Here is a 56,212-nt window from a genome sequence, read left to right as displayed (position 1 = left end):
AAAGTGCGGCGGCAGGGGCCTTTTATGACGAATGGCAGGCGCTGCTCGCGCCCTTCACCGCCATCGCCACGCCGGCGATGATGGAGGGGGTGACGCGCATGTACGACCATATCGACGAGTGGAAGGACGAGCGGCAGCCGCCCTTCGCATCGGCCGTGTGGGACTTCATCCGCAGCGTCGGGGCGGCGCGGCAAATGTAATAAATTGTTGCTTGGGCGGTGGCGCCTTGCGCGATCGTCCGGGCGACCCGATATTGGCTGTGCGGACCGGGCCCCTCTGGCGACATGGATCTCTTCCCCCTTGATCCAGGTCGCGATGTCGGACCGCATCGGGTGCGCCCGGTGCAGGTTTTGTGGCAATTCCCCCCTCTTTTTGCCGCAGGAGACCGCACCGGGCTCACTCGAACCACATTTATGATGGAGTGAGTGAAGCCGTGAACAATCCCGTACGCATGCCGGGCTATGGTGCCAGCCAGACGGCGCAGACCGATGCTGGCGTGCGCGCGCACATGCTCGGCGTTTTCCGCAATATGGGCATCGGCCTGGTCATCACCGGCCTGGTCGCCGCCCTGGTCGGCAATACCCCCGTGCTGGCCGCTGCCATCTTCGGCACGCCGCTGAAGTGGGTCGCGATCTTCGCGCCGCTGGCCTTTGTCTTCTTCTTCAGCTTCCGCATCGACAAGATGACGACGGCTGGCGCGCGCACTGCCTTCTACGCCTTCGCGGCGGTGATGGGTGTGTCGCTGGGCAGCGTCTTCCTGGTCTTCACCGGCGGCAGCATCGCCCAGGCCTTCTTCTCGGCGGCGGTGATGTTCCTCGCCATGGCGCTCTGGGGCTATACCACCCAGCGTGACCTGACCAAGATGGGCAGCTTCCTGATGATGGGCCTGATCGGCATCGTCGTCGCCAGCCTGATCAACATCTTCATCGGCTCGTCGGCCATGGCGATGGTCATCTCGATCATCGGCGTGGTGGTCTTCACCGGCCTCACCGCCTGGGACGTGCAGCGCATCAAGTCGGAATATTTCTACTATGCCGGCCATGAGGTGGCGCAGAAGATGCAGGTGATGGGTGCGCTGTCGCTCTACCTCAACTTCGTCAACCTGTTCCAGATGCTGCTGAGCCTGACCGGCGAGCGCGAATAAGCATGCGGGATCAGGCCACCGTGTCGGCCATGCTCTGCCCGGTCTGCCATGTGGGGCTCCACATGAGCGACCGGCAGGGGGTGGAAATCGACTATTGCCCGCAATGTCGCGGTGACTGGCTGGACCGGGGCGAACTCGACAAGATCATCGAGCGTTCGGTTCAGTCGGCCCCGGCCCCCGCCGCGCCACAGATGAGCTACCGCCCGGACCGCGACTATCGTCAGGATGGGCGCGGCTATCCCAAGAAACGCAGGAAGAGCTTTCTGGAAGAGTTGTTCGATTGAGAAAAAGGCCGGTCCCGATGGGGCCGGCCTTTTTTTAATTCAGATATGGCTCAGCTTTTGAGGAAGTGGATCATTGCGAACAGGAATATGAGGAATGCGGCGCAAGCGCCCCACGAGATCACCAGTCCGCCACTTTCGTATTCATAGCCGTTGCGAATTATGGTTCTGCGGGCGATGGGTGGAAAGGCGCAGCCAATGCCCGTCGAAACGCCTTTCCATTCGTCATCTTGCCGCAATTGCAAGGATGTCCAGTAAGGCCGGCGCCATCCAATAGGGTGATAAAGGACCGCTCTGGCGTCCCCCGTAATCAGACCATCAACAATCTTCGTGATGAGTAACCATTTATCCTCGGCATCTGCAGGGAATATATGTGCGGACCATTGATCGCCTCCGCACACAAATTCATCGCCTTGAAGTGAAAGCCAGAGTTGAAAGTCCAATCCTGCCTGCTTTCGATAAAAGCAGGCCAGTTCGACAGGCGCACTTTCGTCCCACTCGATCGCCAGTTCGTGTCGGAATGCCACGTCCTCAAAAAGCGCGCGACATTGTTCGACTAAACGATCGTCCCAGTCCCAATCTCTAGCTGGCATGGCCATTTCAATGCGCCGCGCCCCAGCTTGGGCCGGTGCCGATTTCCACGCCCAGCGGCACGGACAGGCTGACCATCGGTTCGGCCGCGCTCTCCATGACCTGGCGGATCACTTTGCTCGCCGCCTCGACATCGCCTTCGGGCAGCTCGAACACCAGTTCGTCATGCACCTGCAGCAGCATGCGCACGCGGGGCAGGCCGGCGGCTTCGAGCGCCGGGCCCATGCGCGCCATCGCCCGCTTGATGATGTCGGCACTGGTGCCCTGGATCGGCGCGTTGATCGCGGCGCGTTCGGCGCCCTGCCGTTCGTGCTGGACCGGTGCCTTGATGCGCGGGAACCAGGTCTTGCGGCCGAACAGGGTTTCGGTGAAGCCGTTGGCGCGCGCTTTCTCCAGTGTCTCGTTGATATAGACGCTGATGCCGGGGAAGCGCTCATAATAGCGGCTGATCATGTCCTGCGCCTCGTCGGCGCTGATTTCCAGCCGGCCGGCCAGGCCCCAGCGCGAAATGCCGTAAAGGATCGCGAAGTTGATCGTCTTGGCGCGGCCGCGCGTGTCGCGATTGACCTCGCCGAACAATTCCATGGCCGTGCGGTTATGAATATCTTCGCCCTGCTCGAACGCATCCTTGAGCGCGGGGACGTCGGCCATGTGCGCGGCCAGGCGCAGCTCGATCTGGCTATAGTCGGCCGCCAGGATGACATTGCCGGGTTCGGCGACGAAGGCATGGCGGATCTGCCGGCCGATCTCGGTGCGGATCGGGATATTCTGCAGGTTGGGATCGGTCGAGGACAGGCGGCCGGTCTGGGCGCCGGTCAGCGAGTAGCTGGTATGGACCCGGCCGGTGTCGCGGTTGATCTGCTGCTGCAGCGCGTCGGTATAGGTCGACTTGAGCTTGGAGAGCTGGCGCCATTCCAGCACCAGCCCGCAAATGGCCGAGCCTTCGGCCTTGAGCTTCTCCAGCACGGTAACGTCGGTGGAGTAGGTGCCGCTCTTGCCCTTCTTGCCGCCTTTGAGGCCCATTTCATCGAACAGCACGACGCCGAGCTGCTGCGGCGATCCGATGGTGAAGGGATGGCCGGCCAGTTCGTATATCTCGGCTTCGAGGCCAGCGATCGACTGGGAGAAGCTGCCCGAGAGACGGGACAGGGCTTCGCGGTCGACCTTGATGCCCTGCCGCTCCATGCCGGCCACCACCGGGATCAGCGGCCGGTCGACCAGTTGGTAGACCCGCGTCGCGCCCTCGGCCGGCAGGCGGCCCGACAGCTTGTGCCACAGGCGCCAGGTGACCTCGGCATCCTCGGCGGCATAGGCGGTGGCCTTGTCGAGCGGCACATGAGCGAAGCTGATCGCCTTCTTGCCGGTGCCAGTCACTTCCTTGAAGCTGATGCAGGTGTGATTGAGGTGGACGCTCGCCGCCTCGTCCATGCCATGGCCGCCCAGCGACTTGCCGGCGTCGAGGTCGAAGCTCATCACCATCGAATCGTCGATCGGCGTCACCTCCAGCCCGACGCGAGCCAGGACGTTGAGGTCATATTTGATATTATGGCCGACCTTGAGCACCGCATCGTCGGCGAGCAGGGGCTTGAGCAAACGGATCGCGTCATCGAGCGCGATCTGCTGCGGCACTTCGCCGAACATGTCGTCCGCGGAGCGATGGGCGAGCGGGATATAGCAGGCGCGGCCGGGGCCAGTGGACAGGCTGATGCCGACCAGGCCTGATTCCATGCTGTCGAGCGCATCGGTCTCGGTATCGACCGCGACCACGCCGAGCGCGCGGGCTTCGTCGATCCAGACTTGCAGCGCCTCGACCGTGGTGACGGTTTCATAAAGGGCGCAGTCGATCGGCGGATGCTCGACCTCGATTACCGGGGGGGGCGGTGGTGCGTCGGCGCTGCCGGTCGCAGCGGCCGCGCTGGCGACCGCAACCGTGGCGGCCGGCGCGCCCAGGCGGTTGAGCAGGGTCTTGAAGCCGTGATGCGACAGGAAGGCCTGCAACGGCTCCTTGGGAATGCCCTTCAAGGTCAGGTCGTCCAGCGGCTCGGGCAGGTCCATGCTGTCATGCAGCGCGACCAGCCGGCGTGACAGGCGCGCCATGTCGGCGTGGGCGATCAGGTTTTCCTGCATCTTCGACTTCTTCATCGAAGGGGCCGCGTCCAGCGCTGCTTCCAGCGTGCCATATTCGGTGATCAGCTTGGCCGCGGTCTTGGGGCCGATGCCCGGCACGCCCGGCACATTGTCGACGCTGTCGCCCATCAGCGCCAGCACGTCGCCCAGTTGCTCGGGCAGCACGCCGAACTTGCCCATGACATAGTCGGCGCCGCGCCGCTCATTCTTCATCGTGTCGTACATGTCGACGCCGGGCTGGATCAGCTGCATCAGATCCTTGTCGGAACTGACGATGGTGACATGCCAGCCGGCGCGCACGGCGGCCTGGGTGTAGCTGGCGATGATGTCGTCCGCCTCGAACCCGGCTTCCTCGATGCAGGGGAGGGAGAAGGCGCGGGTGGCGTCGCGGATCATCGGGAACTGGGGTACCAGATCCTCGGGCGCGGGCGGCCGGTTCGCCTTATACTGGTCATACATGTCGTTGCGGAAGGTGTGGCTGCCCTTGTCCAGCACGACGGCCAGATGGGTCGGGCCTTCCGCTTTGCCCAACTCCTCGGCCAGCTTCCACAGCATGGTGGTATAGCCATAGACCGCGCCGACCGGCTGGCCATGCTGGTTGGTGAGCGGCGGAAGCTGGTGATAGGCGCGGAAGATATAGCCGCTGCCGTCGACCAGATAGAGATGATTCTGCTGAGACATGGGGCAGGGGATAGCGGGGATTGGCCCGCCGCTCCAGTGCCGGGCGCTTATACGCCGCCGCTCTCGCCGCTGGACGGGGCGGTCGCTTCGTCGGCGCGCCGACCACGCAGCATGTGGCCGACCAACAGCACCGGCATCAGCACGGCCATGCCGATGAAGATCGCCATCAGCCGCTCGATGCCCGGTTCCAGCACCAGCTGGTCATATCGGTCGGGCACCAGCATCACCAGCACCGCCAGGGTGAACTGGGTGCCGACATAGCGATGGGTCGGATCGCCATTTTCCAGATGCCGGCCCAGCATCACGCCGATCGCGGTGGCGCCGAGCAGCAGCGCCATATTGTCGGCACCCGCGACCAGGAAGAAGGCCGCGAACAGGGCGCCGCCGATGCAGCCGATCATCCGTTGCAGGATGCGCTGGCTGACCGGGGCGAGGCCGCTCGATCCGATGCCGGTGACCGGCAGCAGCATCACCGCCATGATCATGATCGCGCCCTGCGCCAGCGCGGGTACGGGAATCCAGGCATTGAGCGCCACCAGCAGCGCCAGCGCCACGCCGGCCTGCAGCGCGTGGCGCAGTGAATCCCCGTGCCAGCCCGCGCCGGTCGCGGCGGGCGTGCGCTTGGCCGGCCAGCGGCGGCGCAGGGTCAGGGTGGAGGCCAGGCTGACGATCAGGCTGGCGGCGATGCCGGCCAGCGTTTCCAGCACGCGGGTCTGGACGAATTCGGGCAGGGCGATCGCGGGATGCTCGATCTTGTCGAGCACGACCATCGCATAGGTCAGGCCGAAGAAGAGCCAGGCATAGGAACGGCGCGAGGTGATCGCGGCATAGAGGCTGATCGTGCCCATCAGCGCCAGCGCCGCGGCGGCGGCGGGCCAGTAGCCGACAATGAAGGGCGCGCTGCCCAGCGCGATCAGCCCGCCCGCGACCGTACCGACGATCCGCAGCACGCCGCGCGCCAGCGTTTCGGCGGCATGGCCACGCATCACCATATAGCCGGCAAAGGCGGCCCAGGAGACATGGGTGGCGCCGAGCAGATGGGCGAGCAGGATCGCGCCCAGCACCGACAGCGCGCATTCCAGTTCATCGATGGTGCGCGGCGTCACGCGGTCGAGCAGCGAGGAAAAGGGGCGCGGCATAGGGACTTAGTGCCGCAGCGGGACAGTAAAGGCCAGCGCGGGATATTTGCCGCTTCCTATCCGTTTCGTTGCGCTGGAAACAGATTGGGAAGGGGAGGACATGTGATGCGGGCATGGGGCGCGGCGATCCTGATGGCGATGGCGGCGCAGGGTGGTGCGGCCTGGGCGCAGGACGAACGGGAATTCTGCGCTGACCGGCCGGGGCTCGATACCCCGCCTTGCACCATGGCACCGGGCAAGGTTCAGGTCGAACTGGGGCTGGGCGACTGGACCCGCGAACAGGATGCGGAGAGCCGCACCGACACCGTGAACTTCGGCGACGCGCTGCTGCGCATCGGCCTGACCGACAGCCTGGAAGCGCAACTGGGCTGGACCGCCTTTGGCCATGTGCGCACGCGCGATCGGGTAACCGGCGCGGTCGAGAAGGACAGCGGCATCGGCGACATGCGCGTCGCATTGCGGCAGAATCTGCGCAATCCCGATGGTTCGGGCTTCTCGATCGCGGTCATGCCCTATGCCAGCCTGCCGACTGGCGGCGACGCGATCGGCGAGGGTGACTGGGGCGCCGGGATGCTGGTGCCGATCAGCTATGATCTGGGCCATGGCCTGACGCTCCAGGCCACGCCAGAAGTCGACGCGGCGGTCGATGAGGATGGCGATGGCCGGCATCTCGCCTATGGCAGCGTCGCCGGGCTGGGCTTCGACATCAGCGACAGCCTGTCCGGATCGATCGAGGCGTCGCTGATGCGCGACGATGATCCCAACGGCCATGCCACCCAGGCGCTGGCCGGCCTGTCGCTGGGCTGGCAGGCGGGCGACGACATGCAGTTCGACTTCGGAGGCAATCTGGGCCTCAACCACGATAGCCCCGATGCAGAACTCTATGTCGGCGTGGTCAGGCGCTTCTGATCCTTAGAGCATCCTCCGATTAGGGTGAATCGGAGGATGCTCTAATTTTCTTCAGAATGCTCTAGCGCTTCTCGTGATTGGCAACCACAGCGCGCGAGACGGCCTGCATCAACTGCCAGCGTTCCGGAATCGACACGGTGGTGCTGCCAATCATCACCGCAACCGCATAGCTGGTGCCGTCGGGCGCGGTCATGATGCCGACATCATTATAGCCGGTCGATCGCGGCGGCAGATCCTGCCCGGTGCCGGTCTTGTGCATATAGGTCCAGCTATGGGGGACGCCGCCCTTGATCCGTTGCGGCCCGGTCTTGGCTTCCTCCATGAAGTTCATCAGCACGCGGGCCGATGCGGAAGAGAGCATGTCGCCTTCCTTGAGCTTGGCCAGCGCCTGCACGATCGACGCCGGCGCGGCGCCATCGGGCGGGCTGGCGAGATAATTGTCGAGCGCCTTCTGCCGCACCGACATCGGCAGCGCGGCGCGGGCGGCGTAGAAATTGCGGCCGATCGAATAATCCTGTCGCCAGTCGAGGCCGGCGGTGGTCGATTGCAGCAGCCGTTCGCCCGGACCAAAGCGGATATTGGCGATGTGGCGGCGCGCCAGATAGCCGCGCACCGCGTCCGGCCCGCCGACCGCGCGCAGAAGCGTGTCGTTGGCAGTATTGTCGCTCTGCGTCATCGCGCGGCGCATCAGGTCGGAATAGGTGGTGGTCCAGCCGCCCGATCCCACCATCGCCGCGCTCGGCTGGTGGAACAGGGTCAGATCCTTCTTCGTGATGGTGGTCGAATCGGCGAGACGAATCTTGCCGCGATCGACCGCGTCCAGGAAGGTCATCGACACCCACAGCTTCGACACGCTCTGCTGTGGAAACAGGGCATTGCCATTATAGGCGACGGTCCAGTCCGCCCCGACCCGGCGCACCGCGATGCCGACCTTGCCGCGGAAGCTCTGACCCAGATTCTGGATCACGCTGACGAGTGCGGGCGAGGGCTGCTCGCGCTGGTCGATATCCTTGAACGGGGCGGGGGGATTGGCGACCTGCTTGATCGGCCATGTGTTGGTCGTGGGCTGCACCGTCTGGCGCGGCGGATTATTCGGTCGCGCGCTGCTGGCCTGGGCACCCGGCTGGGGTGGCGCGCCGACGCAGGCGGACAAGGCAACCACCGCAAGCACAAGGCGCGACGAGACGCGCCTGCTATCATTCGAACTCATCACTAACCCCGCACTTCAAGCCGTTACAAGGCGCGGCGACCCGCATTGTAGGCAAGGACGATGCGACGAATGATTCCACAATTGCGATGTAAGGAGTCTGAACGGCGGAACGGCGCTCAGTTGCGGTTCAGCGGCGGGGCGGCAATAGGGAGCGGATGACGGACGGACTGATGGATCGACGCAGCCTGCTCTGCGGCGCGGGCGCACTGGCGGCGGGATGGGCGATGCCGGCACTGGCGGCGGATTTTGCCTCGCGCCGGATCATGGTGACGGTGCGCGGCAGCGGCCGGGACGTGCTGCTGATCCCCGGTCTTGCCAGCGGTCCGGGCATCTGGAACGGCGTGACGGGACAGATGCCGGGCTATCGCTGGCATCTGGTCCATGTCCGCGGCTTTGCTGGACTGGCCGCCGACGCCAATGGCAGCGGGCCGGTGGTGCAGCCGGTGGCGGACGAGATTGCCCGCTACATCGCTGCCGCGGGACTGCGGCGGCCGGCGGTGGTCGGGCACAGCATGGGCGGCACGCTGGCGATGATGCAGGGCCTAAAAGGCCTCGCCAGCCGGGTGATGGTGGTCGACATGCTGCCCGCCGGCGCGGCGATGGTCGGCGGCACCGCCAATGGCATGGGCTATCTGGCCGACCAGCTCAGCCAATATTTCACCGGCACGGCGGCCGGGCGCCGTTACCTCGCCCAGATCGTCGCGCAGGCGCCGGGGGCGGAGGGCAGCAATCCGGAGGTGATCGCTACCGCGCTGCGTGACCTGGCCAATACCGATCTTGGTCCCCAGCTCGGCCGGATCGGGGTGCCGATGTCGGTGGTCTATGCCGTCGGCACGGACCAGGCCCAGTCGGTCGAGATCACCCGGCGCTTCCGGGCTGCCTATGCGGCCAAGAAGGACGCGAAGCTGCTGCCGATCGGGCCGAGCGGCCATGTCGTGATGGCCGACCAGCCGACCCGGTTCAACGCGGCGCTCGGCAATTTCCTCAAAGGCGTTTGACCTCGATCAAAGCGCCGGTCTGGATCGGCGCTAATTTGGTCGGCGAGACGACGCCCCTGGCGTTTGCTCCTCCTCCCTTCAAAGGCGCGGCTGCCCGGCCGCGCCTCTTTTTTTGGGTCAGGGCGCCAGCACCGTGTCGACGGCTTGCGCCAGCGTCTCGGGATAGTCGAGCGTGTAGTGCAGGCCCCGGCTTTCCTTGCGATGGAGCGCCGAGCGGACCACCAGCCGCGCGACTTCCAGCAGGTTGCGCAGCTCGATCAGGTCCGGCGTGACTCGGAAATTGCCGTAATATTCATCGACTTCCTTCGACAGCAGGTCGATGCGATGCTGGGCGCGCTCCAGCCGCTTGGTGGTGCGGACGATGCCGACATAGTCCCACATGAAGCGGCGGATTTCCTTCCAGTTATGCTGGACGATGACCTCTTCGTCGCCATTGGTGACGCGGCTTTCGTCCCACGGCCGGATTGGCGGCGGGGCGGGCAGTTCGTCCCAATGGGCGCGGATATGTTTGGCCGCCGCCTCGCCGAAGACGAAACATTCGAGCAGCGAGTTGGAGGCGAGGCGATTGGCGCCGTGCAGACCGCTTTCGGTCACTTCGCCCGCGGCATAGAGGCCGGGCAGGTCGGTGCGACCGTCCAGGTCGATGATGACGCCGCCACAGGTATAATGCTGCGCCGGGACGACCGGGATCGGTTCCTTGGTGATGTCGATATCGAGATCGAGCAGCCGGGCATAGATGGTCGGGAAATGCTGCTTCACGAACTCGGGCGGCTTGTGGCTGATGTCGAGATGGACATAGTCGAGGCCAAGCCGCTTGATCTCATGGTCGATCGCGCGCGCCACCACGTCGCGCGGCGCCAGTTCGGCGCGGGGATCGAAACGGGGCATGAAACGCTCGCCACCGCCGGGCACGCCGGGCGGGAGCTTGAGGTGGCCGCCTTCGCCGCGCACCGCCTCGGTAATCAGGAAATTCTTGACCTCCAGATTATAGAGGCAGGTCGGGTGGAACTGGTTCATCTCCATGTTCGACACGCGGCAGCCCGCGCGCCAGGCCATGGCGATACCGTCGCCGGTCGCGCCACGCGGCGCGGTGGAGAAGAGATAGGTGCGGCCCGCGCCGCCGGTGCAGAGGATGGTCGCGCGGCCGAGGATCGTGTCGACATGGCCGGTCTGCTTGTTAAAGGCATAGACGCCCCAGACATGGCCGTCGCCCGAATAGCGTTCGCCATGGCGCGAGGTGATGAGGTCGACCGCGACCATATCCTCCATCAGGGTGATGTTGGGATTGGCGCGCGCGGCCTTGAGCAATGCGACCTGCACGGCATGGCCGGTGGCGTCGTCGACATGGACGATGCGGCGATGGCTGTGGCCGCCCTCGCGCGTCAAATGCCAGCGTTCGCCAAACTCGTCGCCATCCCCCTCTTCATTGGGATTGAAGGGCACGCCCAGTGCGGCCAGCCGCTCGATCGCGGCGGGGGCTTCGGACACGACGAACTCGACCGTGTCCTGATCGTTGAGGCCGGCGCCCGCGACCATCGTGTCATGGACATGGGCCGCAAAACTGTCACCCGCGTCGAGTACCGCGGCAATGCCGCCCTGCGCCCAGTTGGTCGATCCGCCATCCAGCGCGCCCTTGGCCAGCACCACCACCTTGCGGTCCTGCGCGAGGTTGATGGCGGCTGTCAGCCCGGCCGCGCCGGAACCGATGATGACGACGTCATGGGTGATGGTGGGCATATATATTCACTCTCCGGGCTTTTGCCCTATCCCGTTCGGTTCGAGCCTGTCGAGAACCCTGCGCAACGGTTCTCGACAGGCTCGAACCGAACGGGGCTTCTTCAGGCCGCTGCCGTCAGGTTGAGGAAGACATCCTCCAGGTCGGGATCACGGGTCACCACGTCGACGATGGCGAGGCCGCCGGCCTGCACTGCGCTCAGCACCTGGCCCGCATTGGCGCGGTTCTTCATATAGGTGATGGTGAGGGTGCGCTCGTCGGTCAGCTCGACCTTCTCGAAGCTGGGGTCGCTCGGCGGGGCGGTGATGTCGCGGTCGACCGTCACCTGCACCACCTTTTCCTGCGCCATCGCGATCAGCTCGCGGGTCGGCTTGTCGGTGATGACCCGGCCATGGTTGATGATGCCGATGCGGTCGCACAGTTCCTCGGCCTCTTCGAGATAATGGGTGGTGAGGACGATCGTCACCCCCATGGCGTTCAGTTCCTTCACATAGGCCCAGAGCTGCTGGCGCAGCTGCACGTCGACGCCGGCGGTGGGTTCGTCCAGCACCAGGATCGGCGGCGAATGGACCATCGCCTTGGCGACCAGCAGCCGGCGCTTCATGCCGCCCGACAGGGTGCGGGCATAGGCATTGGCCTTGTCCTCCAGATGGACCGCGCGCAGCAGTTCCATCGAGCGGCGCCTGTCCTTGGGCACGCCATAATAGCCGGCCTGGTTCTCCAGCGTCTCGAACGGCGTGAAGAAGGGATCGAAGACGATCTCCTGCGGCACGATGCCGATGCTGTTCTTCGCATTGCGCGGATTGGCGTCGATGTCGAAGCCCCAGATGCTGGCCGAGCCGCTGGTCTTGTTGACGAGGCCGGCGAGGATGTTGATCGTCGTCGACTTGCCCGCGCCATTGGGGCCGAGCAGGCCATAGATCTGGCCACGCGGGATGGTGAGGTTGATCCCGTCGAGCGCGCGCTTGCCGCCCTTATAGACCTTGGTCAGGTCGCGGATCTCGATGGCGGCTTGCGCAGGCTGGTCGGTCATGGCTGATCTCTATGGGGATCGAAGCGGGGGAAGGGAAGGGGCTGAAACGACGCGACAGTTGAAAGTTCACAGTGTCGTGCGTCGCGATTTCCGGGCGATTTCGGCGGAAACGCGCCTGCGACGCGACACGGAAGCGACGCTGAGGTCACGCCGAAGCGACACCGAAGCGACAGTGACGCGACAGCCAGGCGACAGGGACGCGACATTTATCGGCCGATCGGTCCCTTGTGCGGACGGATCGGCGCGAGCGGATCGGCCCGGCGGGCGGCGTGAAGCGCCAGCGCGCTGGCCCAGCTACGGTCGAAGCCGGTGCCGGCCAGCCGATCGCGCAGCCGGTGCGCGCTGGAGCGGGACATGCCGACCATCTGCGCGGCATGGCTGATATTGCCGGTCTCGAGCAGCGCGGCGAGGAAGCGGCGCTGACGATCGGGCGTCCATTGGCGGCGGGGGCGCCGGGTTTCGGGGACGGGCGGATTGGGGAGGGGCTGGTCCATCCGTCAGGATAGATCAGGAAAAGCGCGTGTAGGAAAGACGGGAGGCTCGCCTGCCCGCGACGGTCCAGGCGAGGCCCGGCTGACCTATTTGAACGAGGCCAGGCATTCCACTTCGAGCGGGGCGCCGAGAGCCAGGCCGTCGGCACCGAAGGCGCTGCGAGTGGGCAGGCGCTTGCCCTCGAAATAGCTGACATAGGTGGTGTTGAAGCGCGGCCAGTCGGCCATGTCGTCCAGCATCACCGTGCATTTGACGACATGGCCGAAGTCGAGGCCATTGTCCTTGAGGATCTTGCCGATCGAATCCATCGCATTCTTCACTGCCGCATCGAACCCTTCCTTGTGCGGGTCCATGCCGTCGGGCACCTGACCGATCTGTCCCGACATGTAGAGCATGTCGCCGACCCGGATCGCGGGCGAGAAGGGCAGCTTGGCGGGCAGCGGCTTCTGCGCGGCGGCGGGGGCGGCGATCATCAGGGCGGCGAGAAGGGCGGGGGCGAGCAGCTTTTTCATCATAGGGCTCCGAAAAGGATCAGACGCGGGGCAGGGCGGCGATCAGCCGTTCGACATCCCTGTCATCGTTGAACACCGATGGCGAGATGCGGAAATAATTGTCGTGAACGGATAGGCGCACCTGCGCCCGTGCCAGCGGCTCAGTGAGCAGGCCCTTCGCATTGGGCAGGACGCAGCTCAGCAGCGGGCTGGTCGTGCCCGGCGGGGTGATGAGGCGATAGCCCTTGCGCGGCAGCTCGTCGCGCAACTGGCCGATCAATTGCTGGGCATGGGCCTGGATCGCCGGGACGGTGAGGGTCGAGATATAGCTGATCGAATGATCGAGCATGGCGCTGATCGCCTGGGCATAGGTGCCGGTGCCGAAATGGCCGAGCGCGCCGGGGCGGGCGACATAGCTGGTCGGCGCATCGCCGGGCGGATCGAGCGGGAAGACATGGGTCTGGGGCGGTGAAAGCCCGATGCCGGGCGGTGCACCGGGCGCGGCAAAGCCATAATAGCCATATTCGGTGCGGGGCAGCCGGTCCGCGACGCCGCGCCGGACATAGAGGAAGCCCAGGCCAAAATCGCCCATCAGCCATTTATAGGTGGCGCAGGCGGCGAAATCGACGCCGCTGTCATGCAGGTCGATCGGCACCGCGCCGGCGGCATGGATGATGTCGGCATAGACCAGCGCGCCGACCTTGTGCGCCATCGCGCTGATCGCCTTCAGGTCATGCTGGAAGCCATTATAGGTGGAGACGGCCGAGAGGCTGACCAGCTTGGTTCCGGGCGTGATGGCGCGGGCCATGTCCTCGGGCGCGATGCGGCCCTCGCGCGCCTGCACCCAGGCGACATCGACGCCCTGTTTCGCCATTTCCTGATACATGGGGAAGGCGGCGTAGAAATGGAGCGTGTCGGTGACGACGCGGCCGCCCTCCTTTGGCAAGCCGAGCGCGCGCAGCACCGCCTGCTCGCCCATGGTGGTGGACTGGACCCAGGTGATCTCGTCCGCATCGGCGCCCATCAATGCAGCGAATTTCGCGATCAGCGCGGCGCGATCGACCGGCTTGCGCGCGGCGGCGGCGGGATCGAGCGTGCGGCCGGCGAGATAGGCGTCGGCGGCGGCCTTGGCGCCCAGACTCACCGGATGGGTGGAGGCGCTGTCGAGATAGGCGACCGGGGTGGCTGCAAAGCTGGCCTTGTCGGGGAGCGATGGCGGTGCGGCGACGGCGCGGGCGGCCTGTGCCGCCAGTGGCACGGCAAGCGCTGCGCCCAGCGCCTGGCGCCGGCTGAGGCTCATGCCATGATCCGGGCGAGCGCGGTCTTGAAGGCCTGCATTTCCGCCGGCGTGCCGAAGGAGACGCGGACCCAGTCGTCCATATGCTTGCGTGGGCCGCCGATGAAGATCTTCTCCTTGGCGAGCGCGGCGGTGACATCGGCGCCGGGGCGACCGACATGGATCATCGCGAAGCTGGTCTGCGAGGGCAGATATTTGAGGCCGCGCGCGCCGAGCCAGGCGAAGAGATCGTCGCGCACCGCCTTGTTATAGGCCTTGCGCTGGGGCAGCAGGGTCGGGTCGAGCAGGCTGGCCTCGGCCGCGACCACGGCGGGCATCGGCGTGATGTTGACGCCATAGTCGGCCATGCCGTCGAGCAGATCCTTGCGCCCGGCGATCAGGCCGCAGCGCAGGCCGGCAAGGCCGTAGATTTTCGAGAAGGTGCGGGTGACCAGCACGTCCGCGCCCTTGGCCACCAGGTCGAGGCAGCTTTGCGCATCGCTATAATGAATATAGGCCTCGTCGACGAGCAGGACGGAGCCGGCCGGCTTGTTGGCGAGCAGCCATTCGATGTCGGCGCGCGGGATCGGCAGGCCGGTCGGGTTGTTGGGGTTGCAGAGATAATAGACGCCGGCATCGGGCGCGGCGGCGAGCAGCTTGCGGACGTCGGCGGTGAAATCGCCGGCCAGCGGCAGGGCGACGGCGCGGGTGACCGGCTGGTTGCCCTTGCCCAGGAACCCCTGGTCGAAGGTCGGCTCGAAATAGGCGATCGGGCGGGTTTTCGACGAGTAGGTCAGCGCGACCGAGCGCAATGGCATGAAGGAGCCGGGATGGACCTGGACCTGGTCGGGCGACAGGCCGTTCTGGCGGGCGAACAGGCTTTCGAGCTTCGAGGCGAAGGCCATGCCATAGCGGCCGGCGAGCGGATCGAGCCCGGACAGCGCCTGCAGCGCGGCGGGCGCGGGGCCGAGCGGATTTTCGTTGCTGTTGATGAAGATGCCGTCGGTGAGGGTCGCGACCATCGCCCCCGGATCATCGCTCATCGCCACCTTGCGGTCGCGCTGGGCGAGGGCGGGGGCCGCACCGGCTATTGCCGCCGCGCCCATGGCACCGCGCATCAGCATGCGGCGGCTGAGAGTATCCGGACGGTCGGTCATGGTTTTCGCTTCCCCCTGATGGGGATCGAGGCATCGATCCACATCCCTATCATTGTTGCCGCGTCCTGCGAGCCGCCGGTCGTGCCGACCGGCTTCAGGACGCTGACAAAGCAAAAGGGCCGGTCTCCTGGGAGACCGGCCCTTCAGTTCTAGCCTATCAGAACTTGAAGTCGATACGCGCGTAATAATAGCCGCCCGAGGTGCCGTAGGGGCCAAAGCCATAGGGGCTGTTATAGGTGGTCGACCCGTTGATATAGGGCGACGTGCCCGCCGGGATCGTCACGCCCTTCAGCAGGGCCGGCGTTTCCGGGATCTTGTCGAACAGGTTGTTCGCACCGAGCGAGAAGGTCATGGCGTCGTTGAACGCATAGCTGACTTCCAGATCGGTGATGCCGGTCGGCTTGACCTTCGCTTCATAGATGGTCGGCAGGCCGGCGGCGATCAGCGAAGCGCTCGACACGCCCGGCTGCACCAGCACGCTGGTCTTGCCATAGAAGGTCTCGCGCAGATTGACCGTGAAGGCGCCGCTCTTGAACAGGGCGCCCAGCACGACCTTGTAGTCGGGCGAAGCGTCTTCGACATAGCTTTCAGAGATGTTGCTGAAGACCGTCGGAATCTTGTTCTTGGTGATCTTCGTCTTGTTGTAGTTGGCCGAGACCGACAGGTTCAGGCTGCCGAAGTCCAGGGCCACCGGATAGGCGGCCGAGAAGTCGATGCCCCAGGTGCGGGTGTCGATGCCGTTGGTGAAGCTCTGCGCACCGATGTTCGGCAGCGCCGCGTCAAACACCACGCCAGCTGCCTGCAGCGCCGAGATGATTGCCGGGGCTTCCGCCGTCGCAACGCCGCCCTGGACGGCATAACGGGCCGCGGTCAGGGCGATGCGATCCTTGATCTTGATGAGATAGCCATCAAGCGTGACCGCGAGCTTGGGGATCGGACGGAAGACGAAGCCGCCCGAGAAGTTGGTCGACTTTTCCGGCTTCAGCGCGGAGAAGCCCAGCAGGGTCGCCGCAGGCGAACCGGCCGGCAGCACCGCAACGGCGCTGGTCGGGCCGACGGCCACGGTCGAATAATGCTGTTCGGCCAGCGTCGGCGCACGGAAGCCGGTGCTGACGGTGCCACGGATGGCGACCGCATCGCTGAAGTCGAAGCGGGTGGTGGCCTTGCCGATCAGCGTGTCGCCGAAGTCGGAATAATCTTCGTAACGGCCGGCAAGGTCGACGGTCCATTTTTCGACCGGGTTGACGATGACGTTGATGTAGCCGGCCTTGGCGCTGCGGTTCCAGTCGCCCGCGTCGCTTTCCTTGTAGCCGGGGAAGGACTGAACGCCGGTCTTGTAGGTGGAATAATAGTCGCCCGCGACGATGGTGTAGGTGTCGCGGCGATATTCGCCACCGAAGGCGAAGGTCAGCGGATCGGCCAGGCCAAGATCGAATTCCTTGCGGATGTCGGCCGTGACCGTGGTCTGGCTCAGGCGGAAGCCGCCGTCATAGGCCGAGTCCGGCGTGTTGGGCAGGACGCCCGAACCGTTCAGATACTGGGCATAGGTTTCCTGCCAGACTTCGCGATGGGCCGAATTCTCGGTCCAGATCTCGTTCTTGTCATGGCCATAGGTGGTCGACAGGTCATAGTTCCAGCCGCCGCCAAATTCGCCCTTGGCGCCGACGGTGAAGCTATATTCGTCCTCGGTCACATGCTGCAGCGGGACCATGCCGACGACGCCGGTATTGCCATAGCAGATGCTGGGATCATAAGCCGCCGTGGTGACGCTGCCGCCCAGATTGCCGCTTTCGTAGCAGACGCGCTTGGGGTGGCGATAACCCTGCTTGGCATAGCCGATGCGGCGGGCATAGTTACCGAAGCTGTAGAGTTCGACGCCGCCGAAATCATAGCCCATATTGTAGAAGAATTCGGTCAGATAGGTCTTGGGCTGGCCGCCGTTGATGCCCGCCAGCGCGTCGCCGGTCAGGTTCGACCATTGCGCGGGAGCGTTGGGCTGCAACGAACCGTCGAGCTGCGTCACCTGAACCTGGCCGGTGCCGGTGGTGGTGTAGTCCTGGCGACGGTGGAAACCGCTGAGGTTGAAATAGCCATCCTCGCCCAGCTTGAAGCCGACATTGCCCGAGACCGAGAAGGTTTCGCCTTCGCTGTCGTAATTCTGGCCGCCGGTGATCTTGAAGCTGCCGCCTTCGGTATCGTCCTTCAGGATCAGGTTGATGACGCCGGCGATCGCGTCGGTGCCGTAAACGGCGGCGGCGCCTTCCTGCAGGATTTCGATGCGTTCGACGGCATCAGGCGGAATGAGGTCGAGGCTGGGCGCGGCGGAGCCGCCGAACGGGCCGGTGGCGACCTGAAGAATGGCCGAGCCGTGGCGACGCTTGCCATTGACCAGCAGCAGCGTGTGGTTCGGGCTCAGGCCGCGCAGACGGGCCGACAGCGAGAAGCTCGACATGTCGGTGCCCTGGGTCTGGGCGGTGAAGCTGGGAACGATCTGGGTCAGCGCCTGGTTGAGGTTCGGCTGGCCGACATGGGCGATGGCTTCTTCGCTGAGCACCTGAACGGGTGCGGCAGCTTCGGCGGCCGACATGCCGACGGCACGGGTGCCGGTAACGATGATGGCTGCACCTTCATCGGCCTGCGGTTCCTGCGGTGCTTCCTGCGCCATGGCGCAGGCCGACCAGGATGTCGCAATCACGAGAGAAAGCTTGAGCGCGGAAAGTCTCTTCATTCTATGCCCCCTGATATTGTCATTATCTTGACACTCGGAGGGACGAACGATCTGCGGACTATCCTCTATTGCGCCGCACAAAATTTAAGTAAAAGTGACATATTTCACGCATATTTCAGCGACTGAACTCTGCAGCATATTTTTTGTTGCATCAATGTCGCAATGTTCAATTTTGCATTTTTCATGTGCATTTTGCAATCAACTGGCATGGCGGATTTTTGATCCTGGTTCGTTGTTGATTTACTTGTGCCTCATTCGCCCTTGGCCATGGCGATGAGCTTGCGGGCCTCTGCGCCGGTCCAGTCCATCGCGCCGACGACGCGGGCGACTTCCTTGCCCTTGGCATCATAAAGGACGGTGGTGGGCAGGACGCCGGTGGCATAGCCAAGGCCCAGCTTGTTCTCGGGATCGGTCCAGCCCTTGAGGTGGGGCAGCTTGTGCTTGGCGAAGAAGGGCTTGATCGCGGCCTGGCCCTGCACGTCCTGCGAGATCGTCAAAACGACCAGGCTCCTGTCACCTTCGCTGTCACTTTGCGCGGCGAGGGCGTCGAGCGTCGGCATCTCCGCGACGCAGGGTGCGCACCAGGTCGCCCAGAGATTGACCAGCAGCGGGCGGCCGGCAAAGTCCTGCAGGGTCGTCGTGCCACCCTGCGGATTTTCGAACGCGAAGGTCGGCGCGGGCGTGCCCGCCTTGCTGCGGTCGATCGTGTAGTTGAATTCGCCCTTGGCGCTGCCGCCGGCAGCGGGTTGCACCTCGTCGCCTGTCACCTCGCCGCTGGCGCTCGCATTGGCTTGCCCCGCGGGCGGGGATTGCCTATCGCATGCCGCCAGCCCAGCCAGCAGGAGCAGTGTCATTACCGAGCGCAAGGACGATATCATGGAAGCAGGCTCCAACAGCATGTGGGGTGGCCGGTTCGCGGCCGGCCCGGCATCGATCATGCGTGAGATAAATGCCTCCATCCCCTTCGACAAGCGCTTGTGGAAACAGGATATCGCCGGGTCCAAGGCGCATGTCGCGATGCTGGCCAAGCAGGGCATCGTCGATGGCGAGGATGCGCAGGCGATCACCGAGGGGCTGAACCGGATCGCGGCGGAATATGAAGCCAATGGCGTTCCGGTCAATCTGGACCTGGAAGATATCCACATGGTCACGGAGTCGCGGCTGGCCGAACTGATCGGCCCGGCCGCCGGCCGCCTGCACACCGCGCGCAGCCGCAACGACCAGGTGGCGACCGATTTCCGCCTGTGGGTCCGCGACGCCATGGATGAAGTGATGGCGGGCCTGGCCGGGTTGCAGCAGGCGCTGCTCGCCTGCGCCGAGGAGCATGTCGATGCGGTGATGCCGGGCTTCACCCATCTCCAGTCGGCGCAGCCGGTGACGCTGGGCCATCATCTGATGGCCTATTATGAAATGGTCCGCCGCGACCGCAGCCGCTTTGCCGATGCGCGCGTGCGGCTGGACGAATGCCCGCTGGGCGCCGCCGCGCTGGCCGGCACCGGCTTCCCGATCGATCGCCATGCCACGGCGGCGGCGCTGGGCTTTGCCAAGCCGACCGACAACAGCCTGGACAGCGTGTCGGACCGCGACTTCGCGCTCGACTATCTGATGGCCGCGACGCAGGCGTCGCTGCACCTGTCGCGCCTGGCCGAGGAGTTTATCATCTGGGCGAGCCAGCCCTTCGGCTTCGTCAAGCTGCCCGACGCCTATTCGACCGGCAGCTCGATCATGCCGCAGAAGCGCAATCCCGATGCGGCCGAACTGGTGCGCGGCCATGCCGGCCGGATCATGGGCTGCATGAATGCGCTGTGCGTGACGATGAAGGGCCTGCCGCTCGCCTATTCCAAGGACATGCAGGACGACAAGCCGCCGGTGTTCGAGGCGCATGACCTGCTGGGCCTGTCGATCGCGGCGATGACCGGGATGATCGAGACGGTGACGTTCCGCACCGACCGGATGCGCGGGCTGGCCGAGAGCGGTTTCGCGACCGCGACGGACCTGGCCGACTGGCTGGTGCGCGAGGGCGACATTCCCTTCCGCGAGGCGCATCATATCACCGGGCGTGCGGTGGCGGCGGCGGAGGAAGCCGGCGTGCAGCTGGCCGACCTGCCGCTCGACACGCTCAAGGCCATTGATGCGCGTATCGACGATCGCATCTATGCGGTATTGACGGTCGATGCGTCGGTCGCCAGCCGCAAGAGCCATGGCGGCACGGCGCCCGATCAGGTGCGCGCCCGGATCGCCGCGGCGCGCGCGACACAGGAGTGAGGCAGATGGCACGGCATGTCCGCAACGGGCTGATGATCGGGGCAATGGCGCTGGCGCTGGCCTCCTGTGGTGGCCGTGAATCGCTCAAACCCGTGGCGGGCCAGAAATTGCCTGCCGTGCCGGTGGGGGCGGCGACTGCGCCGACCGCCGCCGACATGATGGATCCGGGCACCCAGGCCCGCCCGGAACGTAACGTCGAACTGCTGACCCAGTCGCGCCAGCGCGGCAATGACGAGTTCGACCTGCCGCCGGAAAGCCGGCCGCAACAATAGTCCCTATTCCCGCAAGGATCAGACCTTGGACCATTTCGATTATGTAGACGGCACCATGCATGTGGAGCAGGTGCCGATGACGGAAATTGCGCAGCAGGTCGGCACCCCGGTCTATGTCTATTCGACCGCGACGCTGGAACGCCATGTCGGCGTGTTCCGCGAAGGGCTGTCCCAGCTCGACAATCCGCTGATCGCCTTTGCCGTGAAGGCCAATCCCAACGCCGCCGTGCTGGCGACGCTGGCGAAGCTGGGGCTGGGCGCGGACGTGGTGTCGGGCGGCGAATTGCAGCGCGCCGTGACTGCGGGCATTCCGGCCGATCGGATCGTCTTTTCGGGCGTCGGCAAGACCGCCGAGGAAATGAAGCTGGCGCTGGAGCTGGGCATTTTCCAGTTCAACCTGGAAAGCGAACCGGAAGCGGAAATGCTGTCGGAGGTCGCGCTGTCGATGGGGAAGAAGGCGCCGGTCGCCTATCGCATCAACCCCGATGTCGACGCCGGCACCCATGCCAAGATTTCGACCGGCAAGTCGGAAAACAAGTTCGGCATCCCCTATGACCGGGCGCTGGAAAGCTATGCCGCCGCGCGCGACCTGCCGGGCCTCGATGTCCAGGGCGTCGCCGTGCATATCGGCAGCCAGCTGACCGACCTGGCGCCGCTGGAGGCGGCCTTCGTCAAGGTCGGCGCGCTGATCGCGCAGCTGCGCGCGGCCGGCCATGACATCCGCACCGCCGATCTGGGCGGTGGCCTGGGCGTGCCCTACGACCCGTCGCAGCCGCTGCCGCCGAGCCCGGCCGACTATGGCGCGATGGTGACGCGGGTGACGCAGGGCTGGGATGCGCGGCTGATGTTCGAGCCGGGCCGGGTGATCGTGGGCAATGCCGGCGTGCTGCTGTCGAAGGTGATCCGCGTCAAGCAGGGCGCACAGGCGCCGTTCGTGATCGTCGATGCGGCGATGAACGACCTGATGCGGCCCAGCCTCTATGACGCCTGGCACGATATCCGCGCGGTGGCGCCGGACGGCAACCGGATCGCGTCGAACGTGGTCGGGCCGGTGTGCGAGACCGGCGATACCTTTGCCATGGGCCGCAACATGGATGTGGTGGCGGCCGGCGACCTGCTGACCTTCATGACGGCCGGCGCCTATGGCGCGACCATGGCGGGCACTTATAACAGCCGATCGCTGACCCCCGAGGTGCTGGTGTCGGGCGACAAATGGGCGGTGGTCCGCGCGCGTCCGCCGATCGAGGCGCTGATCGCGGGCGATCATATCCCCGATTGGGTGGCTGGCTGATGCACAGCCTGCCCGTCTTTCTGCGGCTGGAGGGGCGGGCGGTCATCCTGACCGGAGAAGGCGAGGCGGCCGATGCCAAGCGCCGGCTGCTGGAGCGCGCCGGCGCGCGCATCGTCGGCGAGGATGATGCGGATGCGCGGGTCGCGATCGTGTCGGATGGCGACGCGGCGGTGGTGGCACGACTGCGCGCGCGCGGCGTGCTGGTCAACGCCACCGACAAGCCGGACCTGTGCGATTTCACCCTGCCGGCGATCGTTGATCGCGACCCGGTGCTGATCGCGATCGGCACGGGTGGGGCGTCGGCGGGACTGGCGGCTGCGCTGCGGCAGCGGATCGAGGCCTTGTTGCCGAGCGGGCTGGGCGATCTGGCGCGGGCGCTGTTCGCGGCGCGGGGGCGGTTGCGCGACCTGTGGCCCGATGCGGGCGCGCGGCGGCAGGCGATCGGCAAAGCGCTGGCGCCGGGCGGGGCGATCGATCCGATGGGGTTTGATCCGGATGTCGACGTCTGGTTGGCGGAAGGTCCGGAGACGGGCAATAGCGAGCTATATCTTGTCCGGTTGACGTCGGCCGATCCCGACGACCTGACCATGCGCGATGCGCGGATGCTGGCACTGGCCGACCGGGTCTATCATGATGGGTCGGTGGCGCCGGCGATATTGGACCGGGCGCGGGCGGATGCCGAGCGGATTCCGGCTGATGGTCCGCCCGAACGGCTTGAAACCGGCCTCAGTCTGTGGGTCAGTTCTGCCGCGCGCTGAGGCGGGCAACTTCATCCTGCAAGGCCTGGATCGAGGAGACGAGGCGGGCGCGGTCGAGCTGCATTTCCTGCAGGGCATCGCGGGTTTCGCCCAGTTCCACGGCGCGGCGGGCGATGCGGGCGTCGAGTTCGGCATTGTGCCGGCTGAGCATGCCGAGCCGTTCGGCGCGGGCGCACAGATGGCGCAGCCGCGCATCGAGCAGGTCGAAATCGAAAGGCTTGACGATATGGTCGTCGGCGCCGGCCTCCAGCACTTCGACGGCGGACTGGCTGTCGATGCGACCGGTCAGCATGACGATGCAGGCATGGGGGGCGAGCGCGGTGGCGCGAATGCGCTTCATCGTCGTCACGGCGGGCAGCATCAGCAGGTCCATGTCGATCAGGATCAGGTCGACCGGACGCGTGACCAGCAGGTTAAGGGCGATGAAGCCATTTTCGGCCAGCACCACGTCATAGTTAAGCCGCGACAGGCGGCGGGCGATGACGGCGCGGGCGGTCGCATTCTCGTCGATCAGCAGCACGCGCAGCCGACGCGAGGCTGTGGCCCCGCTTTCCGGCTGCTGCGCGACGATCTGATGAAGGGGCTTGCGCTTGAAAAACGGCATTGGATAGCAACTCCTGCGATCGGCAGGATAGAAGCTGGCGGCAAAGAAATGGTTAACGCGCCATGCCTTCGGTGCCATAGGCGCGCAGGAAGATGTCGACGGCGAAGGCGGCGTCGCTTTCCATCTGTTGCGGCGTGACCCGTTCGATCTGGCTGAGCAGCAGCAATTCATGGCAACCCGATGTCGTCAGGCGCATCAGCACGCGGGCGGCCTTGTCGGGGTCGTCGCGGCGCAACTGGCCGCGGTCCATCGCCCCTTCGAGGAAGCGGGCGAGCAGCATCCGGGTATGGCTGGGCGCCATTTCATAGAAGATGCGGCTCATTTCCGGGAAACGGCCACCTTCCGACGCGATCAGTCGGTGCAGGGCGATCGCTTCGGGCGATGTCACCTTTTCGAGCAGGCTGAGCGCGGTGCGATGCAGCGTCGAGGCGAGGTCGCCGCCGGGGTCCAATATTTCCGAAAGTCGCGCGCGATAGGTGCTGGTCGCATTTTCGAGAACCGCGCGAAACAATTCCTCCTTGGACGGGAAATGATTCCACAACGTGCCCTTCGACCCGCCCAATATGGCGGCGATGGCCGACATGCTGGTCGCGGCATAGCCATTTTCCAGAAAATGCCGGGCAGCCACCTCCAATATCGTCTGGCGCCGGTCGAGGCGGCGGGCCTCCCGACGACTGGGGGCTAAAGCTTTTTCCGGGCATGTCATATAAGCGTACCATAGAGTACGCTATTTATATTGACAAGGGTGGTACGGCGGGGCAAAGGCGATTTTCATACTGGATGGTACGGTTTGGATATGTCCGTGAGTCGCATCAGTTTTTCCATTCGCACCGGCGGTATTGCAGTGACAGCGCTGCTTCTGGCCGGCTGTGCTTCAATACCCGATCTGGGCGACAAGCCCGAGATTCGCGCGCCGCAGAACGTGGAGGCCGGGCGCAGCCTGAGCGCCGACACGGTCGCCTGGCCCAGCGAGAATTGGTGGAGTGCCTATGGCGATCCGCAACTGACATCGCTGATCGAGGAGGGGCTGCGCAATTCGCCCGACATGGCGGTGGCGCTGGCGCGCTTCCGCCAGGCGACGGCGATGGCCCAGCAATCGGGCGCGGCGCTGCTGCCCACGGTCGACGCCACGGCCAATGCCGGCGTGACCAAGCAGAGCTATAATATGGGCATGCCCAAGGATTTCGTGCCGCAGGGCTGGCTGGGCACCGGCAAGGTCGGGCTGGACTTTGGTCTGGACATCGACCTGTGGGGCAAGAACCGGGCGTCGCTGGCGGCCGCCACGTCGGAGGCCCGCGCGGCCGAGATCGACGCGCAGCAGGCGCGCCTGGCGCTGACCACTGCGATTGCCGATGCCTATGCCGACCTGGCCCGCCTCTATGACGAGGCGGAAATCCAGGAGCGGACGCTGGAAATCCGCACGGCCAGCCAGAAGCTGGTCGCCGACCGGCGGCAGAATGGCCTGGAAACGCGCGGCAGCGTGCGCCAGGCCGACGCCACCGTTTCCTCGGCCAAGGCGCAACTGGCGGCCGCCCGCGTGGCGATCGAGCTGCGCCAGCATCAGATCGCCGCGCTGATCGGCGCCGGGCCGGACCGTGGCCTGGCGATGACCCGGCCGCAGATCGGCCTGTTGGCGCCACTGGGCCTGCCGGCGGACGTCACCACCAATCTGGTGGCGCGTCGTCCCGACGTCGCCGCCGCGCTGGCCCGGACGCAGGCTGCTGCCAGCCGGATCAAGGTGGCGCGGGCATCCTTCTATCCGGCGGTGAGCCTGAGCGCCCTGATCGGCGTCCAGTCGCTGGGATATGAAACGCTGTTCACCGGCACCGGTGCTTCGGGCGGTTCGACGTCCTTTGCGGACAATCTGTTCAAGAAGGATTCGCTGTTCGGCAGCGCCGGTCCGGCGATCAGTCTGCCGATCTTCCATGGCGGGCAGTTGCGCGGCCAGTATCGCGGCGCGCGCGCGACCTATGACGAGGCGGTCGCCAGCTATGACAAGACGGTGCTGGGCGCCTATCAGGACGTCGCCGACGCCGTGACCAGCCGCCGGACGCTGGACCAGCGGCTGACCGACGCCAAGGCGGCGCTGACCGCGTCGCAGGATGCCTATGGCGTCGCCCAGCAACGCTACAAGGGCGGGCTTTCCACCTATCTCGACGTGCTGAACGTCGAGGACCAGCTGCTCGCGGCGCGTCAGTCCGTCGCGCAGCTGGAAGCGAGCGCCTTCTCTCTCGATATTGCCCTCATTCGCGCGCTCGGCGGCGGCTTTGCCGCGAGCGACGCTCAGTCCAAGGATCGACCCAATGGCTGATGCCGCCACCGAAACTTCCCCTGAACTGGCCGAGCAGCGCGGCAATGCCCGCAAGACCTGGCTGACCCGTCTGGCGATCGCCGTGCTGGTGGTCGGTGTCCTGTGGGCGGCCTGGTATTTCCTGATCGGCCGCAACCATGTCAGCACCGACAATGCCTATGTGAATGCGGAGGTCGCCCAGGTGACCCCCTTGCTGTCGGCGCAGGCGATCGAGGTCAACGTCACCGACACCCAGACGGTGAAGCGTGGCGACATCCTGGTGAAGCTGGACCCGACCGATGCGCAGATCGCGCTGCAGCAGGCCGAGGCCGATCTGGCCGATGCCCGTCGCCGCTTCCGCCAGACGAGCGCGACCAGCGGTTCGCTGTCGGCGCAGGTCGAGGCGCGTGGCGCCGACATCGTCCAGGCCCGTGCCCAGCTGGCGACCGCGCAGGCCGATTTCGACAAGGCCCGCATCGACCTGCAGCGCCGCGACGCGCTGGTCGCGGGCGGCGCGGTTTCGGGTGACGAAGTCACCGCGGCGCGCAAATCCTATGCCGCTGCCAAGGCGGCGCTGGACCTGGCCCGTGCCGGTGTCGAGACCGCGCAGGCGACCCGCAATGCCGCCACCGGCCAGCTGGCCGCCAATGATGCGCTGATCCGCGGTTCGACCGAGGAAAGTGATCCCGCGGTGATGGTTGCCAAGGCGAAGCTGGAAGACGCCAAGCTGGACCTGGAACGCACGATCATCCGTGCGCCGATCGACGGCGTGGTGACCAAGCGTGCGGTCCAGATCGGCCAGCGTGTCGCGCAGGGCAGCCCGATCATGAGCATCGTCCCGCTCTCGCAAGTCTATGTCGACGCAAATTTCAAGGAGCGCCAGCTGCGCCATGTGAAGGTGGGCATGCCCGCCACGGTGGTGGCCGACATCTATGGCGGCGATGTGGTCTATCATGGCAAGGTCGTGGGCTTCTCCGGCGGCACCGGTTCGTCGCTGTCGCTGATCCCGGCGCAGAACGCGACCGGCAACTGGATCAAGGTGGTCCAGCGCCTGCCGGTGCGCATCGCGCTCGACCCCAAGGAACTGGCAGAGCATCCGCTGCGCGTGGGCTTGTCCACCGAAGTCGAGATCGATCTGGCCGGCAAGTAAGGGAGCGAGCGCGTGAGCGGTCCCGAAACCTTCAATCTGCTCTCGCCGCGCACCCGCACGCTTGCCGGGCTGGTGCTGGCGCTGAGCAACTTCATGGTCGTGCTCGACCTGACCATCGCCAATGTCTCGGTGCCGCATATCGCCGGTAATCTGGGCATCTCCGGCGACCAGGGCACCTGGATCATCACATCCTATGCGGTGGCGGAGGCGATCTGCGTGCCGCTGACCGGCTGGCTGGCGCTGCGTTTCGGCGTGGTGCGGACCTTCATCTGGGCGATGATCGGCTTCGGCTTCTTCTCGATGATGTGCGGCCTGTCGACCACGCTGGGCATGATCGTGGCCGCGCGCCTGGGTCAGGGCATCTGCGGCGGGCCGATCATGCCGATGTCGCAGACCCTGTTGCTGCGCATCTTCCCGCCGGAAATGCGACCGCGCGCCATGGGCCTGTGGGCGATGACGACGCTGCTGGGGCCGGCCATGGGGCCGATCGTCGGCGGCTATATCAGCGACAATTGGAGCTGGCACTGGATCTTCTTCATCAACCTGCCGATCGCGGCGCTGTGCGTGTTCGCGGCGATGGCGATGCTGCGGCCGGTGGAGACCGATACGGCGCACCAGCCGATCGACAAGATCGGCCTGTGCCTGCTGATCTTCTGGATCGGCTGCCTGCAGGTCATGCTGGACATCGGTCGCGACCATGACTGGTTCTCCGACCCGCTGATCCTGACGCTCGCCATCCTGGCCGGCATCGGCTTCATCGTCTTCATCATCTGGGAGCTGACCGAGGAGCATCCGATCGTCGACCTGCGGGTGTTCCGGCATATCGGCTTCTCATCGGGCGTCTTCACGCTGGCTTTGGCCTTCGGCGCCTATTTCTCCAGCATCGTGGTCATCCCGCAATGGCTGCAGATGTCGATGGGCTATACCGCGACCTGGTCGGGCATCGTCACCGCCTTCACGGCGATGGCGGCGGTGATGAGCGCGCCGTTCGCGGCCCGCTTCACCGGCAAGGTCGATCCGCGCATCATGATTTCGGGCGCGGTCTTCTGGCTGGGCTGCATGACCTTGTGGCGGGCGCACTGGACCAGCGGCATCGACTTTTTCGGGCTGGCGCTGCCGCAGTTTGTGCAGGGCTTCGCCATGCCCTTCTTCATGATCCCGTTGACGACGCTGACCCTGGGGTCGGTGCCGCCGAGCGAGACCGCGTCGGCTGCCGGCCTGCAGAATTTCCTGCGGACCATGGCGATCGCGATCGCGACGTCGCTGGTGCTGACCGGATGGAGCGACAGCCAGCGCGTGTCGCGCAACGAACTGGCCGGCGCCTTGCAGCCCGACGATGCGCAGCGCGCGCTGTCGGGCATGGGGATGACGACCGAGCAGATCCGCCAGACCATATCCAATCTGGTGGAGCAGGAGGCGATCGCCATTTCGGTCGACTATGTCTTCTTCATCTCCGCGCTGGTGCTGTTTGCGGCGGCGGTGATCGTCTGGCTGGCGCCCAAGCCCAGCGGGCCGGTGGACACGTCGGCGGCGCACTGAGCGCTGCCCTGTTCGAGGCAAAGAAAAAGCCTCCCGTTGCTGTCGCGACGGGAGGCTTTTTCTTTGTGCGGGCCTCGGCCCTAGCGGGCGGCCGAGGCGCGCTTCTGGCCGTAGAGGAAATAGACGACGAGGCCGATCGCGTTCCAGATCAGGCAGGCATAGATGGTCTTCATCGGCAGGCTGAGGAACAGATAGGCGCAGCCGAGCACGGCGCCCAGGCCCACCAGCGTCGCCGCCGGGGTGCGGAAGGGGCGCTTGAGGTCGGGCGCGCGGCGGCGCAGGATCAGCAGGCAGGCGCCCACGGCGGTGAAGGCGATCAGCGTGCCGGCATTGGCGAGCGCAGCAATCTGGTCGATCGGCAGCACGCCGGCGATGATCGCCACCAGCACGGCCGTGACGGCGGTGATGCGCGCAGGGGTGCCGCGCTTCGAGATGCGGGCGAGCGATTGCGGCAGGAAGCCGTCGCGCGCCATCACCAGGAAGATGCGGCTCTGGCCGTAGAGGAAGCCCAGCAGCACGGTGGGAAGCGCAATGACGGCGGCGATCGCGACGATCCGGGCGATCGACCCCTGGCCCATTTCGCGCAGGATGAGGGCGAGCGGCTCCGGGCTGTCGGCAAAGCGGGTGAAGGGCATGGCGCCCACCGCTGCGGCGGCGACCAGCACATAGATGAGGGTGCAGACGATCAGCGAGCCGACGATGCCGATGGCCAGGTCTCGGTCCGGATTCTTGGCTTCCTCCGCCGCGGTCGAGATCGCGTCGAAGCCGTAGAAGGCGAAGAAGATGATCGCGGCGGCGGCCATCACGCCGCGCTCGATGCCGTCAGGCCCCATATGCTTGGCTAAGCCGAAGGGCATGAAGGGTTCGAGATGCTGGGCGTCGAAGGCGGGCAGGGCGACCCAGACGAACAGGCTCAATGTCGCGATCTTGATCAGCACCAGCAGCGTGTTGAGCCGGGCGCTTTCGCGCGTGCCGAACATCAGCAGGGCAGCGACGACGCCGATGATGAAGATGGGGGGGATGTTGATGAGGCCGCCAAGTTCTGGCCCCTTGGTCAGCGCCTCGGGAAAGCCGAGCGGGGTGAGGAGCGGGGCGGCATAGCCCGACCATCCCACCGCCACGGTCGAGACGACCAGCGAATATTCCAGGATCAGGCTCCAGCCCACGATCCAGGCAATGCCCTCGCCGAGCACCACATAGGAGTAGCTGTAGGCGCTGCCCGCTGCCGGCATCATGGTCGACAGTTCGGCATAGGCGAGGGCGGCGCAGGCGCAGATCGCGCCGGCAATGGCGAAGGAGATGAGGACGGCGGGGCCGGCGCGGTCGGCGCCGACGCCGATCAGGGTGAGGATGCCGGTGCCGACGATCGCGCCGACGCCCAGCGCCAGCAGATGCGGCCAGGACAGGGTGCGCGCCATGCTGTGGCCGCCTCCCTGGGGCGTCATCGCCTCCATCGGCTTGCGACGTGTCCAACTCATAGAAAGCTCCCCCTGTTATGCGGTCTGTGGCGGGTTTGCTGGCGCAAACGACGGGCGGGCGCAAGCGCCGAGCCGGAACGTGGCGACTTCTTACAATATTGGGCCTGGTTGCTGCGCTATTGTTGCCAAAGAGCGGGAGGTCGACGCAATGGCGACGGCAATCGGTGCAGTGGAACGACAGGCGCGGGAACGGCGCATCTTCACCGGCATGGCGGCGCTGGTCGCCGTCACCGTGGTTGGCGGCTTCGGCAGCTTTGCCCTGCGCGGCTATGTCGACGTGGCGACCGTGCCGTGGTGGGTGCATGTCCATGCGCTGTCGCTGCTGGCATGGACGCTGCTGTTCCTGGCGCAGGCACTGCTGGTGGCGCAGCGGCGGACCGATCTCCATCGCCAGTTGGGCTGGGTTGCGGCCGGGCTTGCCTGCTTCCTGATCCCCTGGGGTATCGCGACGTCGATCCTGGCGGTGCAGATGGGGCGGGTGCCGCCTTTCTTCCCGCCGGGCATATTCCTGGTGCTGGGGCCGCTCGACATGCTGGCCTTTGGTGCGCTGACGCTGGCGGCAATCCTGCTGCGGCGGCGGAGCGACTGGCACAAGCGGCTGATATTGTGCGGGACCATCGCGATGATGGAGCCGGCATTCGGCCGGATATTGCCGATGCCGTTGCTGGGGCCATGGGCGGGCGCCTGTGCGACACTGATGCAGTTGCTCTATGTCGGGATCGCAATGCGCGCCGATGCCGGACTGCGCGGCGCGGTGCATCCGGCCTATCGCTGGGGGCTGGCGGTGATCGCCGGACGATTGCTGCTGGTCGAGTTGCTGGGGCGCACGGCGATCGTCATTGGGGCGGCGGCCGCGCTGGCTGCGGGATAGCGCACTTGCGCTTGCGGCCGCTTTGGCTTAAGGGGCGCCCTGCATCCGGGACTCTGGTCCTGGAACCCTGACGACTCCAGGATATCCAAGAGGGATATCGAATGGACGCTGGCCGGCGAGTTTTCGTCCGCCGGCGATTTTGTCGTTTTGGGGTGGTGCATGGATTTTCCGGGCCTTGGCCCGAATTGAGGTGATGATGTTCGATTCGCTAAGCGATCGTCTCGGTGGGGTATTCGACAAGCTGCGTGGGCGCGGTGCGCTTACGGAGGACGATGTCCGTGCCGCGATGCGCGAAGTGCGAGTCGCACTGCTGGAAGCCGACGTGGCGCTGCCCGTCGTCCGCCAGTTCGTCGACCAGGCGACCGAAAAGGCTGTCGGCAGCGATGTGCTGCGGTCGATCACGCCCGGCCAGATGGTCGTCAAGATCGTCTCCGACACGCTGACCGAGACGCTGGGCGCCGAAACCAGCGACCTGCTGATCGACGTCACCCCGCCCGCCGTCATCATGATGGTCGGCCTGCAGGGTTCGGGCAAGACGACCTCGACCGCGAAGATCGCCAAGCGCCTGAAGGACAAGGAGCGCAAGAAGGTGCTGATGGCGTCGCTCGACGTCCAGCGCCCGGCCGCGCAGGAACAGCTGGCCGTCCTTGGCACCCAGATCGATGTCGCGACCCTGCCGATCGTCGCCGGCCAGCAGCCGGTCGAGATTGCCAAGCGCGCGCTGCAGTCGGCCAAGCTGCAGGGCTTTGACGTCGTCATGCTCGACACCGCCGGCCGACTGCATGTCGACCAGGCGCTGATGGACGAGATGAAGGCGGTTGCCGACGTCGCCAATCCGGCGGAAATCCTGCTGGTGGTCGACTCGCTGACCGGCCAGGACGCCGTGAACGTGGCGACCAGCTTCACCGCGCAGGTGCCGCTCACCGGCGTCGTGCTGACCCGCATGGACGGCGATGCCCGTGGCGGCGCCGCGCTGTCGATGCGCGCGGTCACCGGCCGTCCGATCAAGTTTGCCGGCACCGGTGAAAAGCTGGATGCGCTTGAGCCCTTCCATCCGGCCCGCGTTGCCCAGCGCATTCTGGGCATGGGCGACGTCGTCAGCCTGGTTGAGAAGGCCGCTGAGACGATCGACGCCGAGGAAGCCGACAAGCTGGCCAAGAAGATGGCCAAGGGGCAGTTCGACATGAACGACCTGCGCAGCCAGCTCAACCAGATGCGCCGCATGGGTGGCCTGGGCGCGCTGGCCGGCATGCTGCCGGGCCTCAAGAAGGCGCAGGCGGCGATGGCCAATAGCGGCGCCAACGACAAGACGCTGCTGCATCTGGACGCGATGATCGGGTCGATGACCCCCAAGGAGCGCGAGAAGCCCGCGCTGATCAACGCCAAGCGCAAGATCCGTATCGCCAAGGGCGCCGGCCGCACCGTGCAGGACGTCAACCGTCTCCTGAAAATGCATCAGGAAATGGAAACGGCGATGAAGAAGATCCGCAAGATGGGCGGCCTCAAGGGGCTGGCCAAGATGTTCACCGGCGGTCGCATGGGTGGATTGGGCGGCCTGGGTGGTCCGGGCGGCGCGGATGGGCAGGGCGGTCCGCCCGACCTGTCGGGTCTGGGTGGCCTTGGTGGCCTGGGCGGCAACATGCCCAAGCTTCCGCCCGGCTTTCAGAATTTCATGAAGAAATAAGCAATTTCCGTAATTTGGTTTGAATAGAAAGGTCTAGTTCCATGGCAACCTCCATCCGTCTGTCGCGCGGCGGCTCCAAGAAGCGCCCCTATTACCGCATCGTCGTGGCCGACAGCCGCGCTCCGCGTGACGGCAAGTTCATCGAGCGCATCGGCAGCTACAACCCCGTCTTGCCCAAGGGCGACGAAAAGCGCGTCATCATCGACGTCGAGCGTGCGAAGCACTGGGTTGCCGCCGGCGCCCAGGCGACCGACCGCGTTGCCCGCTTCCTGGACGCCGCTGGCGTGAAGGAACGCGCTGCTCGCAACAACCCGAAGAAGGCAGAGCCGGGCCAGAAGGCCAAGGACCGCGCTGAAGACCGCGCCGCCAAGGCTGCCGAGGCTGAAGAAGCTGCGCGCGAAGCCGCTGCCGCTGCCGCCGCTCCGGCTGCTGAAGAAGCCGCTCCCGCCGAGGAAGCTGCTGCCGAGCAGGCCGAGGGCTGATCCTCTTGACCGACAAGCCCGTCACCCTGGCCGCGATCATCGGTGCCCATGGCGTGGCGGGCGAAGTCCGACTGAAGCTGTTTGGCGAAGGGGCTGAGGCCCTGAAAAGCTACAAGAGCTTCGATGCGGCGGGGCGCACATTGACGTTGAAGTCGGTGCGCCCCGGCCCGAATGGCGCGGTGGCCCGCTTTGCCGAGATCGGCGATCGCGGCGCGGCCGAAGCCCTGCGCGGCACGGCGCTGACCGTTCCGCGTTCCGCCCTGCCGGCCTTGCCCGAGGGCGAATATTATCATGCCGACCTGGTCGGCCTTCCCTGCACCAGCAGCACCGGCGAGACGCTGGGCGAGATCATCGCGGTCGAGAATTTCGGCGCCGGTGACATCATCGAGGTGCAGCGTCCGTCGATCGAGGGCAAGCCCGGCAAGCGCTTCATGGCGCCGATGCATGTGGTGGTGCTGAGCGAGGACGGCGCCGTGATTGACGCGGCTTTTACCGAATAGTATATACGCTCCGTATATACGGAGCTTCTCCATGGGCGAAGAATATCGGGCCAAGGTCTTCAAGTCGGGCAACAGCCTGGCGTTGCGGCTGCCAAAGGCGCTCGGCTTGCAGGAAGGCGCTGAAATGCGCCTGCGCGAGGAGAATGGCAAGTTCACCCTGGAGCCGGTTGATGCGCCGCCGCGCCTGATCGACGTCAGCAAATTTGCCGGCAAGGCGCCCTGGTTGGAGGCGTTTTCTCGCGAAGAATTCGATGACAGTCCGCGAGTGTGGGACGATCCCGACTTTCCGGGCTTTCGTTGATGTATTTGCTGGATACGAACAGTTGCATCTTCCTGTTCGCCGGCACCTATCCCGGACTGGTCAAGCGTGCGGCTGCGTGCCGGTCCGGCGATCTCGCGCTCTCTACGATCGTTCTGGCCGAACTGGCGCTTGGTTCGGCCAATGGCAAGATTCCGCCTGTCGAATTGCTGGACGCCTTTCTGGAGGAGGTTGTCCTGTTGCCCTTCGACGATGCGGCGGCGCGCGCCTATGCGCGAATGCCCTTTCGTAGAGGGCGATTTGACCGCCTGCTGGCGGCGCATGCACTGAGTCTCGACGCGACGGTCGTGACCAATAATCTGTCTGACTTTGCCGATATTCCCGGCCTGAAAGTGGAGGATTGGACCCGGTGACGCGATGTTTCCTGCCCGTTCTGCTGTTCATGGCTTTTCTTCCCGCGCCGGCCGTTGCTGCCGGTGCCAGGAAGATCGACGCTGCCATCCCCGAGATTGACCGTCTCTTTGCCGATTTCCAGGTCGATAGCCATGCGCCGGGCCTGGTCTACGGCATCGTCGCCGATGGCAGGCTGGTCCATGTGAAGGGCTTTGGGGCGCAGGATCTGGTGCAGAAGCGGCCGGTGACGGCCGACAGTCTGTTTCGTATCGCATCCATGACCAAGGCGTTCACGGCGCTGTCGATCCTGAAGCTGCGCGAAGAGGGCAAGCTCTCGCTTGACGATCTGGCCGAGGCTTATGTGCCGGAAATGCGCGGCTGGACCTATGCGACCAAGGATAGTCCGCGCATCCGCATCCGCGACCTGCTGACGCATAGCGCGGGGTTTGTCGACGATAATCCGTGGGGCGACCGGCAGACGCCGCTGCCCGACGCGGACTTCACCCGGATGCTGGAGCAGGGCGTGCCGATGAGCAGCGCGCCGGCGACTCATTATGAATATTCCAACTTCGGCTATGCGCTGCTGGGGCGGATCATCGCCAATGTCTCGGGCATGCCCTATCGCCGCTATGTCGAGCAGAGCCTGTTGACGCCGCTGGGCATGGCGTCGAGCGGCTATCAGCTGAGCGAATGGCCGGTTGCGCGGCGCTCGCTCGGCTATCGATGGGAAGATGGGCGCTGGAAGCGCGAACCCGACATGGCTGACGGCGCCTTTGGCGCGATGGGCGGGCTGCAGACCAGTGCCAATGACTATGCCCGTTGGGTGGCCTTTCTGCTGTCAGCCTGGCCGCCGCGCGACGATGCGGAGAACGGCCCGGTCAGCCGGGCGTCGGTGCGGATGCTGGCGGAGGGCAGCAATTTCATGAGCGTTGGCCAGCGCAACGGCAAGAGCGGGGCGACCGCCTGCCGCCAGGCCGCGGCCTATGGCTTTGCCATGCGGATCGCGCAGGATTGCGACCTGGGGCTGACCCTGTCCCATGGCGGCGGCTATCCCGGCTATGGCAGCCATGTGATGCTGATGCCGGATTATGGTGTCGGCATCTTCGTCTTCACCAATCGCACCTATAATGGCGGGGCGGGCGCCGCCTGGGATGCGGCGATGCTGTTGCAGAAGGCGGGAGCGCTGATCGCGCGGGACGTGCCGGTCAGTCCGCTGCTGGCGCAGGGCTATGCCGCGGCGGGGCGCATCTATGCGTCGGGCGATGTGCTGGCCGCCCGCGACAATCTGGCGATGAATTTCCTCATGGATGCCGATGCGGTGCATTGGGGCAAGCGTCTGGCGGCGTTGAAGGGTGAGGTCGGTAGCTGCGCGGTCGATGCACCGCTGAGCGCGACCGGCAATCTGTCGGGCAAGTTCACCTGGACCTGCGAGAAGGGGCGGGTGGCAGGCAGCCTGTTGCTGGCGCCGACGGCCGATGCGGAAATCCAGGAATTGAAGCTGGAGGTCAAGGCGCCCTGAGGCGCTGGCGATCGACAGTTCCCCCTGCGGCGAAAATGCTCTAGGCGCGCAGCCATGGCGCAAATTTTGACCGCAATCTATCTGCTGATGATGCTGGCCGGGGGCTGGCGGCTGTTCGGCCTTGGCTGGCCGCTCTGGGTGAAGGGGCTGGTGGCGATCGGGCTGGTCTGTCCCCTGCCGCTGCTGGTGCTGCTGCCGGGCATGCTGCATCCCGAACGGCCCTTTGCCGACATGCTGCGGATGATCGGCTTCGTGATGATGGGCTGCGGTGCGCTCTGCCTGATTGGCGGCCTGTCCGCCGCCCGGCTGCGGGCGCGCCGGCGATGAGCTTTGCGGCCCAGATCCTGACCCTCTATCCCGAGATGTTTCCCGGGCCGCTGGGCGTGTCGCTCGCGGGGCGTGCGCTGGCCGAGGGGAAATGGTCGTGCGATCCGATCCAGATGCGCGGCTTTGCGACCGACAAGCATCGCACCGTCGACGATACGCCGGCCGGGGGCGGGGCGGGCATGGTGCTGAAGCCTGACATATTGGCGCGCGGCATCGATCATGCACTGGCGCAGCGGCCCGACCTGCCGATCCTGGCGATGACGCCGCGCGGCAAACCGATCACGCAGGCGCGGATCCGGGCGCTGGCGGACGGTCCCGGCGTGACCTTGCTGTGCGGGCGGTTCGAGGGCTTTGACGAGCGTATTTTCGAGGCCCGGCCGATCGAGCAGGTCTCGATGGGCGACATCATCCTGTCCGGCGGGGAAATGGGCGCGCTGATGCTGCTGGATGCTTGCATCCGCCTGCTTCCCGGTGTAATGGGCGCCGCTTCCAGCGGTGTCGAGGAATCCTTTGAAACGGGGTTGCTCGAATATCCGCATTATACCCGACCAGTCGAATGGGAGGGGCGCAGGATTCCCGAAGTGTTGCGATCGGGGGATCATGCGAAGATCGCCGCCTGGCGGAAACAACAGGCGGAGGCAGATACACGGCTAAGGCGGCCGGACCTTTGGGAACGTCATATCGGCGTTCGGGACCAGTCGCCCTCTGGTGCGCAACGCGAAAATAAGGACTAAGTTACATGAACTTGATCCAGCAGATCGAGGCCGAAAACATTGCCGCCCTGGCGAAGGAAATCCCCGATTTCCGTCCCGGTGACACCCTGCGCGTCGGCGTGAAGGTTGTCGAAGGCGAGCGCAGCCGCGTCCAGAACTATGAAGGCGTCTGCATTGCCCGTTCCAACAAGGGCATGGGCAGCAACTTCACCGTTCGCAAGATTTCGTTCGGCGAAGGCGTGGAGCGCGTGTTCCCGCTCTACTCGCCCAACCTCGATTCGATCACCGTCGTTCGTCGCGGTGTCGTGCGTCGTGCCAAGCTCTATTATCTGCGTGGCCGCACCGGCAAGCGCGCTCGTATCGCCGAGCGCCGCGATACCCGCACCGAAGGTTGATCCTTCAAAACTGTCCTTGACAGTTGTAAAAATGAAACAGGCGGTGGCCCCCAGGGTTGCCGCCTTTTTCTTTGTGTTACAATGATTTGACACGCTGTTTTACGGCATGAATTATTGCGCTTGCGAACAAATTTTTGTGGCCGCCCAAAGGGCCATTTCGCAGTCGATGCAATTATGCCAGCCTGATATTTCCAGATGTTACTGAGTGAAACGCACTGAAATTTCCGATTTCAGGAACGGATAACTGCGTCCATTCCGATCTCATCCGGCAACAAGAAGAGGGGGGTGTCGAAAGGTCTCTAAAAAAAGAAATAGGGGGCTTTTTGATGAAGTATCAGGGTCTGTTTTCATGCAGTGCGATTGCCATTGCACTGTCCTATTCCATGCCTGTTCTTGCGCAGGATGTTGCGCCTCAGGCGGCCGCAGCGGAAACGCCCGGCCAGACGATCATCGTCACGGGCACGCGACGTACCGACCGTACCGTCGCCGAATCGCCGACGCCGATCGATGTCTATTCCGGCGAGGAACTGCAGAAGCAGGGCGTCGCCGACATGAACCAGGTGATCCAGAACCTGGTCCCGTCCTTCTCGGTGGCGCGCTATGCCATTGGTGACGGCTCCTCCTTCGTCCGGCCGCCCAACCTGCGCGGGCTGGCGCCCGACCAGACGCTGGTGATGGTGAACGGCAAGCGCATGCATCGCTCCGCGCTGGTCCAGATCGGCGCGAACGCCCAGTCCGCTGGCGCCCATTCGGCCGACCTTGCGCAGATTCCGGCGATTGCGGTGCGCAGCGTCGAAGTGCTGCGCGACGGCGCTTCGGCCCAATATGGTTCCGACGCGATCGCCGGCGTCATCAACATGGCGCTGCGCGACGATACCGACGGCATTTCGGGCTATGCCCGCTATGGCCAATATTATCGCGGCGATGGCGAGGATTATCAGGTCGCGCTGAACGGCGGTTTCAAGCTGGGCGACAATGGCTTCATCAACATCAGCGGCGAATATGTGAACGCCGGCAAGACCAGCCGCGGCGTCACCCGACCCGGCGCGCTGGAACTGTCGCAGGAGCAGCCCGACATCGGCGTGCCCAAGCTGGCGCAGCGCTATGGCAATCCGAAGATGGAATCCTATCGCTTCTTCGTGAATGGCGGCTTCGACCTGGGCGACGAAAGCAGCATCTACTTCTTTGGCAATTATGGCCACAGCTTCCAGGAAGAGAGCTTCAACTATCGCCAGTCGGTCAATTCCGCCAATTTCGGCCTCAACGGCATTTTCAACGACTATTTTACCGATTTCGACAATACGACGCCGGGCATCCAGACCGGCGCGGCGGGCGGCAATGTCTATGCGCCCAACGATTATGATCCCACGACGCGGGATTATACGCAGGTGTCGGATTGCTCCGATCCGCTGGTCCAGAACTGGAGCTGCGTCTATTCGGGCGGCTTCACGCCGATCTTCTTCGGCAAGATCGACGATATTTCGGGCACCGTCGGCTACAAGGGCACGCTCGGCTTTGGCCTGAACTATGACCTGTCGGGCAGCTATGGCCAGTCGACGCTGAAATATACGATGAACGGTACGATGAACCCGTCCCTGGGCATCACCTCGCCGACCGAATTCTACCTCGGCAAGCTGGAACAACGCGAAACGCTGTTCAATGCGGACTTCAGCTATCCCTGGGAAGTCGGGCTGGCGAGCCCGATCACGATTGCGTTTGGCGGGCAGTATTTCCGGGAATCCTATGAACTGGGCCTGGGCGATGCGGCCTCCTATGCGATCGGGCCCTATACGGGGAACCTGGTCTTCCATCAGGATGGCACGCCGGTGCTGAACGCGGATGGCAGCCAGCTCTCGGTCGCGCTGCCGGTCGGGGCCAATGGCTTCCCCGGCTATGGTCCGGCGATCGCGGGTGAGAGCAGCCGCAATTCCAAGGGCCTCTATATCGACGTGGAAGGCGACATCACCGAAGCCTTCTCGCTGGGTTTTGCCGGCCGCTACGAGCATCTGTCCGACTTCGGCAATTCGACCACGGGCAAGGTGTCGGCACGCTACGCCATCGTGCCGGATGTGTTCGCGGTTCGTGGCACGCTGTCGACCGGCTTCCGTGCGCCGACGCCGGGCCAGACCAACACCAGCAGCATCGCGACCACCTTCAATCCGGGTAATCCCAACGCGATCGAGTTCATGACGCTGCCGGTCGCCAGCCCGGTCGCCCAATATCTGGGCGCGGTGCCGCTGAAGCCGGAAGAGTCGGTCAGCTTCTCGGCTGGTACGGTGTTCACGCCAGCCCCCGGCGCGTCGCTGACGATCGACTATTACAACATCAAGGTGAAGGACCGCATCGGCACCACCGGATCGCGGGTGATCACCGACGATCAGCGGCCCGAACTTCAGGCGCTGGGCCTGGCCAACTATGCCACGGTCAACGAGGTGCAGTTCTTGACCAATGCCTTCGATACCCGGACCCAGGGTGTCGACGTGGTCGGCAGCTATCGCTTCTCGACCGACAGCATGGGGACGTTCAACACCACGCTGGCCTTGAACTACAACAAGACGAAGGTCATCCGCGTCGGGCTGGACCCCGATACCGGGTCGCCGATCATCAGCGATACGCGCATCATGCAGCTGCAGAATACGCTGCCCAAGACGCGCGTGATCCTGACCGAGAACTGGACCAGCGGTGCGCTGTCGGTGCTCGGCCGAGCGAACTGGTATGGCAAGTACAAGGTCTATGACGACGGCACTGGTGCGAACGGCGAAAGCTATGTCAATCAGAGCTTTGGCAGCGAGTTCGTGTTCGATCTGGAAGTCAGCTATCAGCTCAACGACAATTTCACGCTGAGTGCCGGCGCGCAGAACCTGTTCAGCAACTATCCCGACAAATATGACAATCGCGCCGGCGGGCTGGGGCCTGTCTATGCGTCGACGGGTGGTCGCTTCACGGGTGACATCTATCCCGACGTATCGCCCTTCGGCTTCAACGGCGGCTTCTGGTATGCGAAGGTCGGATTCAAGTTCTGATCCCGCATCATCATGATCCGATCGGCCGGTCCCTTGCGGGGCCGGCCGATTTCGTTGCAGGAGGGGCCATGTCCTTGACCAACCGCCTGGCGACCGCCGCCGACGAACCCGCTTTGTCCGCCCTGATGACGCTGGCCATCGAGCAATTGCAGTCGGCCTATCTGACCGCTGCGCAGGTGCAGGCCAGCCATGGCTTCATGGGGCTGGACCGGCGGCTGATCGGTGACCGGACCTATTTCGTGGTGGAGGCGGATGGTGCGATCGCCGGATGTGGCGGATGGAGCCGGCGTGCCACCGCCTATGGCGGCGACCACACGGCCGGGCGCGACGACCGCATGCTAGACCCCGCGACCGAGGCGGCGAAGGTGCGGGCGATGTACACCCATCCCGACCATGTCCGCAAAGGGGTCGGCACGACCATCCTGGCGCTGTGTGAGGCCGCCGCCCGGCAGGAGGGCTTTGCCGCGCTGGAATTGTCGGCGACGATGGCCGGCGTGCCGCTCTATCGCAGCTTCGGGTTCATCGACGTCCGCCCGTTCGAGGATAGCGGCGTGCCGATGATCCTGATGCGCAAGGCAATCTGATTCAGGTGCGGCTGGTCCACCACAGGCCCGCTAGGCTGATGAGCGCGGCCGCCGACATATAGAGGCCGACCAGCGCCACACCCTGCATCCCGATCAGCCAGGTCGCGACGATCGGCGCCAGCGCGCCGCCCAGGATGCCGCCCAGATTGAAGGCGAAGGACGCCCCGGTGTAGCGCAGCTGGGTCGGGAAGAGGGCGGGCAGATAGGCGCCGAGCGGGCCGTAGATGAAGCCCATCACGAACAGAGCGAGGCTGAGCGCGACGAAGATCGGCAACAGCGCCGCGGTGCCGATCAGCGGGCCGAAGACGATGCCCATGACCAGCGTGCCGGCACAGCCCCAGGCGAGGACGCGGGTCGGGCTGCTCCTGTCCGACCACCAGCCGGCGATCACGATGCTGAGCGCCATGAACAGGATGGCGCCAAGCTGGATCGCGAGGAAGATTTCCCGGTCGATCTTGAGCGCGGTGGTGCCATAGCCCAGCGCGAATGCGGTCGCGATATAATAGACGGCGAAGCAGGCGGCGCAGGCGAAGGTGCCGGCGATGGCCGCGCCCAGATGGGTCGAGAGCAGGGTCGCAAGCGGCACGGCGGGCGGCGGTGCTTCCTGCTGCGCCGCGGCGAATTCGGGCGTCTCGGTGAGCTTGAGGCGAACCCAGAGGCCGAGGATCACCAGGACCGAACTGCCCAGGAACGGCAGGCGCCAGCCCCAGGCGAAGAATTCCGCATCGGTGAGGAAGGCACCGAGCAGCAGGAACAGGCCGTTGGCGGCGATGAAGCCGACCGGGGCGCCCAGCTGCGGGAACATGCCGAAGCGGGCGCGCCAGCCTTCGGGTGCATTCTCGACCGCCAGCAGCGCCGCGCCACCCCATTCGCCGCCCAGGCCAAAGCCCTGGCCGAAACGCAGCACGCACAGGATCAGCGGCGCCCAGAAGCCGATCATGAGATAGGTCGGCAGGAAGCCGATCAGCAATGTGCAGCCGCCCATCAGCATGAGCGAGGTGACGAGCGTCGCCTTGCGCCCGATGCGGTCGCCATAATGGCCGAAGACGGCGGCGCCGAGCGGCCGGGCGAGGAAGGCGAGGGCGAGGCTGCCATAGGAAGCCATCAACTGCGCCGAGGGCGAGGAGGCCGGGAAGAAGAGCGAGGGGAAGATCAGGCTGGCGGCGGTGGCGTAGATGTAGAAGTCGTAAAATTCGACCGCCGTGCCGATGAGGCTCGCTGCCAGCACCCGCTTGTGCAGCCACATTGCGCCCATGCCGCTCGTCTTCGTCATCGCCCCCATCCTTCTCAATCCCTTCGCGCCGCCATCCTCCCCTGCAAGGGGAGGGGGACCATTTGCCTGGCAAATGGTGGAGGGGTGTTGCCGCGCGCAATAGGGCGACCCCCCTCCGTCAGGGCTTCGCCCTGCCACCTCCCCTTGCAGGGGAGGATGATGACATTCGCCTCTATTTCCGTCGTTTCTGGTTCAGCAGCTCATAGGCCATGACCGCCGTCGCGACCGCGGCATTCAGGCTGTCGGCCTTGCCCAGCATCGGCATCTTCACCAGCTGGTCGCATTCGGCTTCGTAGCTTTCGGGCAGGCCCTGCGCCTCATTGCCGACCAGCAGGAAGCTGGGGCTCTGATAGCTCGGCTCCTGATAATCCTGGGTCGCTTTCAGGCTGGTGCCGATCAGTTCGCCCGGCCCCTGGCGCAGCCAGTGCATGAATTCGCCCCAGCGGGCCTGGGTGATCGACTGGGTGAACAGGGCGCCCATGCTGGCGCGCACCGATTCGACCGAGAAGGGGTCGACGCAATCGTCGATCAGGATGAGGCCGCCGGCACCGACCGCGTCACCGGTGCGCAATATGGTGCCGAGATTGCCGGGGTCGCGCAGCGACTGGGCGACGATCCAGATGTCGGCGATGTTGCGATCGAGCTTTTCCAGCGGGGTCAGCCGGTCGCGATAGACGCCGACCACGGCCTGGGCATTATCCTTGCCGCTGATCTTGGACAGGATGTCGGGCGTGGTTTCGATCACGTCGCCGCCGTCCGCCTCGATCGCGTCGATCAGGTCGAGCGCGAGCGGGTGGGTGGAGCCGGCATGGAAGAGCATTTCGGGCAGCACGCCTTCCTCGCGCGCTTCGGTCAGGATGCGCAGCCCTTCGGCGAGGAACAGCCCTTCGGCCTTGCGATATTTCTTTTCCCGCAGCGAGCGCACGCGCTTGACCAGCGGGTTGGAAAAACCGGTGATTTCGCGTGCCACGTTCTGCGTCCTGCCTTCTGGTCCGCGACCAGTGCGGACGAAGCGGCCTCTCTATCGAGGGAATGGGAAAAAGGACAGCCTTTCGGTGTCAGTCGGGCTGGGCGGCGTCCGTTTTCGCGATGACCACGCGATTGCGACCGCCATGCTTGGCCGCATAGAGGGCTGCATCGGCGGCGGCGATCCAGGCGTCGCTGCTGATCCGGTCCGGCCCGATCTCGGCAATGCCGAAGCTGGCGGTGACGCGCAGCGGCGGGATGTGGGCGATTTCCAGCGCGGCGATGGCATCGCAGAAACGCTGGGCGGCAGCCCCGGCCTGCGCTGCGTTGCTCTCGGGGAGCAGCACGCCGAACTCTTCCCCGCCCAGCCGCCCCAATATGTCGTTCGGGCGCTTGGTCCGGTCGCAGCAGGCGGCGACCTCGCGGATCACGACATCGCCGGCCGGGTGGCCGTGGGTGTCATTGACCCGCTTGAAATGATCGATGTCGAACAGCAGCAGGCTGGCCGGACGCGCATAACGGCGGAAGAGGGCGATATGCTTGTCCATTTCCGCCACGAAGGCGCGGCGGGTGAGGGCGCCGCTCAGATGGTCGCGCTCGGCGATGCGGCGCAGTTCCAGCTGCTCCACCACCAGAGCGCCGAGATTTTCGAGGATGGCGATCTGGCCGGGATCAAATTCGCGCGGCACGGTATCGATCGCGCAGAGGGTGCCGACATTATAGCCGTCGGGCGTCGCCAGCGGGACACCGGCATAGCTGCGGATGTTGGGATCGCCGGTGACCAGCGGATTGCTGCTGAACCGCTGGTCGGAACAGGCATCGGGGACGACCATCGGCACACGGTCGCGGATAGTGTGGTTGCAGAAGGCGATGTCGCGCGGGGTTTCGGTCGCGTCGATGCCGGTGCGCGACTTGAACCATTGGCGATCGCCGTCGATCAGCGACACGACCGACATCGGCACGCCCAGGATCGACCGGACAAGCTGGGTGATGCGATCAAAGGCGGGCTCGGGCGGGGTGTCGAGAATTTCATAGCGGCCGAGCGCGGCCAGGCGGGCGGCTTCGTCGTTCAATTTCGTGTCGAGCATGGCGCCTATCCACTTGAACCGGTGGCGAATGCTGCCTCCCGATCAGCGGTCGCCCTATGTCGCAAGATGGGGCGGCGGGGCCGTGACGTCAATGTCGGGATGGGAACCCGTCGCGGCAACGCGGCCGCTGGTCGCGCCTATTCCTCGCCGAACTTGTCTTCGACCAGGGCGACGAGCTGGTGAAGGCTGTCATGCGCGTCGGGGCCGGCAGCGCTGATGGTGATGCTGTCGCCCATGGCGGCGCCGAGCATCATCAGACCCATGATCGACGTGCCGGTGACTTCGCTGCCATCCTTGCTGACGGTGATCTGGGCGGGCAGGCCGCTGGCCAGGGTCACGAATTTCGCGCTGGCGCGGGCGTGGAGGCCGCGCTTGTTGCTGATCCTGACTTCCCGGCTGATATCATTCATGAGGTGCTGCCCAGCAATTCCGATGCGACGCTGATATATTTCTGGCCTGCTTCGCGGGCGGCGGCGACGGCGGCGCGCACGTCCATCACCTTGCGGGCGCTTTCCAGGCGGATGAGCATGGGCAGGTTGATGCCCGCGATCACCTCGATCTCGCCGGCCTTGAGCAGCGAGATGGCGAGGTTGGAGGGGGTGCCGCCGAACAGGTCGGTCAGCAGGATGACGCCGGCGCCGTCATTGACGCGCGCGACCGCCGCCGCGATGTCGGCGCGGCGCAATTCCATGTCATCTTCCGGCCCGATGCAGATCGTTTCGATCTGCTGTTGCGGTCCCACGACATGTTCCATGGCCACGACGAATTCCGTCGCAAGCGACCCATGGGTGACGAGTACGAGTCCGATCATCTGCTTCCGCGGCCCACCTTTGTCATGATATTGCTTTCGGGCCTCCCGGTCTGCGCTTCTCCAGACTGTCCTGGGGCGCTGATTCCATATTGCGGTGCGAGACGGTGGGCGAAAAGCCCGCATCTTGCAAGTATCTAGCGACATGTTCGGCGACATGGACCGAGCGATGGCGCCCGCCGGTGCAGCCGAAAGCCACGGTAATATAGGTTTTGCCGGCTTCGGCGTAGCGCGGCAGCAGGGTCGTCAGCAGATCCTGGATCTTGCCCAGCGCCTCCTGATAGGCCGGGTCGGCCTGGATATAGGCGGCGACATCGGCGTCGAGGCCGGTCTTGGGGCGCAAATCCTCGTCCCAGAAGGGGTTACGCAGGAAGCGCATGTCGAACATCAGGTCGACATTGCGCGGCACGCCGCGCGAATAGCCGAAGGAGAGGATGGTCAGCACCGGGTCGGAGAGCTGTTCGCGGGCGAAGCGGGCGCGCATTTCCTGCTGCAGCGCATTGGTCGACAGGCTGGTGGTGTCGATCAGCTGGGCCGACCAGCGGCGCAGCGGTTCGGTCAGTTCGCGTTCGCGCGCGATGCCGTCGGCGGCCGGGCGATCCTGCGCCAGCGGGTGGCGGCGGCGGGTTTCGGCATAGCGGCGTTCCAGCTCGGCGCCCGAGCAGTCGAGGAACAATGTCTCGATATCATGGCCATGGCGTTCGCGCAGCGCTTTGATCCGCTGGACGATAGCATTGGCGTCGAAGCCGCGGGTGCGTGCGTCGATGCCGAGCGCCAGCGGCCGGTCATCCTCGCCGCCATGACCGGCGGGCAGGGGCGTGTCGAGCAGGCGGTCGAGCAGCACCAGCGGCAGATTGTCCACCACTTCCCAGCCCATATCCTCCAGCGTCTTGAGCGCCGTGGTCTTGCCGGCGCCCGACAGGCCGGAGACGAGCAGGATGGTCTTGGGCGCGCTATCGCTCATGTCTTGCCCAGGGCCTTGAGCGCGAGTTCGACCTTGATCGGGGCGGACGCCTCATGCGCGACGACGGCGACCAGCGGAATTTCGACCCCGGCGATGGTACGGGTGGCAGCGTGCATCGGCATGCGTTCGACCGTTTCGGCCAGATCGACGATCAGCGCGACCGGCGAATCGCCGACATGGGGGACGGGCACGATGCCGATGCCGCGCACTTCCATCTTGCCGCTGATGGTTTCGGGGGCGGTGGCGATCAGCCGGCCGTCGACCCGCTTGAGCAGGGTGTAATCGTCGGAAACCAGCGTCGCACCGCGATCGATCAGGCGCAGGGCGAGGTCGGACTTGCCCATGCCGCTTGCGCCATAGAGCAGCACCGAGCGTCCCTCGATCGCGACGGTCGTTGCGTGAAGCGTCTCTGATGAAAGTGCCCGCACCATGTTCCCCTGCCTTCCTGCTTCTAGCCCCAGTTCGCCGCGTTGGAAATCGAATTGCGTCGATTCACGCGACATCGCAGCGGCACATTGTGGCCAGCAGGAATGAACAGCTTATTGCTTTCATTCGGACATTATGCCGGGGTCGCGTTCCACGGCCATGGGCAGGCGGACGATGAAGCGGGCGCCGCTCAGCCTGTCCTCGCGGTCGGCGATGCTGATCTTGCCCTGATGCCCCTCGACGATCGAGCGGGCGATGGCGAGGCCGAGACCCGAATGCTTGCCGAACGCCTCGCCTTCCGGGCGGACGCTGTGGAAACGGCGGAAGACATGCTCCCGCTCGCCCTCGGGCACGCCGGGGCCTTCATCCTCGACGCTGACCAGCACTTCATTGTCGGCGACGGTGGCGATGATCTGGACCAGCCCGTCGTCGGGCGAGAAGGAGATGGCATTGTCGATCAGATTGTCGAGCACGCGGACGATCCGCTGTTCCTCGCCCAGAACGACGGCGACTTCCTTGCGCGGGCGGGCGAAGGCGAGGCGGATGCCGCGCGGCACGCCGCGTGCTTCGCGGGCGAGCACCATGCGCTCGATCAGCAGGCCAAGGTCGATCGGCTCGAACCGGGTGCGGGACAATTGGGCGTCGATGCGGGAGGCTTCGGCGATGTCGGTGACGAGCCGGTCGAGCCGGCGGACATCATCCTGCGCGATCGCCATCAACTGGTCGCGCAGGTCCGGCCGGTCCACCCGTTCGAGCGAATCGAGCGCGGAGCGGAGCGAGGCGATCGGGTTCTTGAGTTCATGGCTGACGTCGGCGGCGAAGGCATCGGTCGCGTCGATCCGCTGGCGCAGCGCATGGCTCATGTCCGACAGGGCGCGGGCGAGCATGCCGATCTCGTCGCGCCGCTCGGGCAGGCGGGGCACGGTGACCTCCCGCGCCCGGCCGAGGCGAACGCGCACGGCGGCACGGGCCAGGCGCTGGAGCGGCTGGACGATGGTGCGGGCGAGGAACAGCGACAGCAGCACAGAGGCGAGGACGGCGGCGGCCAGCACGATGCCCAGGCGCAGCCGTTCGGCGCGGACGATGCGGGTGATGTCGCGCGCATTTTCGGTCGCGAGCAGGCCCGAGCCGTCGCGCACGGCGACGGCGGCCGAGATCATGAAGGTGCGATCGGGCGCGTAGCGGTTCATCGCCTGGGGCTGGCGCGTCTTGGCGGCCAGCACCAGTTCGGGCCAGGCGCTGGCGCGATCGACGGCGGGTTCCTCGAAATTGGGCGGGCGATCGGCGGAGACGACGCGGTCGACCGCCTTGTCGAGGAAGCGGGCGACATGGCGCTGCCATTCCTCTTCCGAGGGCAGGCGCAGTCGATAGCGCGGCGCATCCATGGCGAAGCTGTCGGCCATCAGATTGCCAGCCGCGTCATAGCGGCGCACCCGGTCGCCGGTCTGGCGCGCATAGGCGGCGATCAGCGCATTCTGCCGGTCGGCAGGCGCATTTTCCAGGCCGATGGCGAGCAGCTTCAGCTCGCGCGCCGACTGTTCCAGCCGATCGTCGACGATCCGCGTGCGATAGCTGTCCAGATAGAAGAAGCCGCCCGCCAGCAGGGCGAGCGCGAAGACATTGACCGCCAGGATGCGCGGGGTGAGGCTCAATCGCCCCGACCAGCGCACCGCGAGCGGTGCGTCCTCATTCTTCGGAGAAGCGGTATCCGGCGCCATAGAGCGTGTCGATTGCGTTGAAGTCAGGGTCTACCTCTCGGAATTTGCGACGCAGCCGCTTGATATGGCTGTCGATCGTGCGGTCGTCGACATAGACGTCGTCCTGATAGGCGGCGTCCATGAGCTGGTTGCGGTTCTTCACCACGCCGGGCCGTGCAGCAAGGGTTTCCAGGATCAGGAATTCGGTGACGGTCAGCGTCACATCCTTGCCGTCCCATTTCACCCGGTGGCGGGGCGGGTCCATCTCCAGCCGGCCGCGCACGATCGGATCGGATGGCGGCTCATCGGCGGCTTCGGGCGTGCGGCTGATCTCTGCGCGGCGCAGGATGGCGCGGATGCGCGCGATCAGCAGCCGCTGCGAGAAGGGCTTGGAGATATAATCGTCCGCGCCCATGGCCAGGCCCAGCGCCTCGTCCAGCTCGTCCGCCTTGGAGGTCAGGAAGATGACCGGCATCTGGCTCTTTTCGCGCAGGCGGCGCAGCAGTTCCAGCCCGTCCATCTGCGGCATCTTGATGTCGAACACGCCAAGGTCGGCCGGATTTTCGGTCAGCGCCTTCAGCGCGGCTTCCGGGTCGGTGTAGATGCGCGTGACGAACCCTTCGGTCTGCAGCGCGATCGACACCGACGTCAGGATATTCTTGTCATCATCCACCAGCGCGATGGTTGCGGTCATGCTGCGTCCCGGAACGTCATGATAAAATGGGTGAAGGCATCCAGCGTTAGACGATGGCCGCCGGGCCTGCAAGGAAGGGGCGTTGCAATTGTTGCTGCGACCCGTGCGTCGTTTTTCGGGACGGGCTGTGGTTCGCCCCTATTTGACGGCCGTAACGCAAAGCCCTATGCCGGTATGGCTTGAAGGGGAGGATGTCCGCGCGACAAGGATCGCGGCGCTCCCGGACGGGCCGGTCGCATAAAAAGACAAGCGACTAAGGGACTTTTTACATCAGGAGCTAAGGCGTGCAGGCCAAATCCTCAATCACCCTGGTCGACCAGGGCATCTCCACCCATGCCACCCAGTATTGGAACCTCGGCACTGCGCCGCTGGTCGAGGCCGCGCTTGCCAATGGCGAGGGCATTTTGGCCAAGGACGGCCCGCTGGTCGTCAAGACCGGCAAGCATACCGGCCGCAGCGCCAGCGACAAGTTCATCGTCCAGGATGCCGAAACGCAGGACACCGTCTGGTGGGGCAAGACCAATGTACCGATGACGCCGGCGCATTTCGCCGCGCTGAAGGAGGATTTCTTCAAGGCGCTGGGCGAGAAGGACAAGCTCTATGTCGCCGACCTCTATGGCGGGTCGCAGCCCGAATATCGGGTCAATGTGCGCGTCATCAACGAGTTCGCCTGGCATAATCTGTTCATCCGCACGCTGCTGGTGCGGCCCGACGCGGCTGCACTGGCCGATTTCGCACCCGAATATACCATCATCGACCTGCCGACCTTCGTCGCCGATCCGGCCCGCCATGGCTGCCGCAGTGAGACGGTGATCGCGGTCAACTTTACCGAGAAGCTGATCCTGATCGGCGGCACCCGCTATGCCGGCGAAATGAAGAAGTCGGTGTTCGGCATCCTCAATTATCTGCTGCCGACCAAGGGCGTGATGCCGATGCACTGTTCGGCCAATATCGGCCCGAATGGCGACACTGCGGTCTTCTTCGGCCTGAGCGGCACCGGCAAGACGACGCTGTCGGCCGACGCCAGCCGCACCCTCATCGGCGATGACGAACATGGCTGGTCGGACCAGGCGGTCTTCAATTTCGAGGGCGGCTGCTATGCCAAGATGATCAACCTGTCGGCCGAGGCCGAGCCGGAGATCTTCGCCACCACCAAGCGTTTCGGCACGGTGCTGGAAAATGTCGTGATCGACGAGGAAAGCCGCGAGATCGACCTGGACGACAACTCGCTGGCCGAGAATAGCCGCGGTTCCTACCCGATCGACTTCATCCCGAACACGTCGGAGAAGAATCTGGGGCCGGTGCCCAAGAACATCATCTTCCTGACCGCCGACGCCTATGGCGTTCTGCCGCCGATCGCACGGCTGACCCCGGAACAGGCGATGTATCACTTCCTGTCCGGCTATACCGCGCGCGTCGCGGGCACCGAGATCGGCGTGACCGAGCCGACCGCCACCTTCTCGACCTGCTTCGGCGCGCCGTTCATGCCGCGCCACCCCAGCGTCTACGGCAATCTGCTGAAAGAGCGGATCAACAAGGGCGGCGTCACCTGCTGGCTGGTCAACACCGGTTGGGCTGGTGGCAAGGCGACGATGCCGGGGATCAAGCGCATGCCGATCAAGGTGACGCGCGCGCTGCTCAACGCCGCGCTCGACGGCAGCCTGAACAGCGCCGAATTCCGCACCGATCCCAATTTCGGGTTCGAGGTGCCGGTGGCGGTCAATGGCGTCGACAGCCAGATCCTCGACCCGCGCGCGATGTGGGCGGACAAGGACGGCTATGACGCGACGGCGGCGACGCTGGTGAAGGCCTTTGTCGACAATTTCGCCCAGTTCGAGGAGCATGTCGACGATGGCGTGCGCAGCGCGGCGCTGACGGCGGCCTGAATGGGCGCCTGATCGGACGCAGCAATGTAGTGAAGGGGCCGGGGCGGGAACGCTCCGGCTCTTTTGCTTTTGGCGGGGCGCGCGGCGGTGCTATGCTGCCTGCCTATCATGGCAGCGGAGATTAGCATGGGCATGTTCGACAATCTGATGGGCAATCTGGGCGGGCTGGAAGCGATCGCGCAGAAGGTCGGGCTGGAGCCGGAACAGATGCAGGGCCTGCTGAACGAGATCGGCGCCAAGATCGGCAGCGGCGAGACCAGCGTGTCGGCACTGGCCGAGACGGCGGCCGAGCATGGCGTGTCGGCCGACGCGCTGCAGCAGCTGCTGGGCCAGTTTGGCGGGCCGGAGGCGATTTTGGGCCAGCTCGGCGGCTTCCTGGACCGCGACGGCGACGGCAATCCGCTCAATGAGCTGAGCGGCCTGGCCAAGGGCCTGTTTGGCTGAGAGGTCACGAGGGCGGGCCGGCAAAAGCCGGCCCTTGGCCGCCCCCAAGTTTTTTTGGCCTTGCCTTCGCGATGCGGTGGGGCCATTTGCGGACTACACCATTATTGCGAATGATCCGCAACTAGCGCCGCCCGATCATGGCGGCGCCGACGAAATGCAAGGATAAGGTCTTGACCGACGTGACGATCGAAAAGCCGGTTCTGGAACCCACCGGCGCGCTTTCCGTGGAAACCGTGCTGTCGGTGAAGCACTGGAACGAGCATCTGTTCAGCTTCCGCATCACCCGCCCGGCAAGCTTCCGCTTCCGCTCGGGCGAGTTCATCATGATCGGCCTGAAGGGCGATAACGGCAAGCCGCTGCTGCGCGCCTATTCGATCGCCAGCCCCGCCTGGGACGAGGAAATCGAATTCCTGTCGATCAAGGTGCAGGATGGTCCGCTGACCAGCAAGCTGCAGAAGATCGAGCCGGGTGACCAGATCTATCTGGGCCGCAAGCCGACCGGCACGCTGGTGACCGACGCGCTGCTGCCGGGCAAGCGGCTGTTCATGCTGTCGACCGGCACCGGCCTGGCGCCGTTTCTCAGCCTGCCGCGCGACCCGGACGTGTATGAGTTCTACGAGCAGGTCGTGGTGGTGCATTCGGTGCGCCGCGTGAGCGACCTCGCCTTCCGCGACGAGATGGAAGGCAAGTGGGCCGAAGACCCGCTGGTATCGGAGCAGGCCGCCGGCCAGTTCCATTATGTGCCGACCGTGACGCGCGAAGAATTCCCCAACAATGAGCGCATCGACAAGCTGGTCGAGAGCGGCAAGCTGTTCGAGGGGATTCCGGGTGCGGCGAAGTTCGACCCCGAAACCGACCGGATCATGATGTGCGGCAGCATGGAGATGATCAAGCAGTTCGCGGCCTTCTTCGAGGAGCAGGGCTTCACCGAAGGCTCCAACGCGGCGCCGGGTCAGTTCGTGATTGAGCGCGCCTTTGTAGGCTAAGGGCTGACGTTAGAGAGATAGGAAGGGCCGGGGGAGCGATCCTCCGGCCCTTTTTTCTTTGTGATGGCGCAGTGGATGTTCAGCAGGACGGCTGCTCTTTCATCCTCCCCTGCAAGGGGAGGTGGCAGCACGAAGTGCTGACGGAGGGGTGTCATGCCATCGATAGCGTGACACCCCTCCACCGGCTTCGCCGGTCCCCCTCCCCTTGCAGGGGAGGATGTCATGTCCACTGACGGACGTGTCCGTTACGCCCCCTTCCTCTGGGCGACATAGGCGTCGACATTTTTCGCCAGCACGGTCATCGGCACGCCGCCGCCCTTGACCACGGCGTCGTTGAACAGGCGGAAGTCGAACTTGTCGCCCAGCGCCTGTTGCGCCTGCGCCCGCAGGCGGACGATTTCGCCATGGCCGACCTTGTAGCCACAGGCCTGGCCCGGCCAGGCGCAATAACGGTCGACCTCGCCCTGCACATCCTCGACCGTGGAGCCGTTGGTGGTGGCGAACCAGCCGATTGCCTGTTCGCGGGTCCAGCGCTTGGCATGAAGGCCGGTGTCGACCACCAGGCGGCAGCAGCGATAGGCGATCGACTGGAGATAGCCCAGCCGCCCGGCGACATCGCCATCATAGGCGCCCAGCTCGTCGCCCAACTGCTCGGCATAGAGCGCCCAACCCTCCGAATAGGCGTTGAAGGCGAGCATGGAGCGGATCAGGGGGAGCTTGTAGGTATATTCGCCCTGCCAGATATGGCCCGGAATCCCCTCATGATAGCAAAGCGTCGGCAGCGAGTAGCGCGGCCAGATGCTGGTATCGCGCAGATTGATATAATAATTGCCCGGCACGCTGCCGTCGATCGTGCCCGCGCCGGCATAGGCGCCCGGCGCGCCGGCCTCGATCTCCACCGGCACCCGTTTCACCACCAGCTTGGCCGGCACCAGGGTCGCGAAGGCGCGGGGCAGGCGGGTGCGGATATCGGCCAGGCGCCCGTCGATATAGGAGAGGATCTGCTGGCGACCCTTGTCGTCATTGGGGAAGAGATAGCGCGGATCCTTGCCCATCGCCGTCATCCGCTCGCCCACGGTCCCCTTGGTCATGCCGAGGGATTTCAGCAGCCGGTCCATTTCCGACTGGAGGGCTTTCAGCTGTTCCTGGCCCAGCGCATGCACCGCGTCGGGCGACAGGGTGGTGGTGGTACCGGCCTGCAGCGCCCAGCCATAATAAGCCTCGCCCTGCGGCAGTTTCCATACGCCCGCATCCATGGTGGCAAGGCCGCGCTGGCGGGTGAGTTCGGCGGCCTGGCGGGCGAGGGCGGGGGCGATGGCGGTGCGGGTGATCTGCTGCGCCTTCGCGGCATAATCGCCGTTCATATCCTTCGTGCGGCGCGCGATCGAGGCGACCGGCACCCACTGGTCGATCGGCTGGCCCTGCACCGCCTTCATCTGGCCCAGCGTCTTGTCGAGCAGGAAGGCGGGGGCGACGACGCCGACGCCGGCATCATGCTTCAGACGCTCGGTCTCGCCGTCGAGATTGGCGGCATATTGGGTGAGGCGTTCGAGATAGGCGTCGGCGTCGGCCGGGGTGGCGATGGCGTGATTGGCGTCGAGGAAATCGGGCGTCTCGATGAAGGCGCCGGTATTCTGGGCGACGGCATAGGGCGCGTTGCGATAGGACCAGTTGCTGTTCATCATCGCCATGTCGCCAAAGGGGAAGGCGAAGCCGGCATCGGCCAGTTCATGGGCGGCGCGCACTACCTCCACATCGGTGCGGGTGGCTGGCGACAGGGCGTCGAGATCGACGGCGCGCAGCTGGGTCAGGCGATCCTTCACATGGGCGGCGATCCGGGCCTGGCCGGCCGGGCTCTTGTCGCCGAGGCGCGCTTTGAGCGGGGCGCGGGCGCCGGTGTCGAGGCCAAGGCCGCTCGCCGTTTCGGGCGCATCGGCCAGCATCGCCTCGGCCATGCCGGCGAGCAGGGTTTCGGCACGGGCGTCGGCGGTGGTCGCCTGCGCCAGGGTGCGGGCGGGGAGGGCGGACAGGGCAAGGGCGGAGGAGCCGGCGACGAGGAAATCGCGGCGGGAGGTCGTCATGGGAATTGGGTCTCCGTAGGAAATCACGCGGCTGGCGCGATTTCCGAGTCATCCGGCGGGGCGCCGGGTTGGAAATCGCTCGCTTAACTTCGCATATTTCCCGCACATTTCGACATCTTATTTCCTACTCGCGACAGATCATAATAATCGGGCGATGCAGCCAAGGTCGATCTCCGGCGCGCTGATCGAGAGTTCCGCGACCAGATCGCGCAGGGCGATGCGCTGGCGATGGGGCATGGCGGCGCGGGCGCCGCTGCGCTCGGCACAGATGGTGCGCATCGCCGCCAGCATCACCCGATTGTCGGGCGCGCGGCGATGGCCGACCACCGCGCCGGACGATGGGGCGGACCTGCGCGCAGCGGGTCAGCGCGATCGCCTGGGCACGGGCGGCGTCCAGCCCCATCTCCAGCGCCCAGTCCCAGGCGGCGGCAAAACTCTCCGCCCCCTGTTTCTGCCGCAGCTGATAGGCCGAGCGCGGCGAACAGCCGACGCTGCGCGCCGCCTGCGCCACCACGCCGCAGCGCGCCAGCATGTCGATAAAGGCCCGCTGCGCGGCCGGCGACCAGCCCGACGCGCGCCGGCGCAGCATCGGGACGGAGGTGAAGTGGAGAAGGGGCATGTCGGTCATGCCGGCGAGGCTATCATGGGGCGGGAGGTGTAGGACAGGTGGCGATTTCGGACCGGCGGCTTTCGGGCTCCGTGAGCAGCGAACAGACGTTCAGCCTGCGCAACTTCGCCTAAAGCGATAAGGTTGCTTTCGTCGCCGATACGTATGCCGTAATTATTGGAACGTGCCGTTCCAGCCGTGATATGATCCGCCATGGCCATCTTAAAATCTGAAGGGGTATCACCCACTGAGCGGTTATTGGCGGATTTGTGCGACCGCACCTTTTTGCGCCTTTGGAGTTATCCTAATCCGTGCCGCGACGATGGAAAAGAACTGTGCGACCTGCTCGTCGTCTTTCAGAATGACGTTCTGATTTTCTTCGACCGAGAAAATCGGAGATTTGACCAAAGTCCAGAAGACGTTAATTTGGCTTGGAAACGCTGGCGCAAGGAAGTCATCGACAAGCAGGTTGCCACCGCTCACGGCGCAGAGAGGTACATTCGTTCCGGGCGATCTATCTATCTGGATCCTCAGAAGAAACAGCCATTTCCTATTCCTATCGATCCAGGCCAAGTGCGGTGCCATAAGATCGTTGTTGCGCATGGCGTGAAAGAGGCTTGCAAGCGAGCTTCTTTGGCAAACGTTTCGGGTAGCTTGGCGATCTCCTACGAGGAGAAAGGCGAGGGGGGCGATCACCCGTTTTTCGTGAAGATTGATCGGAACCATCCCGTCCACATTCTCGATACCGAGAATCTGGAAATCGCCCTGACCGAACTCGATACGATCTTCGATTTCACGGCTTATCTGGATGCAAAAATCGGAGCGATTCAGCGTCACTCCCTATCGTATTGCGGTGAGGAAGATGTCATCGCGCACTACTTCCTCAATTTTGACGAGAAGAAAAACCGTCATATGATCGGTACGCTCGACGAGTGCGATACGGTTCATATCGGCGAGGGTGAGTGGTTTGATTTTGAGCGCAGCGAGCCATATGCGCGGCGCAAAGCGGCAAACCAAACTTCGTATTTCTGGGATCGCTTGCTACAGATCACGTCCAGCAACGCGCTCAAAGGTGTGCTTGGTGGAAACAGCAAACCTTTCAACGGCAAGAGCGCCTTGCATTTCATGGCCATGGAGCCGCGGTTTTCTCGGCGGGGCCTTTCCGACTTCATGCTGAAGTCGATAAGAAACTTCCCGGAATCTGATGAGCCATTGGTTCGTAATGTCTCGCTGATGCCCTCATTCTACGAAGGCATGGTGTACGTGTTCCTCCAGCTCAAAGCTTCAGATGATCTCCGAAATTCAGAGACCTATCGGGAGGTACGTTCCGGCATGCTTGAGATAGCGTGTGGCGCTGCAAAGCTCAGAATGCCGACTATTAAGAGAGTGATCGGCATTGCGACTGACGCGCCGAAGTTCGCGGGTAAAACAAACTCCGAAGATTTGCTTTTGATGGAATTTGAGGACTGGAACACAGAACGACGGGCCTACTACGAGGAGGCTAACGAGGAGCTGAGATTTTTCCGGACGCCGCAAATGCAGGCGAGCAAACAAACGATCTCGGAGTTTCCGAGGGCGACTGCGGAACCCAAAGCCCGCGCCAAAGTAGGAAGAAATAAACTATGCGTCTGTGGCTCTGGCGTAAAGTACAAAAAGTGCTGCGGCCGATAGAGCTTACGAGCCTTGGAGGATGAAACGGGCGCAGTGACGCCGTTCGATTTCGAGGCGTTCAAGGCGGCCAAGCGCGGGGCGTAGATCGGCTGTAAGCGCCAAAATCTCCCCACATTTTCGTAGCTGCTGATCTGTCTATGTTTTGCCCCTCATCCGAGGGGTATCGTAGTGGCTGATGATGTAAGAACATTCGAAACAGGTTTCGAAAGGCAGGAGGGCCAGCGGCCCTCGC

General features: G+C 64.9%; 54 protein-coding genes (1 of these 54 cut by a window edge). 28 read left to right on the top strand and 26 right to left on the bottom strand.

The features are described from left to right. From BRX37_RS08235 to BRX37_RS08225, 3 genes are all read left to right on the top strand, one after another. A protein-coding gene (locus BRX37_RS08235) for a MerR family transcriptional regulator (protein WP_125986260.1) crosses the window boundary here: on the top strand, positions 1-200 show its 3' portion. It extends 562 nt beyond the left edge of the window; only the last 200 of its 762 coding nucleotides appear in the window; its start codon lies off the left edge, out of view; its stop codon occupies positions 198-200. Positions 201-451: 251 nt separating this feature from the next. Further along, entirely contained in the window at positions 452-1,144 is a 693-nt protein-coding gene (locus BRX37_RS08230; RefSeq protein ID WP_125986430.1) for a Bax inhibitor-1/YccA family protein, read from the top strand. 2 nt (positions 1,145-1,146) lie between these two features. Next, positions 1,147-1,428: a TFIIB-type zinc ribbon-containing protein gene (locus BRX37_RS08225; protein ID WP_125986258.1), complete on the top strand. Its 282-nt coding sequence runs from the start codon at positions 1,147-1,149 to the stop codon at positions 1,426-1,428. 50 nt (positions 1,429-1,478) lie between these two features. Here BRX37_RS08225 and BRX37_RS08220 read toward each other — a convergent pair whose 3' ends face one another. The 3 genes from BRX37_RS08220 to BRX37_RS08210 are packed head-to-tail and all read right to left on the bottom strand — an operon-like array spanning position 1,479 to position 5,963. Continuing rightward, the gene (locus tag BRX37_RS08220) at positions 1,479-2,024 is read right to left on the bottom strand and encodes a hypothetical protein (protein WP_125986256.1); all 546 of its coding nucleotides are present in this window, start codon (positions 2,022-2,024) and stop codon (positions 1,479-1,481) included. Position 2,025: 1 nt separating this feature from the next. Beyond that, positions 2,026-4,824 (bottom strand): DNA polymerase I, encoded by a 2,799-nt coding sequence (gene polA / locus BRX37_RS08215; RefSeq protein WP_125986254.1) that lies wholly within the window; start codon positions 4,822-4,824, stop codon positions 2,026-2,028. A gap of 47 nt (positions 4,825-4,871) precedes the next feature. Then, the gene (locus BRX37_RS08210) at positions 4,872-5,963 is read right to left on the bottom strand and encodes an FUSC family protein (protein ID WP_125986252.1); all 1,092 of its coding nucleotides are present in this window, start codon (positions 5,961-5,963) and stop codon (positions 4,872-4,874) included. Positions 5,964-6,068: 105 nt separating this feature from the next. Here BRX37_RS08210 and BRX37_RS08205 point away from each other — a divergent pair, with 105 nt between their 5' ends. Further along, positions 6,069-6,872 (top strand): transporter, encoded by an 804-nt coding sequence (locus BRX37_RS08205; RefSeq protein ID WP_125986428.1) that lies wholly within the window; start codon positions 6,069-6,071, stop codon positions 6,870-6,872. Positions 6,873-6,933: 61 nt separating this feature from the next. On the opposite strand, the gene BRX37_RS08200 is transcribed toward BRX37_RS08205, so the two are convergent. Beyond that, positions 6,934-8,082 (bottom strand): serine hydrolase, encoded by a 1,149-nt coding sequence (locus tag BRX37_RS08200; RefSeq protein WP_037517655.1) that lies wholly within the window; start codon positions 8,080-8,082, stop codon positions 6,934-6,936. Positions 8,083-8,237: 155 nt separating this feature from the next. Here BRX37_RS08200 and BRX37_RS08195 point away from each other — a divergent pair, with 155 nt between their 5' ends. Beyond that, positions 8,238-9,080 carry an alpha/beta fold hydrolase gene (locus tag BRX37_RS08195; RefSeq protein WP_125986250.1) on the top strand — a complete coding sequence of 281 codons (843 nt, stop codon included), beginning with the start codon at positions 8,238-8,240 and terminating at the stop codon, positions 9,078-9,080. Positions 9,081-9,197: 117 nt separating this feature from the next. On the opposite strand, the gene nadB is transcribed toward BRX37_RS08195, so the two are convergent. From nadB to BRX37_RS08155, 8 genes are all read right to left on the bottom strand, one after another. Next, positions 9,198-10,817, bottom strand: a complete 1,620-nt coding sequence (gene nadB / locus BRX37_RS08190) for an L-aspartate oxidase (RefSeq protein WP_125986248.1) — start codon at positions 10,815-10,817, stop codon at positions 9,198-9,200. A 101-nt stretch (positions 10,818-10,918) separates the two neighbouring features. Further along, entirely contained in the window at positions 10,919-11,848 is a 930-nt protein-coding gene (locus BRX37_RS08185) for an ABC transporter ATP-binding protein (RefSeq protein ID WP_004208122.1), read from the bottom strand. A 206-nt stretch (positions 11,849-12,054) separates the two neighbouring features. Beyond that, the gene (locus BRX37_RS08180; protein ID WP_125986246.1) at positions 12,055-12,342 is read right to left on the bottom strand and encodes a terminase small subunit; all 288 of its coding nucleotides are present in this window, start codon (positions 12,340-12,342) and stop codon (positions 12,055-12,057) included. Between the two features lie 84 nt (positions 12,343-12,426). Further along, positions 12,427-12,852 (bottom strand): RidA family protein, encoded by a 426-nt coding sequence (locus BRX37_RS08175; protein ID WP_125986426.1) that lies wholly within the window; start codon positions 12,850-12,852, stop codon positions 12,427-12,429. 19 nt (positions 12,853-12,871) lie between these two features. Beyond that, entirely contained in the window at positions 12,872-14,131 is a 1,260-nt protein-coding gene (locus BRX37_RS08170) for an aminotransferase class V-fold PLP-dependent enzyme (protein ID WP_125986244.1), read from the bottom strand. Then, entirely contained in the window at positions 14,128-15,264 is a 1,137-nt protein-coding gene (locus BRX37_RS08165) for an aminotransferase class I/II-fold pyridoxal phosphate-dependent enzyme (RefSeq protein WP_125986242.1), read from the bottom strand. Before BRX37_RS08165 ends, BRX37_RS08170 begins: the two co-directional genes overlap by 4 nt. A 157-nt stretch (positions 15,265-15,421) precedes the next feature. After that, positions 15,422-17,992, bottom strand: coding sequence for a TonB-dependent receptor plug domain-containing protein (locus tag BRX37_RS08160; RefSeq protein ID WP_097384275.1), 2,571 nt, complete (start codon positions 17,990-17,992; stop codon positions 15,422-15,424). 251 nt (positions 17,993-18,243) lie between these two features. Continuing rightward, entirely contained in the window at positions 18,244-18,846 is a 603-nt protein-coding gene (locus BRX37_RS08155) for a TlpA family protein disulfide reductase (protein ID WP_125986240.1), read from the bottom strand. Positions 18,847-18,889: 43 nt separating this feature from the next. On the opposite strand from BRX37_RS08155, the gene argH reads away from it, so the two are divergent. From argH to BRX37_RS08135, 4 genes are read left to right on the top strand one after another with little or no spacing between them, the layout of a single operon-like run. Next, the gene (gene argH, locus BRX37_RS08150; protein ID WP_125986424.1) at positions 18,890-20,257 is read left to right on the top strand and encodes an argininosuccinate lyase; all 1,368 of its coding nucleotides are present in this window, start codon (positions 18,890-18,892) and stop codon (positions 20,255-20,257) included. A gap of 5 nt (positions 20,258-20,262) precedes the next feature. Then, on the top strand, positions 20,263-20,529 hold the full coding sequence (locus tag BRX37_RS08145; RefSeq protein WP_004208112.1) for a hypothetical protein: 267 nt from the start codon (positions 20,263-20,265) through the stop codon (positions 20,527-20,529). Between the two features lie 25 nt (positions 20,530-20,554). Next, positions 20,555-21,820, top strand: a complete 1,266-nt coding sequence (lysA, locus tag BRX37_RS08140) for a diaminopimelate decarboxylase (RefSeq protein WP_125986238.1) — start codon at positions 20,555-20,557, stop codon at positions 21,818-21,820. Next, the gene (locus tag BRX37_RS08135) at positions 21,820-22,578 is read left to right on the top strand and encodes a precorrin-2 dehydrogenase/sirohydrochlorin ferrochelatase family protein (protein WP_125986236.1); all 759 of its coding nucleotides are present in this window, start codon (positions 21,820-21,822) and stop codon (positions 22,576-22,578) included. The genes lysA and BRX37_RS08135 overlap by 1 nt, the downstream gene beginning before the upstream one ends. On the opposite strand, the gene BRX37_RS08130 is transcribed toward BRX37_RS08135, so the two are convergent. Further along, positions 22,559-23,182, bottom strand: coding sequence for a response regulator transcription factor (locus BRX37_RS08130; protein WP_125986234.1), 624 nt, complete (start codon positions 23,180-23,182; stop codon positions 22,559-22,561). The two genes, BRX37_RS08135 and BRX37_RS08130, sit on opposite strands and share 20 nt — an antisense overlap. A gap of 52 nt (positions 23,183-23,234) precedes the next feature. Further along, complete coding sequence (locus BRX37_RS08125; RefSeq protein ID WP_206434134.1) at positions 23,235-23,888, bottom strand: TetR/AcrR family transcriptional regulator; 654 nt, start codon at positions 23,886-23,888, stop codon at positions 23,235-23,237. A 90-nt stretch (positions 23,889-23,978) separates the two neighbouring features. Here BRX37_RS08125 and BRX37_RS08120 point away from each other — a divergent pair, with 90 nt between their 5' ends. The 3 genes from BRX37_RS08120 to BRX37_RS08110 are packed head-to-tail and all read left to right on the top strand — an operon-like array spanning position 23,979 to position 28,161. Next, entirely contained in the window at positions 23,979-25,493 is a 1,515-nt protein-coding gene (locus BRX37_RS08120) for an efflux transporter outer membrane subunit (protein WP_125986230.1), read from the top strand. Next, on the top strand, positions 25,486-26,622 hold the full coding sequence (locus tag BRX37_RS08115; RefSeq protein ID WP_125986228.1) for an EmrA/EmrK family multidrug efflux transporter periplasmic adaptor subunit: 1,137 nt from the start codon (positions 25,486-25,488) through the stop codon (positions 26,620-26,622). The genes BRX37_RS08120 and BRX37_RS08115 overlap by 8 nt, the downstream gene beginning before the upstream one ends. A 12-nt stretch (positions 26,623-26,634) precedes the next feature. Continuing rightward, positions 26,635-28,161, top strand: coding sequence for a DHA2 family efflux MFS transporter permease subunit (locus tag BRX37_RS08110; RefSeq protein WP_004208105.1), 1,527 nt, complete (start codon positions 26,635-26,637; stop codon positions 28,159-28,161). 80 nt (positions 28,162-28,241) lie between these two features. On the opposite strand, the gene BRX37_RS08105 is transcribed toward BRX37_RS08110, so the two are convergent. After that, the gene (locus tag BRX37_RS08105) at positions 28,242-29,639 is read right to left on the bottom strand and encodes an amino acid permease (RefSeq protein ID WP_125986226.1); all 1,398 of its coding nucleotides are present in this window, start codon (positions 29,637-29,639) and stop codon (positions 28,242-28,244) included. A 148-nt stretch (positions 29,640-29,787) separates the two neighbouring features. On the opposite strand from BRX37_RS08105, the gene BRX37_RS08100 reads away from it, so the two are divergent. From BRX37_RS08100 to BRX37_RS08045, 12 genes are all read left to right on the top strand, one after another. Further along, positions 29,788-30,510: a hypothetical protein gene (locus BRX37_RS08100; protein WP_125986224.1), complete on the top strand. Its 723-nt coding sequence runs from the start codon at positions 29,788-29,790 to the stop codon at positions 30,508-30,510. A 193-nt stretch (positions 30,511-30,703) separates the two neighbouring features. Continuing rightward, positions 30,704-32,194 carry a signal recognition particle protein gene (ffh, locus tag BRX37_RS08095; RefSeq protein ID WP_125986222.1) on the top strand — a complete coding sequence of 497 codons (1,491 nt, stop codon included), beginning with the start codon at positions 30,704-30,706 and terminating at the stop codon, positions 32,192-32,194. Positions 32,195-32,235: 41 nt separating this feature from the next. After that, entirely contained in the window at positions 32,236-32,676 is a 441-nt protein-coding gene (gene rpsP, locus BRX37_RS08090) for a 30S ribosomal protein S16 (RefSeq protein ID WP_004208098.1), read from the top strand. Between the two features lie 5 nt (positions 32,677-32,681). Then, on the top strand, positions 32,682-33,176 hold the full coding sequence (rimM, locus tag BRX37_RS08085) for a ribosome maturation factor RimM (RefSeq protein WP_004208097.1): 495 nt from the start codon (positions 32,682-32,684) through the stop codon (positions 33,174-33,176). 31 nt (positions 33,177-33,207) lie between these two features. Further along, positions 33,208-33,477 (top strand): AbrB/MazE/SpoVT family DNA-binding domain-containing protein, encoded by a 270-nt coding sequence (locus BRX37_RS08080; protein ID WP_125986220.1) that lies wholly within the window; start codon positions 33,208-33,210, stop codon positions 33,475-33,477. Continuing rightward, on the top strand, positions 33,474-33,848 hold the full coding sequence (locus BRX37_RS08075; RefSeq protein ID WP_125986219.1) for a type II toxin-antitoxin system VapC family toxin: 375 nt from the start codon (positions 33,474-33,476) through the stop codon (positions 33,846-33,848). Before BRX37_RS08080 ends, BRX37_RS08075 begins: the two co-directional genes overlap by 4 nt. 29 nt (positions 33,849-33,877) lie before the next feature. Continuing rightward, positions 33,878-35,347, top strand: coding sequence for a serine hydrolase domain-containing protein (locus BRX37_RS08070; RefSeq protein WP_125986422.1), 1,470 nt, complete (start codon positions 33,878-33,880; stop codon positions 35,345-35,347). A 54-nt stretch (positions 35,348-35,401) separates the two neighbouring features. Continuing rightward, positions 35,402-35,674: a hypothetical protein gene (locus tag BRX37_RS08065; protein WP_010335523.1), complete on the top strand. Its 273-nt coding sequence runs from the start codon at positions 35,402-35,404 to the stop codon at positions 35,672-35,674. Continuing rightward, the gene (trmD, locus tag BRX37_RS08060; RefSeq protein ID WP_037507758.1) at positions 35,671-36,408 is read left to right on the top strand and encodes a tRNA (guanosine(37)-N1)-methyltransferase TrmD; all 738 of its coding nucleotides are present in this window, start codon (positions 35,671-35,673) and stop codon (positions 36,406-36,408) included. Before BRX37_RS08065 ends, trmD begins: the two co-directional genes overlap by 4 nt. A gap of 5 nt (positions 36,409-36,413) precedes the next feature. After that, positions 36,414-36,782 (top strand): 50S ribosomal protein L19, encoded by a 369-nt coding sequence (gene rplS / locus BRX37_RS08055; protein ID WP_004208091.1) that lies wholly within the window; start codon positions 36,414-36,416, stop codon positions 36,780-36,782. A gap of 326 nt (positions 36,783-37,108) precedes the next feature. After that, positions 37,109-39,805: a TonB-dependent receptor plug domain-containing protein gene (locus tag BRX37_RS08050; RefSeq protein WP_125986217.1), complete on the top strand. Its 2,697-nt coding sequence runs from the start codon at positions 37,109-37,111 to the stop codon at positions 39,803-39,805. Positions 39,806-39,873: 68 nt separating this feature from the next. Next, the gene (locus BRX37_RS08045; protein WP_004208089.1) at positions 39,874-40,389 is read left to right on the top strand and encodes a GNAT family N-acetyltransferase; all 516 of its coding nucleotides are present in this window, start codon (positions 39,874-39,876) and stop codon (positions 40,387-40,389) included. 1 nt (position 40,390) lies between these two features. Here the strand turns inward: BRX37_RS08045 and BRX37_RS08040 are convergent, their stop codons facing one another. From BRX37_RS08040 to BRX37_RS08000, 9 genes are all read right to left on the bottom strand, one after another. Continuing rightward, positions 40,391-41,662 carry an MFS transporter gene (locus BRX37_RS08040; protein WP_125986215.1) on the bottom strand — a complete coding sequence of 424 codons (1,272 nt, stop codon included), beginning with the start codon at positions 41,660-41,662 and terminating at the stop codon, positions 40,391-40,393. Positions 41,663-41,834: 172 nt separating this feature from the next. Then, positions 41,835-42,632 carry a TrmH family RNA methyltransferase gene (locus tag BRX37_RS08035; RefSeq protein ID WP_125986213.1) on the bottom strand — a complete coding sequence of 266 codons (798 nt, stop codon included), beginning with the start codon at positions 42,630-42,632 and terminating at the stop codon, positions 41,835-41,837. 88 nt (positions 42,633-42,720) lie between these two features. Then, positions 42,721-43,716 (bottom strand): sensor domain-containing diguanylate cyclase, encoded by a 996-nt coding sequence (locus BRX37_RS08030; protein ID WP_125986211.1) that lies wholly within the window; start codon positions 43,714-43,716, stop codon positions 42,721-42,723. 137 nt (positions 43,717-43,853) lie between these two features. Further along, positions 43,854-44,126, bottom strand: coding sequence for an HPr family phosphocarrier protein (locus BRX37_RS08025; protein ID WP_004208085.1), 273 nt, complete (start codon positions 44,124-44,126; stop codon positions 43,854-43,856). Then, positions 44,123-44,527 (bottom strand): PTS sugar transporter subunit IIA, encoded by a 405-nt coding sequence (locus BRX37_RS08020; RefSeq protein WP_004208084.1) that lies wholly within the window; start codon positions 44,525-44,527, stop codon positions 44,123-44,125. The genes BRX37_RS08025 and BRX37_RS08020 overlap by 4 nt, the downstream gene beginning before the upstream one ends. A 22-nt stretch (positions 44,528-44,549) precedes the next feature. After that, the gene (gene rapZ / locus BRX37_RS08015; protein ID WP_004208083.1) at positions 44,550-45,488 is read right to left on the bottom strand and encodes an RNase adapter RapZ; all 939 of its coding nucleotides are present in this window, start codon (positions 45,486-45,488) and stop codon (positions 44,550-44,552) included. Continuing rightward, positions 45,485-45,919 carry an HPr kinase/phosphorylase gene (locus BRX37_RS08010; protein ID WP_004208082.1) on the bottom strand — a complete coding sequence of 145 codons (435 nt, stop codon included), beginning with the start codon at positions 45,917-45,919 and terminating at the stop codon, positions 45,485-45,487. The genes rapZ and BRX37_RS08010 overlap by 4 nt, the downstream gene beginning before the upstream one ends. A 117-nt stretch (positions 45,920-46,036) precedes the next feature. Beyond that, positions 46,037-47,632: a HAMP domain-containing histidine kinase gene (locus tag BRX37_RS08005; protein WP_004208081.1), complete on the bottom strand. Its 1,596-nt coding sequence runs from the start codon at positions 47,630-47,632 to the stop codon at positions 46,037-46,039. Continuing rightward, entirely contained in the window at positions 47,601-48,305 is a 705-nt protein-coding gene (locus BRX37_RS08000) for a response regulator transcription factor (RefSeq protein ID WP_017501611.1), read from the bottom strand. The genes BRX37_RS08005 and BRX37_RS08000 overlap by 32 nt, the downstream gene beginning before the upstream one ends. Positions 48,306-48,589: 284 nt before the next feature. Between BRX37_RS08000 and BRX37_RS07995 the strand changes: the two genes are divergently transcribed. The 3 genes from BRX37_RS07995 (at position 48,590) to BRX37_RS07985 (ending at position 51,621) form a co-directional block, all read left to right on the top strand. Then, positions 48,590-50,191, top strand: a complete 1,602-nt coding sequence (locus BRX37_RS07995) for a phosphoenolpyruvate carboxykinase (RefSeq protein WP_125986209.1) — start codon at positions 48,590-48,592, stop codon at positions 50,189-50,191. Positions 50,192-50,317: 126 nt separating this feature from the next. After that, complete coding sequence (locus BRX37_RS07990; RefSeq protein ID WP_004208078.1) at positions 50,318-50,635, top strand: hypothetical protein; 318 nt, start codon at positions 50,318-50,320, stop codon at positions 50,633-50,635. A 137-nt stretch (positions 50,636-50,772) separates the two neighbouring features. Then, positions 50,773-51,621 (top strand): ferredoxin--NADP reductase, encoded by an 849-nt coding sequence (locus BRX37_RS07985; protein ID WP_097384258.1) that lies wholly within the window; start codon positions 50,773-50,775, stop codon positions 51,619-51,621. A gap of 245 nt (positions 51,622-51,866) precedes the next feature. Here BRX37_RS07985 and BRX37_RS07980 read toward each other — a convergent pair whose 3' ends face one another. Together BRX37_RS07980 and BRX37_RS27250 are read right to left on the bottom strand one after the other, a co-directional pair. Continuing rightward, positions 51,867-53,702, bottom strand: coding sequence for a DUF885 domain-containing protein (locus BRX37_RS07980; protein ID WP_125986207.1), 1,836 nt, complete (start codon positions 53,700-53,702; stop codon positions 51,867-51,869). Between the two features lie 138 nt (positions 53,703-53,840). Then, positions 53,841-54,029: a hypothetical protein gene (locus BRX37_RS27250; RefSeq protein WP_318276638.1), complete on the bottom strand. Its 189-nt coding sequence runs from the start codon at positions 54,027-54,029 to the stop codon at positions 53,841-53,843. 493 nt (positions 54,030-54,522) lie between these two features. On the opposite strand from BRX37_RS27250, the gene BRX37_RS07970 reads away from it, so the two are divergent. Next, entirely contained in the window at positions 54,523-55,980 is a 1,458-nt protein-coding gene (locus tag BRX37_RS07970; protein ID WP_125986205.1) for a YecA family protein, read from the top strand. The last annotated feature ends 232 nt before the right edge of the window (positions 55,981-56,212 follow it).

Origin of the sequence: Sphingomonas sp. S-NIH.Pt3_0716 (genome assembly GCF_003950715.1) — a bacterium.
GTDB lineage: Bacteria > Pseudomonadota > Alphaproteobacteria > Sphingomonadales > Sphingomonadaceae > Sphingobium > Sphingobium yanoikuyae_A.
This window is presented reverse-complemented; position numbering and strand designations above follow the sequence as displayed.

Bases quoted from the DNA above. Each gene is read 5' to 3' on its own strand.
- BRX37_RS08230 (WP_125986430.1), top strand. From the start codon at position 452: ATGCCGGGCTATGGTGCCAGCCAGACGGCGCAGACCGATGCTGGCGTG.
- BRX37_RS08225 (WP_125986258.1), top strand. From the start codon at position 1,147: ATGCGGGATCAGGCCACCGTGTCGGCCATGCTCTGCCCGGTCTGCCAT.
- BRX37_RS08220 (WP_125986256.1), bottom strand. From the start codon at position 2,024: ATGGCCATGCCAGCTAGAGATTGGGACTGGGACGATCGTTTAGTCGAA.
- polA (WP_125986254.1), bottom strand. From the start codon at position 4,824: ATGTCTCAGCAGAATCATCTCTATCTGGTCGACGGCAGCGGCTATATC.
- BRX37_RS08210 (WP_125986252.1), bottom strand. From the start codon at position 5,963: ATGCCGCGCCCCTTTTCCTCGCTGCTCGACCGCGTGACGCCGCGCACC.
- BRX37_RS08205 (WP_125986428.1), top strand. From the start codon at position 6,069: ATGCGGGCATGGGGCGCGGCGATCCTGATGGCGATGGCGGCGCAGGGT.
- BRX37_RS08200 (WP_037517655.1), bottom strand. From the start codon at position 8,082: ATGAGTTCGAATGATAGCAGGCGCGTCTCGTCGCGCCTTGTGCTTGCG.
- BRX37_RS08195 (WP_125986250.1), top strand. From the start codon at position 8,238: ATGACGGACGGACTGATGGATCGACGCAGCCTGCTCTGCGGCGCGGGC.
- nadB (WP_125986248.1), bottom strand. From the start codon at position 10,817: ATGCCCACCATCACCCATGACGTCGTCATCATCGGTTCCGGCGCGGCC.
- BRX37_RS08185 (WP_004208122.1), bottom strand. From the start codon at position 11,848: ATGACCGACCAGCCTGCGCAAGCCGCCATCGAGATCCGCGACCTGACC.
- BRX37_RS08180 (WP_125986246.1), bottom strand. From the start codon at position 12,342: ATGGACCAGCCCCTCCCCAATCCGCCCGTCCCCGAAACCCGGCGCCCC.
- BRX37_RS08175 (WP_125986426.1), bottom strand. From the start codon at position 12,852: ATGAAAAAGCTGCTCGCCCCCGCCCTTCTCGCCGCCCTGATGATCGCC.
- BRX37_RS08170 (WP_125986244.1), bottom strand. From the start codon at position 14,131: ATGAGCCTCAGCCGGCGCCAGGCGCTGGGCGCAGCGCTTGCCGTGCCA.
- BRX37_RS08165 (WP_125986242.1), bottom strand. From the start codon at position 15,264: ATGACCGACCGTCCGGATACTCTCAGCCGCCGCATGCTGATGCGCGGT.
- BRX37_RS08160 (WP_097384275.1), bottom strand. From the start codon at position 17,992: ATGAAGAGACTTTCCGCGCTCAAGCTTTCTCTCGTGATTGCGACATCC.
- BRX37_RS08155 (WP_125986240.1), bottom strand. From the start codon at position 18,846: ATGACACTGCTCCTGCTGGCTGGGCTGGCGGCATGCGATAGGCAATCC.
- argH (WP_125986424.1), top strand. From the start codon at position 18,890: ATGTGGGGTGGCCGGTTCGCGGCCGGCCCGGCATCGATCATGCGTGAG.
- BRX37_RS08145 (WP_004208112.1), top strand. From the start codon at position 20,263: ATGGCACGGCATGTCCGCAACGGGCTGATGATCGGGGCAATGGCGCTG.
- BRX37_RS08135 (WP_125986236.1), top strand. From the start codon at position 21,820: ATGCACAGCCTGCCCGTCTTTCTGCGGCTGGAGGGGCGGGCGGTCATC.
- BRX37_RS08130 (WP_125986234.1), bottom strand. From the start codon at position 23,182: ATGCCGTTTTTCAAGCGCAAGCCCCTTCATCAGATCGTCGCGCAGCAG.
- BRX37_RS08125 (WP_206434134.1), bottom strand. From the start codon at position 23,888: ATGACATGCCCGGAAAAAGCTTTAGCCCCCAGTCGTCGGGAGGCCCGC.
- BRX37_RS08120 (WP_125986230.1), top strand. From the start codon at position 23,979: ATGTCCGTGAGTCGCATCAGTTTTTCCATTCGCACCGGCGGTATTGCA.
- BRX37_RS08115 (WP_125986228.1), top strand. From the start codon at position 25,486: ATGGCTGATGCCGCCACCGAAACTTCCCCTGAACTGGCCGAGCAGCGC.
- BRX37_RS08105 (WP_125986226.1), bottom strand. From the start codon at position 29,639: ATGAGTTGGACACGTCGCAAGCCGATGGAGGCGATGACGCCCCAGGGA.
- BRX37_RS08100 (WP_125986224.1), top strand. From the start codon at position 29,788: ATGGCGACGGCAATCGGTGCAGTGGAACGACAGGCGCGGGAACGGCGC.
- ffh (WP_125986222.1), top strand. From the start codon at position 30,704: ATGATGTTCGATTCGCTAAGCGATCGTCTCGGTGGGGTATTCGACAAG.
- rpsP (WP_004208098.1), top strand. From the start codon at position 32,236: ATGGCAACCTCCATCCGTCTGTCGCGCGGCGGCTCCAAGAAGCGCCCC.
- BRX37_RS08080 (WP_125986220.1), top strand. From the start codon at position 33,208: ATGGGCGAAGAATATCGGGCCAAGGTCTTCAAGTCGGGCAACAGCCTG.
- BRX37_RS08070 (WP_125986422.1), top strand. From the start codon at position 33,878: ATGGCTTTTCTTCCCGCGCCGGCCGTTGCTGCCGGTGCCAGGAAGATC.
- BRX37_RS08065 (WP_010335523.1), top strand. From the start codon at position 35,402: ATGGCGCAAATTTTGACCGCAATCTATCTGCTGATGATGCTGGCCGGG.
- trmD (WP_037507758.1), top strand. From the start codon at position 35,671: ATGAGCTTTGCGGCCCAGATCCTGACCCTCTATCCCGAGATGTTTCCC.
- rplS (WP_004208091.1), top strand. From the start codon at position 36,414: ATGAACTTGATCCAGCAGATCGAGGCCGAAAACATTGCCGCCCTGGCG.
- BRX37_RS08050 (WP_125986217.1), top strand. From the start codon at position 37,109: ATGAAGTATCAGGGTCTGTTTTCATGCAGTGCGATTGCCATTGCACTG.
- BRX37_RS08045 (WP_004208089.1), top strand. From the start codon at position 39,874: ATGTCCTTGACCAACCGCCTGGCGACCGCCGCCGACGAACCCGCTTTG.
- BRX37_RS08040 (WP_125986215.1), bottom strand. From the start codon at position 41,662: ATGACGAAGACGAGCGGCATGGGCGCAATGTGGCTGCACAAGCGGGTG.
- BRX37_RS08030 (WP_125986211.1), bottom strand. From the start codon at position 43,716: ATGCTCGACACGAAATTGAACGACGAAGCCGCCCGCCTGGCCGCGCTC.
- BRX37_RS08025 (WP_004208085.1), bottom strand. From the start codon at position 44,126: ATGAATGATATCAGCCGGGAAGTCAGGATCAGCAACAAGCGCGGCCTC.
- BRX37_RS08020 (WP_004208084.1), bottom strand. From the start codon at position 44,527: ATGATCGGACTCGTACTCGTCACCCATGGGTCGCTTGCGACGGAATTC.
- rapZ (WP_004208083.1), bottom strand. From the start codon at position 45,488: ATGAGCGATAGCGCGCCCAAGACCATCCTGCTCGTCTCCGGCCTGTCG.
- BRX37_RS08010 (WP_004208082.1), bottom strand. From the start codon at position 45,919: ATGGTGCGGGCACTTTCATCAGAGACGCTTCACGCAACGACCGTCGCG.
- BRX37_RS08005 (WP_004208081.1), bottom strand. From the start codon at position 47,632: ATGGCGCCGGATACCGCTTCTCCGAAGAATGAGGACGCACCGCTCGCG.
- BRX37_RS08000 (WP_017501611.1), bottom strand. From the start codon at position 48,305: ATGACCGCAACCATCGCGCTGGTGGATGATGACAAGAATATCCTGACG.
- BRX37_RS07990 (WP_004208078.1), top strand. From the start codon at position 50,318: ATGGGCATGTTCGACAATCTGATGGGCAATCTGGGCGGGCTGGAAGCG.
- BRX37_RS07985 (WP_097384258.1), top strand. From the start codon at position 50,773: ATGGCGGCGCCGACGAAATGCAAGGATAAGGTCTTGACCGACGTGACG.
- BRX37_RS07980 (WP_125986207.1), bottom strand. From the start codon at position 53,702: ATGACGACCTCCCGCCGCGATTTCCTCGTCGCCGGCTCCTCCGCCCTT.
- BRX37_RS07970 (WP_125986205.1), top strand. From the start codon at position 54,523: ATGGCCATCTTAAAATCTGAAGGGGTATCACCCACTGAGCGGTTATTG.